We start from the raw sequence: 57,671 nt of genomic DNA, 5'->3' as shown, positions 1-57,671 counted from the left end.
ATCGCGCACCATGAGCATTGGAAGAACTATCGCAACGACGAAACCAAAGCCCAAAAGTGATGCATCGCCTCCTGCGAGCACCGAGAAAAGTGTGACAATAACAACACATAGTAAACTCATCGAAATGATCTCCGCAAAAAACCATTTACTCCCATAAGCAGATAAACTTCTGCCATATAATTTAATTAAATTATGGTGGATTTTGGACGTGAAATCCGGCAACTTTTCCATCAAACGCAGCTGATCAACGATTAAATAACTGCAAGGAAATAGTAATTTCATCCTAAAGGGATAAGCGTAAGCGGTAATGATATCTGCATATCGTTTGCGCCCCCAGAACAGCAAGATGAGAATTATCAACATTTCAGATATAAGCAAATAATTGATCCACATGCTACACCTTAATATTCATAATTTTTTGAGTGAGCACATAACATCCGCCCAGCAAGAGCAGGCTCGCACTCATGATGAGGATCCCGCTCCCTGAATAAAGAGGCTGCATATACTCCGGTGATGAAAAGGCAAGTACGGCAACAATGACAATCGGAGCAAACAATAGCACCCTCGACTCAAACCGCTTCTGTGCAATCATGACGTTGATATCCTGAGTAATTTCAAGTTTTTCTCCAATGACTGTTGCTGTACGCTTCATGACCTCCACCAAATTTCCGCCAGTACGCTTGCAGGTAAGGAAGACGTCTGTGAAACTGATGACATCTTCTAAATGACTGCGATCTGCCAAATGCTTCAGCGCTGCTTCTATGGGCTCGCCGTTCTCAACCTTTCGGCATATAACGCTGAATTCAACCACAATTAAACAATCAGGGTCAGGATAAAGCAGCTTTAAGTCTTCTAATGCCTCTTGAAAAGCACTTTCAATGGATTTACCGACGGCCATGGAAGAGGATAAACAGCTTAGCGCTTGTTTGAATTGAACAAACAGTTTATTTTTGCGTAACTGAATTAATTGCTGTTTGCGAATACGGGGAAACATCAGTCCGACTGCTGAAAAAGCGGCAGCAAGAACGAAGCTTTTATAGAAAATATAACCTACAACAAAAGCAGGCAAGGCGAGCATTAGGAAGGTGCTCAATTTTTCACGCGGAGTCAATTGATAGCAATTGTAGTCAACTAATGTGAGGACGGAATGACGTTGGGGGTGGTGCACATCTCGAGTTTTAGACTTCTTCTCAGCAGGACGGCTGCTTTGCCGGCGCCTCTCCAAGAATAATAGAATAATCCAACTGATTGTTCCTGTCAGAATTATAAGCAATATAATTTTCATTCAGTTCCACACTCTTCCTTTCTGTGTGAAAACCAGGTTGGCAGTCTTTTGCCAGCCATACGTAATTTGTGCATGTTTTGAAGTGGGTTGCCTGTATACACAAGCTCCCCGGTTACCTTAGAGTCTGTCACTTCCCCTCTTTCCACGAATAAAAACAACGGGTGGAGATGAACTTCACCATCCTTCATTCCAATGACTTCATGAATCTCTGTCACCTTTCGGGTTCGATCACGAATTCGGCTGATATGAATCATCACGTCAAGTGCCGAAGCAATCTGCTTACGGATAACCTCAATCGGCAGGGAGGCGCCACTTAACACCATGGTTTCAAGTCTGCTCAGCATATCTTCAGATGTGTTACTATGCCCAGTACTTAAGCTCCCATCATGCCCAGTGTTCATAGCAGCTAACATATCTAATGCTTCAGCACCACGAACTTCCCCAACAATAATCCGATTAGGCCGCATCCGGAGCGATGCGCGAATTAAATCCCGAATGGTAATTTCACCCTTGCCTTCTGTATTGGCGTTTCTGGTTTCCATTCTGACCAGGTTGGGTACGGTTTGTATCTGAAGTTCTGCCGAATCTTCAATCGTAATAATACGTTCATTAGCGGGTATCCAGCTGCTTAACGCATTAAGAAAGGTCGTTTTTCCAGAACCTGTACCACCTCCGATAAAAATGTTATATCCGGACTCAACCAGCACCTGAAGTACTTCCGCAGCCTCCCCAGAGATGCTCCCCATCTGAATCAGATCTTCCATCAGCAGCGGTTTCTCAGGAAATTTACGAATTGTCAGCGTTGGCCCACTCAAAGAAGCTGGCGGTAGCACAATATTAACCCTCGAACCATCCTGCAGCCGGGCATCGACAATCGGTGTTGATTGATTAACGATCCTATTCACTTTAGACACAATCATCTGGATGAGATCTTCAAGCTTCTCCGCACTTTCTAAAGAGTATGCATATCGCTCAATGGCTCCTCTCCGCTCAAAAAATATATGTTCATGCCCATTCACCATAATTTCAGTAACAGAGGGGTCATCGATAAGCGGCTGGAGGATGTCCAAACCTCGAAATGAGTCAAACATACGCTTAACTAAAGCGTGTATTTCGTTTGACGTCCATTTCCCCTCCGATGATGCAAGAAAAATTGCTTCTTCAATAAGCACCATCAACTTGGCATCACTAACCGTGATTGAAAGATCAAGCTTTTCTTTAATTTGCTGCTTCAACATCACAAATTGACTTTGTTTCAAGAAGCTGCAGCCCCTTCAGCTCTTAAAGCAGCATTTCCTTTGATGATACAAAGAGCTGCAGCCATCTCATAGGCCTGTTCCGAAAATAAACTGGATGCCCACATCTGCTCTGGAGATCTAATACTTTTCCACTCCGGGATATAAGGAAGGTTAAAAGCAATATCACGCCCAAGCTCCGAGAAATCGTTCGTCTGCACGCCAGTATACTTATTCACTACAAAATGAACGTTGTGCATCGCACCCAATTGCTTATATAGCACCTTCGTTTTATAAACATCATTCAGATCATCTCGAACCAGCCAAATGATATGATCGCTGACCTCCAGTCCTTTTACGATTCGTGGATGCACGGAAGCTTCCAGATCTATAATGATGTACTCATATTCATTCAAGGAAATAAGTGTGTCGATGAGAATTCGAATCTGTTCTCCGCTTATTTCTTGCATTTCCCTGATCTGATCATTAGGCGACAAATAGTCAATTCGCAGCTGCAGGTCAACTGATTTCAGTAATTGCAGCTTAGGCCCGAGTAATTCAGGCGAACTTTTCAAGTAGTATATCAATTGTGAAAACCGCCCTGTTTCGCCCATCAGCCAAAGTGAAGTTGAACTGACAGATTCCAGACTTAAATAAAAGACTCGCTCACCACGAAAAGAAAGCTGTTTGGCTAGATGAATAGCCGTCATGGTTTTACCACTATTCCCACTTGAGCTATAAACGGAGATGACGCTGGTTTTATTAGTTCCGTGACTGCTTCTCTCCTCATTCAGCTTTTCTGCATAGAAAGCCTGAAGTCGTGTAAGCAAATGGTGCAAAGATTGAAACCGGTACAAAAATGGAACCTTCGTTTCTGCATCCAGTGAGTTCGTTATCGTTTCGCTTAAAATCATCTTGTGAAGGTTAGTTCTCCGATCTAAAAAAAGACGATAATATGTCTCCGACACTAATAACACGCCTACTGCTTGCTGAGCATCAAGAACTTCCAAAATCAATTCCGATTTCGAAAACAACTTCACCTGCATACGTTCCCCAAACTCAGAGGCACGTATATAAGCTGCCAGTCGCTGTGCATATTCCTCGTCATCATCTAAGACATAGAGTTGAAACTTTTTCATCCAAACCCCCTCCTATACGCTATAAAAATCATGAGAATTGGCTATATACGCCACTGCCGATTAATACAAGACCAACCACCCCAAGTACGATCGCCAGGCGAATAGCAGTAGCAGCTTTCAAAGCATCATCCTCCTTCTCCTTGAAGGAAAAACAAAAAAAGCACGCGCCGATTTCGGAGATGATCTCCAAAACCAGCGGTGCTTCCGCTCGTCCAACAATTTATCCAAATTGTACCACATTTCACCGAAAAATCAATCCCTTTTATTCCCAAGGATATTTCATCGTGAAAAATTCAGCAAGCCTTTTACTTTCACCTCTGCGGATACGTCTCATCTCTGCCCGCTGCGGCGCCGATTCATGCAGCTTCGTCTCTTCCTCTGTTTCCGGAATGACATGAGGCACCTCAACAGGTACTTTATTGTCATCCAAGGCAACAAAAGTCAGGAAGGAAGTCGCGGCAATTTTTCTTTCTCCGGTTTTCAAATCCTCTGTAACGACTTTCACAAAAACTTCCATTGAGCTTTTCCCTGTCCAAGTCACAAATGATTCCAAGCAAACAGAATCCGAAGTGTGGATCGGATACAAAAAGTCAACCGAATCGGTTGACGCCGTTACAACGGATCTCCGGCAATGTTTATGTGCAGCAATCGAAGCAATATCATCAATGTAGGACATCAGCTTTCCGCCAAACAGCGTGTTGTGATTATTCACATCCGTGGGAAAAATGCGTGATGTTTTGAAGCACCTGGATTCTCTGGCAAATCGTTTTTCCATAACTAACTGCCCCTTTGCATTCAAGCTTGTTTAATCATGCAATATCATAGCATATTTCTCATCCGTTTGGTCAAAATTGGCTATAACTTAACGATTGCTAATCTTTTTTAACTTTGAAAACAAGGAATTTTTCGCCCTCTTGCCTTCGTTAACAAGTAAACAACTCTCTGGTAGGAGCTCTTTCAAAAGTGGAGACAAAGCCGTCATTAACTGTTTTAATACTTCGGGGCGATCCTGGATGCACTCCCCTTTCCAAACTGCACGCATGACTTCCCCTCTAGGGAGCTCTGGCATTGTGCACAACGGAGAGGCCGGGAGCGATGTTATCCATTCCTTATGAAAGTGATCTTGCATATTTCCATTAGCAATATAGTGTACTTTTTTCCCACGCTGCTGATAGGAATTAAAACGATTGAAATTAGCACGTGAGCTAGACCGATTGCATTTGCCCGGTGAAGCATCGAGAACCACGATAATGTCATCTGCACTATGACAGAGTTCCTGAACGGAAGGATGCTCCCATTGAGTCGATATGTCCCATAGAACGATTGGCTTTTTGATCATATGTAGAAGCTTAAATGAGTCTGCTGGCTGCCAGTCTTCATGAAATCCGTCAGGATGTGTTGGGAACCATGTTGAATGCCCTTTATCCCACGGAGAAGAAGCTAAGCTTTGATCTTGCACTCTCATTGAATGAGCGGCAAAATTGTAGTTCTTAGGGGCTTTCAGATCTCCGTATAAAAGCATGTACAAATCAGGTTCGATGGTCGGTTGTTCTACAAGCGCGTTAGGAATCTGGAGGGCGTTTAAAATTCTAGCTATTGTAACTGCCAGAAATGTCGATCCTACGCCAGCAAAAAGGCCTCCCACTACAATTAATTTATCCTGTTGCGGCATTGGATTGGAATGTTTTTGATAATCCGTCGTGTGTGCGGGATCGGGGTATATGGAACGAAGTCTCATCTTCACTTCCATGGCGGATTGGCAGCGGTGCTGAGGATTCTCTTGCAGGAGAAGCCGTATTGTTGAAGTAAGTGTTTCGGGGAGTTCAGGGTTTAACTGATCCAAAGACTTGTTGGTGAGATAGGCATACTGACCACCCGTTAATAAGTAGTAGAGCATGGCACCAAGTGAATATAAATCGGAACGCGCATCGGTTTGTAAACCCATAAATTGCTCCGGAGCAGCAAAGCCGATCGTCCCCATTTGCATCGTATCGGTCTGTTTGCCTTGTGTGAAATGTCTCGCAACGCCAAAATCAATTAGCCGGACTTGCGATTGCTCATTCAACATGATATTGGAGGGCTTGAGATCCCGGTAAATAATCGGGCGAGGTTGGAATGTATGCAAATAATGCAGGATATCACATAATTGAAAAGCGATCTGAACGACTTTGGCCGTGGGTAATTCTCGCCCTTTTTCTTCAAATAAATCTTGAAGCGTTGGTCCTTGAATATAATCCATAACCAAAAAACCTGTTCCATCTTCCGTTATCAAATAATCAACCAACTGCGGCAGTTGGGGATGATGAAGCCTTGCAAGCATCTCCGCTTCTTCCAGAAAGGATGCCCCGTCTTGTTCAACTGGCAGGACTTCCTTAACAGCCCACATCTTCCCTTTGAGCTTTTGATCTTCTGCTAAGTAAACCTGACTCATCCCTCCTTGCCCTAGCAAAGATTCCATGCGGTATCTTCCGCCGATACAAGTTCCAATCCAATTCTTCTTATGGCTTACGATAAAAAAGCCCCCTTCATCAAGTAATAATTACATTGATTATAAAAGGGGCCAAGATAAAAATCTACATTATTTTCCAATAATACTACATCTTTTGCAAATAAAGCGTCAATTCCTCCCGATTATGAAACAGCTGTTTCGCTTTTAGCAGGAAAAGAGATGGCTCGAGTATTCGTAAAATATCGCGAACCGTTTGGAACGGTTTTTTATGCATCAGCTTGACCGTAATAATCGCCGTGCCGCCACTTTGCAGGGAATACAGCAAATCTGCGACCAAACGCCCCATTTGGCGGGGATCCCAGCTCATGTCACAAACAAGCAGGTCAAACTCTTGATCCCGAAGCTTCACATCGCTTGCATTTTTCTTGTAAATCTTGAGATTAGGGTTGCCAAGGAGCCTTGGACTCATTGCTGCAGGGTCTATGGCCGTAACCTTCAAGCCGCGCTCTAATAACAACGAAGTCCAACCACCCGGTGCAGCCCCGATATCAAGAGCCGTTCTTGCGACGCTAAAATCGATACCAAATCGCTGCTCAGCTTCTAAAAGCTTGAATTTGGCGCGTGAAATTTGGTCCTCTTCCTTCATAAAACGAATGGCGCCGCCAGACCAATCCGACAAATTATCGGCTGGCTTGGATATCCCTACAAACAGTTTTTTCGCATGGATGTAGATCGATATAATTTGGTCAGCATAACGAACGACCGGTTCAGCATGAACTTCCGAAACAAGGATTTCATCTAATGCAGCCTTGACGGCAAAGGGGGCGTAGGGAACATCAGCGCGGTCTTCTTTACGCACTTGGATGGCTATTTTTTCACCGGAGTGAACAAGCCCTTCTGCGTGCGCTTTTTTTAACCAATCTTTCAGATGTTCAAGATCCGCTTCAGTTCCTGTAATCTCCCATTGCTGAAATACAGGCTGAATATGTCTAAGAAAAATTGGTTCTTGTTCTTTTATTTGTGATAATGCATCTTCCGTATCTGATGGCACTTCGAATAGAAAAACTTCAGTTGGCACAAGTAAGGTGAACTTGGTCAGCGGAAATAATTTACGGATTTCATCCTGCGCGTACTGCGCAAACCCGTGATTCGAAGAACCAATGTATGTCGTAATTTGTGTCATAGCCGCATCCTTTATCTTCTTTAATCCAAAACCTTAATCCACGGTCGATCCTGAAACCATTCCAATTCAATATCCACGTCAAAAGCTTTACGGATATTTTCCGGCGTCAGCACCTCTTTCTTAGGCCCAGCAGCAATTAATTCCCCTTGTTCGATGATGGCAACATGCGTAATTAACGGAATAATTTCTTCAATATGATGTGTCACATAGACGACCGTAATGTCCTGCTTGCTTAGTTCATTAACATCTCTTAAAAAACGTTCTCTCTCGTATAAATCCAGGCCAGCAGCTGGTTCATCCAAAACCAAAAGGGAAGGTTTCATCATCAAGGACCTGGCAAGCATCACTTTCTTCCGTTCACCTTGCGACAAACTGCCTAATGTTTGATGAGCTAAATGAGGAATTCGAACTCGCTCCAGCATAACCATGGCACGATCCAAAACTTCCTGCGGGATCTCTTGATAAAACCTGAGGTAGGCATACTCGCCGGTAGCGACAACCTCAATAACAGGATCACTTAAATTTAGTTTTTCCATAAGCGACTGTGAAATATAACCAATTCTCTTACGAACTTCTCTCACATCGCATTGGCCATATCGGTTTCCTAACACGTCTACCGTTCCCCGACTTGGGAATTCGTAACCGTTCATCATCTCAAGCAACGTTGTTTTGCCTGACCCGTTACGACCTAACAATACCCAGTGTTCACCTGGATGAATATGTACATTCACATCATTTAAAATATGTCGTTCGCCTCGGATAAAATGAATATGCGATAAATGAATCATATCAGGCTACATTCCTTTCTTATTACACTTCACTTTTGTATATTCCCTGTGCAATTTGCAGCAGCAACTCGTCCGGAACACGGTGAGCGTAGATGCTCGTTCCATCAGGTTTGGCCGTATAAAGCTTCTGATACATAGCCGTACAGGCTGCCTGGCTGGAGGTATGAATATAAATTTGTCGCGGGAATTTCCGCTTCTGGACGAGCCAAATCACAACATCCATGCCTGTCTGCTCGGTAGACCAGCCCATATCATGATCCAGCGATAAAATATCGATGTCACATTCTTCGAGCAGCAGCAAACACTCCTGTATATTTCTAGCTAGCGTAAATCCTTGGGGACATGGACGCAGATCATCTAAGTATACATGAATCATCGCTGGATTTCCTTCCCTTCCTGTTCCTGCGGATCGTCAGTCAGCGTTACTGAATAAAGTTTTCACGAGAGCAATTTCCTCGGAATGAGTGCCATTGCTCCCTTTGCCCGTTTCGAGAACAACCGGAATACGTCTTAAAAAGGCTGAAGACAGCAGCTGTCTAAAATTATCAAGACCGATATATCCCGTTCCAATATTCGCATGACGATCTCTGCGCGAGCCATAAGGATGAAGGGAATCATTCAGATGAACAGCTTTCAAATGGGGAAAATAATCAAGAATTTCTCCTCTAGCTTCCAGCTCACCCCATCCATGGCTCGTCCATAAACCGCTGGCAAAAGCATGGCACGTATCCAAACAAAAGCCAATTTTCTCCGGGCGCTGACACAGTTTCCGCACCTGAGCCATCTCTTCCAAGGTAAGACCAAGCTGTGAGCCTTCACCGGCTTGATTCTCGAGCAAAATGAAAGACGCCCCCTCATAGCCTTGAGTGGCGCTATTCAAACATTGTATTATATTTTTATAACCTTGTAACGGGTCTTTTCCAACATATTTGCCAAAATGCACCACGAGACCGACAGATCCGCATGCTTCCGTAATCTCAAGCCCGTTCTTTATCAAACTCACCATTACATCGCGCTCAGCAGCATCTGCCGCTGGATTCAACGGGTACGGCGCATGCCCAATAGACAATATATCATGCTCTCGGCAAAATTCCGCACACAATGCGGCTTCCCGCACATTTACTATTTTCATTGATAGACTTCTCGGATTCATCGGGAAATATTGAAAAGCTTTAGCCCCCATCGCTAGCGCCGTTTTGGCTGCTCCGCTATATCCGCCCCTTGTACTCACATGGGCACCAACATACATGACCCCTCAGCCCCCTTCACGTTTGACAGTTCGCACAATAAAAGCATTTGCGACTAGAAATTTCTGTCTTCATCAGCGGATGGCCACAACGTAAGCAGGGCTCGCCTTCACGGTCATATACACGGCATTTCGCATCAAATTGGCCCGTCAATCGATCTCCAACAAATAAAGGTTCATCGATATAGCCGCCATACTGAATGGCTTCGAGAAGAACGGTGCGCATCGCTTGAAATAAACGATTTTGCTCCTCGGTTGTTAAGGATGACAGCTTACGCAGGGGCAAAATACTTGCAATAAAGCAAATCTCATCCGAGTAACAGTTCCCGATTCCTGATAAAAAGGATTGATCAACTAGCGTCACTTTCAGATTGCCATTTTTACCTTTGAGTAGACTTTGAAATCGGGTCAATGTAAAACCAGGATCCAAAGGTTCAGGACCTAATTTACTTAATACCTTCTCAACCTCAGGTATCGTATGCAGGTGTAGATAGCCTAACCGCAATCCAATGAAGTATAAGTGCTGCGAGCCAAAATGGATCACCACCTGCGATGTTCGATCCGGTTTCTCCTCTTCCGTCCCATAGAACATCCAGCCACCAAGCATTAAATGAAGCAGTAATACTTCACCCGAGCCTAAAAGAAACAACAAATGCTTCGCTCTGCGCTCGATTCGAACAATTCGATTACCGGTTAGCTTCTGGATAAAGCGATCCGGATCCACATTCAAGGATTTGGGACGCGTGACTTCCGCCCCTGTAATTGGCGAGTTCTGGATAAGTCTCGTTAACTGCTGACGATATGTCTCCATCTCCGGTAGCTCGGGCATGACATATTCTCCTTGCCTTTTTCTACCTTGTATAACCAATTGATAGGAAAAGTAAACGGATGCGGGCAAGACTTAGATTAGTCCCTCGCTAGCGTACATCGGCTTCATCTTGCGAGTTTTGGGCTTCGTGTGAGAACCTTCGTGAGGCACCATGTTCTCGGTTTTCCTCACTTTATTTTTCAAACGGCTGATACGCTTCTCTAAAGCTTCCTCTATCTCATTTTGCTTCCGATCGCCACGGTGCAGGGAGCGCCTGCGCCATAGTTTGGCCCATGCTTCCTCTGCGTAAAAAATGGCCAACGCCAAATTACGCTCCCGATGCTCATAATACATGGCTAACTCCAAATACGGCTCAAGTTGCAGCGAAAGGCTTGCATTCTTGATATGAATCCAACGTTTCCAGAGATCAACAGCCCGGGAATATTCACCTTTTTTCTTATAAAAGCCAGCTAGTTGGAGAATCACCGATTCATGTTCTGTTGAATTTGCAGGTTTCGGGTTATTCATTAGTCTCGAAAATAAATCTTGAAGGAACGTCTCTGCACGTTCCGAACGATCCATTTTATCCAACCAAAGCCCCGTGCGAAACAGCTCTTCTAATTCGATATCAGCGTAGTGTGCGGTATTCTCCACCACCCCGGCCTCAGCCTCAGCGTTCGTAGAAGATACTGCCGACTCTAATTCTCCGCTTAGCAGCTTGGAGAAATGAATGGCAAGGGCTGCCAACGTAACAATATCATGCTCGTTATGAACGAACACACCTTGCAGGACAGATGGATTCTTCTCTGCCAAATACTGAAAATAAAGGGTAGGCGCCATTGAGCCGGGTACATCGTCCACACGCTCAAACCCTAGCCGGCTCTCTTCCACCTTGCTCAGACGGCACGAAGGCAGCGTATTCCGCCATAAACTCCTGGAAGGATATAGAAAATCCAGCTGCAGAAGATTCGAATCATCGAGCGTAAGCCGATTAAGCACATAGCGATTCTTCAAGATTGGCCAATCGAATGTCCGGCCGTTGTAAGAAACAATATGGGTAAAGCGGTCGAGCAGCTCTTGCAAATACACAAGCATGGCTTGCTCTTCCGCTGGATTACGTATCAATAGCTGTTCCACCGTGAACAGCTCGCCGGTGTAATAGCCGATGCCGACCATGAACGGCACGTTGCCCGCACCGACACCGAGCCCCGTCGTCTCGGTGTCAAAGAAAAGCAGCGCGTCATGCCGGACGGCAGCGCCGCGGTCGTGAAAGCAGACAAGCTGCTGCGCGCAATCGGCCAGCTCCCGCAGCCGATATTTACCGTGCACGCTGTCTGTGCCGTACACCCGGCGCCGCATGACGAACGAGCCGGCTGGGCTCGTCTCGATATGGGCGCCGAGCTGCGCCCATTCGTCGTCGGCCGCAGGCACGGACGGCGGAGCGGCTTGTGCCGCCCCGGGTCCACGCAGGCGGCTGAGCTTTTCGCGGAGCCCGCTCATCGGGCACCGCCATCCAGCGTTTTCAGACGGGTTTTACTGAACATGGGTACAAAACCATACATCTATAATCCCTCCAGTATTCGAAGGGATTTTTTCTTAGCATCCATCCCCTCTATTTCGGTTCCAATACATGACGGGCAGCCATCGTCACACGGACATTTTCGAATCAGACTCCTGGCTGCTTCTTTTATCTCATCAAAACGTTGAAATACGTCTTCCGCTAATCCAATCCCGCCTGGGTAATGGTCGTAAATAAAAATTGTTGGCAGCTGGGAGTGTTCAGCCCGGATTTGAGAAATTACGTGTATGTCGCTGCGGTCACACATAACGTGAATGGGTACGATATGCCTAATCACGTTGGAAATTCCCATTAGTATCTGTTCCAATGTTTTCGTTTCTACAGTTGGGTCTACTTCTTTTATTTCAATCCAGGTCGCGCTGGTATGAAGTTCTTCTTCTGGAAGTTTGATAGGCCCGTATCCGATATTTTCAAAACTGGTTAAACGGATTTTCTTAAACATGGTTGCCATAACATTTATCGCAGTGTCGCCGAAATTTATAGACGTTGTTTGCCTTTTGGCTATACGGTCAATAGATAAAACTTTCAGCTTTACGGCCAAGTTCGCATCTGTGTAATACTCTACGTCTACTTCGCGTACATACGCCTTTTTGTGTTCCCAGTCCAGCTTTTCGACTTGAAACTGAGTACCTTCATGCAAATAAATCGCTTCGTCATGTAAAAGAGTCATAGCGCTAAATCTGTCCATCTCACCGATAATTTTTACGTTCGCTACGTCCGATTGGTCAACAATTACTACGTTTTCCTGAGCGGCAGATCGTAAGCTTACTTCGTGTGCCGGAAACGATTGACTAGCCCAATAAAATGAATCGGCAGCCTGGGTAAGCACTCTCTCTTCTACCAAATATTCCAGTATATCGGTAATCTCTAACGGCCCGAATTCCTCCCCTATTTTTACTGGAAGTTCATACGCAGCGCATCGTAAATGGTCTACGAGGATCAGCAAATTTTCAGGGTTAATTCTGGCAGACTCCGGGGAACGTTCGAAAAAGTATTCCGGGTTCTGGACTACGTATTGGTCAATCGGTGTATTGCTGGCTACCATAATAACCAGGGCTTCACCGTGTCGCCTTCCAGCCCGACCCGCTTGCTGCCAGGTGCTGGCGACGCTTCCGGGATATCCGGACATAATACAAACTTGCAGCTGGCCTATGTCTACGCCTAATTCCAGTGCATTGGTACTTACTACGCCCAGGATTTCCCCGTTACGTAACCCTCGTTCAATTTCCCTGCGCTGGCTTGGCAAATAACCGCCCCGGTATCCTCTTATGGTTTTCGTCCCTAGTTCGTTTTTTACCAGTTCCTGTAAATGACTTAATATGAGTTCTACCCTTACGCGGCTGCGGGCAAAAACGATCGTTTGTACTTTATTCGATAAAAATTCTTTGGCCAGCTGGTTTACTTCTACCGTCGCGCTTTTCCGTAGGTTCAGTGGCTTGTTAACAATAGGCGGGTTATAAAATACGAAATGCTTACGGCCCCTGGGCGCGCCATTGTCGTTGATTAGCCGCATAGGTTTACCTGTAAGCTGTTCAGCCAATTCCTTCGGGTTTGCTATCGTCGCCGACGTACAGATAAACAGCGGATTGCTGCCGTAAAATTTGCAGATACGCAGCAGCCTGCGTATTACGTTGGCTACATGGCTGCCGAAGACGCCCCGGTATGTATGTAGTTCGTCAATAACGATATATTTTAAATTACTAAACAGGCTTACCCATTTCGTATGATGAGGCAGGATGGCCGAATGCAGCATGTCGGGATTCGTAATAACGATATGGCCTACGTTCTTTACAATCTGCCGAATAGCCGGGGATGTGTCGCCGTCGTAAGTAAAGCTTTTTATATCAATTCCCATTTCGTTAATTATTTCGTTTAGTTCGCTTTTTTGATCTTGTGCCAAAGCCTTCGTAGGGAAAAGGTAAAGCGCCCTGCTGGCGTCGTCTTCAGCGATAGCCTGTAGAACTGGAAGGTTATAACATAGCGTTTTACCTGAAGCCGTAGGGGTTACAGCTACTACGTTTTCACCCTGTCGGATAGTCTCGTACGCTGTTGCTTGGTGACTGTATAGTTGTTCGATTCCCCTTTTCGTCAGGGCGCCCTTGATGCGTTCGTCCACGCTTTCAGGCATAGGCCGGGTCTTCGCTTCTATGGGTTCGACTTCGTGCCAATTAATTATATTTTCATTTGCTCTTAAATTTTGTATTAGTTGTGAAAGATTCTTCTTTCGAAGCAAGGTTAACCCCTCCCTTATAGAACGACTGTTCCCCTTATTATAAACGTCTACAGCAAAATAAAAAAGCCCCAGGAATTGGGGCTAATGAATCGTAAGGCTATCTCTGATTTTAATCCAATGACTACGTTCGTATGTCTACATGAGATCCGATGAATCATCGTAATCATACCGAATCCCTTCGTGATCAGCTCTCGCAACTGGGGCATTAACTTGAAAGGCTTGGCTAGCACTTTCTTGCATTTTCAACAAAACTTCCTGATAATCTCTAGAACGGTGCTCTTCCAAATCATGTTTCATCGCAGTTCTCAAAGCTCTTTCAATGATCACAACATCATGACTAGTAAAATTCACGGTTCCTCGCACCTCTCTCGGTACTTTTATTTCACAATCTCTAGCTTTTCCATAATAGGGTAAACACATACCGAGCACCGTTATTTTCAAAAATTCGTATTGTACGAAGAAATCAGGTAAAATCAGGAAGAGTATATAAATAAGGAGGAATTCATCATGACAACATCTTTACCCGCCGAAGTCGAATCCAATCGCCAACCGGATCACGAAATCAATCCGCAATTCCTGACCCGTTGGTCACCTCGCTCATTCACAAAGCAAGAGGTTACCGAAGATGTACTCCTTAGCTTGTTTGAAGCGGCACGCTGGGCGCCGTCCGGCAGTAATATACAACCATGGCGGTTCATCGTTGCCCGTACAGAAGAGCAGCTAGCCAAGTTTCACAGCTTTATAGCCCCTGCTAACCGCGAATGGTGTGAGAAAGCACCTGTTCTTGCTTTAGTGATTTCCTATACCAAGGCCTCTAACGGAAATACCTCCCCTAGCCACGCTTTCGATGCAGGAGCAGCATGGGGTTACCTTGCGCTAGAAGCTAACAATCAAGGATTAATCACACACGCTATGGGTGGCTTTGATCATAATCAAGCGCGTGAAACGCTTCAAATTCCTGAGGATTATCAAACGCATGCCGTGATTGCGATTGGCTACCGCGGTCCTGTTGAAGCTTTGCCTGAACGCTTTCAAGAGCGTGAAGCACCTTCTACTCGTCGTCCCGTAAGCGAATTGCTATTTGAAGGGACTTTTGGCCAAACACTGTAAGTTTGAAAAAAATAACCGCCAGGGAAGTGCCCCTGGCGGTCCTCTCAAGGGGACTAGGTCCGCTAATTGGAAAGTTTTGTGCTAACTAATAAGGAAGTTCGACTTTATCGACTCTTGATTTGTAGGATGGGTCAAAATAAGCCGTAAACGTAAGATTTACAGTCAGTTTTCGCGATGTATCCTTAGGCAAATTTCCGAAGTTTAACGTATCCACACGAATTAATCGTGGTAAAGCTTGCAATTGTGTGATGGCATCCGTAATTTCATTAAATGTCCCGCCAACGGAAGTCGTCACTCTGACTTCCCTAACATTCGGATACGGATTTTTAGTATTCGCATCTGTCTGCTGCGTTTGCGTGCTCTTGTCACTCACCGCATAGGAAATCGAGTTGAAATTAACTTTTGAGCTCGTTTTAATCTGATTTAAATCAAGCGTCAACTGCTCCGTGTTGTCCCACAATGGAAGAGCGGCTTGAATGTCTTTTAAAGACGGACCTACATCCTCTTTCTTCTCATTTAACTTCTTCGTTAGAATCTGGATTTGCTTTTCCACGAGTGCCATTTCGTTTTCTTGCGCTTTAATTTTATTGGCAGAAGGCAGTTGTATAAAATAATAGAAAGCAAAAAGACCTAAAAACAACAGAACCGCGAGGAATAGAAAAAGAGACTTCGCATTATTTTTGTTGGACATTCGTAGTCTCCTCTCCTTTCACTTCTCCAGCTCCCTTAGTTCCCGCTTCTTTTGCAGCTGCGGCTTTTTTGAACGCTATAGAGTAGTTAACTGTATATTGCTTAGCCGTAGTGGTAATCGGGTTATTGGCAACAGAGTTCGTTGGGTCAGTTGGAGTTTGTGTATTAGCACTCACCACTGCGTTCGTAGTCCCAATCGTCGTCTCGGTAATTGACTGGAGATTGGCATTTTCGCCAAAAGACAACTTGCGCAGGTCAAATAAATAACGGGCCGAATCCTCCATCTTCGCGAAAACGACAGTTAAGGACATCTGTGATTCCGATGAATAGGAAATAGTGCTGATTTGAGCATCTACTGGCAACGGTTTCTTGATATCTCCGATCATTGCGACAACATCTTTTCGGCTCGCCCGCGTCATTGTTATAAAAGCCGCCGGGTCCCCCTGAGTAGCAGGTTTTGAAGTTAATTTTGCCTCCGCAGCTGATTTTTGAGCATTGAGGGTAGTTAATCTTGACGCGTTTTGAGCTGATATTTTCTGATTATCCAAATAATTCGTACCTATCAATACGGCACAGGCAACCCACACCATCATGCCCAAAATGGCTAATACAAACTTGATTTTCGTCTCCGTTTTCCGATGCGGCAGCAAGTTAATTTGCGTTTTTTGCTTGGAAAATAAAGCGACCCCAATTGCAACACGATATGCATTAGCGCTAAAATCTTTTGACCGTTCGCTCGCATATAAATCAAAATCGACCTTTTCCACCTTCAGCTCAGAAAGTGCCTGCTCAAGCTCCACATGCAGCTGATCTCTGCTTTGATTCGCACCCGTCACGATAATATGTGAAATTCGGCTTTTTCCCTCTTGAATACTGTATTGATAAAAACTAAGCATCCTGGAGATTTCAGCAATAATTTCCCCGATCTGATCGGGTGTTAGTTCATCATCAACAGCTGTATCGTGTTCAAAAAGACTAATCGTTCGCATAAAAATGGGATTGCCATTTTGCAGCATGTACACTTCCAGCGTGCCACGATCTAAGGAAACCAACATGGATTCCTCAAAAAACTCCTCCTGCTGCGACGATATCGCCCTGACTAAAGCAGTGGCAGAAATCTCTGCCGCTTTCACGTGCACTCCGGCATCCTCGAACACTTTTACATAGCTCATAATCAGCTTTTTTGGAGCTGCAAACACGAGAACCAGCGTGCTCTCATCGTCTTGGCTTACCTTAATGTAATCGTAGACAGGGTCCTCAAAAGGCAGACGTAACGCTGTTTCCACTTCAAGCTCTACAAGCTGACGCAGCTCTTGCGGCTTAATGCTTGGAATTCGCATTTTACGAATGATAATTTGCGATGTCGGTATAGCAATGGTCGCTGAAGCGCCTCTCAGCTTTTCTGCTTTTACCCATTGTTTAACCTGAAGGCTTAGAGATTCCGAATTGACAATTTGATCTTCAACAATAATCCCTGACGGGATGGGAAGAAATCCGCTCGATCCAACTTCCCACGACTTTTTCTTTTTGACAGTGACATACCGGACTCCCGTTTGATCTACCGTAATCCCGATTCGCTTAGTACCTAAGCCAAACATATTAATCACACCCTGCTATCCGAGTAATGTTAGGTAAGCTTTTATCATATCCGATCCATAACCGTATGAAATCATAATGCCCAACGCCAATGACGGGCCAAATGGTATCGGTTGTTTTCTCTTGGTGATTTTTAGCAGAAGCAGCAACCCACCTATCAGACTGCCAATCATACATGCCAAAACAAATGCGACCATTATATGAGGTAAGCCCAGGACTGCACCACAGACTACAAGGAGTTTGGCATCCCCCATTCCCATACCGCCGCGCGAAAGAACTGCGATTAACACGATAATACCGCCCCCGATCACAGCGCCTAGTACGTAACTCCACCAAGCCTGATCTCCAGGAAAAAGGAATCGTAAAACTATGAAAATAGGAAAGAAAACTATCAATATTTTATTAGGAATAAGCATATAAGATAGATCTGAAACCGTGATGATAACTAGAAGACTTACCAATGTTAAAGCGACCAACGATTCTCCTGTGATGCCGACGTGCATGTAAACCCATAAAAATAACAACCCAGTTGCAAGCTCCCCTAAGGGATATAAAATGGAAACTTTCGTTTGACAATGTCTGCATTTGCCTCTGGAAAAAAGATAGCTGATCACCGGAATGAGATCCCTGAATGTCAGCTTTGTCCCGCATTTCGGGCAGGCCGATGGCGGGTTGATGACCGATTGTTTGGCCGGCACTCGCAGCGCAACTACGTTGAAGAAAGAACCGAGTACAAGCCCGACTATGAAAATGTAGAATGCGATGAGGAGTGTCATGTGTTTGGGTCGCTTTCTTTGATTTTAAAAAAGGAATCGGAATGGACCGATTCCTTTTTGGGGTTGCTTAATGATAACTATTTATTATGAAGATGGGTTGGACTTAACTCCTTTTCCTTTTCCAGCAATAACATCTGGACCAGAAAAAGTCCAAATCTCATTTGCTGAAATATTCAATACAACACTTGTCAAAATACCATTGCTGTTAAATGATACAGTACCTCCAGTAATTGCTGCCTTAGAACTTGGCAGTGCAAGATTTGACTCTAAATACCCTTTACTTTGTAGTCCACCACCTGAACCGTCAGAAGCATATGTACCTGTTGTCCCAATAACTGGCACAACTTCACTAACAAAATCACCACTATTTTCATTAGTCAAAAATAATCTAGCTGCATCATAAACTTGACGAGCTGTCGCCATATCCGCATCTTCTTTTGATTTACTAATAATATTACTAATTAATGGAATTGCAATTGCTGCAATCACGGCAAGAATAACAATTACCGCTAATAATTCGATAAGCGTAAATCCTTTTTGATCTTTATTAAGTCTGTTTAATAGTTTTTTCATTTTTATTCCTCCTAATTTTTCCTAAATGAACTAGCCAAAATTCGAGTACATAGTGAACATAGGTATCATAATTGCTGAAACAATAGTACCAACCATTCCTGCGAGGAAAACAAGCAATAACGGCTCAAGAAGAGACTTCAATCTATCAACCGTATTCTCAACATCCATTTCATAAAAGTCCGCTATCTTCTCCAGCATTTGATCTAATGCTCCTGTTTCCTCACCAATCGCTATCATTTGTGTTACTAATGGTGGAAATACCCATGCTTGTTTTAATGGTTCTGATAATGGATTACCTTGACGTAATGAATCAGATGAATTTCGAATAAAGCGGCCAATCACTTTATTTCCAACTATTTCTTCAACGATTGCTAAAGACTGTAATATTGGCACAGAACTTGAATAAAGTGATGAGAGTGTTCTTGTCATTTGTGCAACTGAGCCTTTTTGTTTTAATTTCCCAAAAATCGGAACTTTCAATTTTAAATAGTCAATATAATAAGCCCCGGTTTCAAATCTTTTAATTATTTGGTATAAAACTAATAATGTAAGTAGCCCACAAATCCAAATATACCATTGCTTTTCTATGCTATTACTGAGAGAGAGTACAACACGTGTTACGAGAGGCAATTCTGCATTCATGCTCTCAAAAATCTTAACAAACTGAGGTACTACAGTCTTCAAAAGATAAACACAAGCAGCAACAGCAAGTAATCCAACAACCAACGGATAAGTCATCGCCGACTTAATCTTCTCCCGAGTCACATGCTCCTTCTCAAAAAACTTTGCAAGTCGTTCCAACGTGCCTTCCAAGTCACCCGTCTCTTCCCCAGCGCGAACCATGTTGACAAACATTGGCGGGAAAATCTTTTTATGCTCCGAGATTGAGCTGGAGAAAGAAACACCCTTCGAAATATTCGAAGCAACCTGCAAGAGTGCCTTGCGAAGCGGTTTGCTCTCAGTTTGTGAAGCCAAAATCGACGTTGCTTCCACGATATTGACCCCGGCCCTGATTAACGTCGCAAATTGCCGACAATACACGATAAAATGAATCGTTTTTACCGGATTGCCAATGTAGATTTCCGTTTTGAGGGCTTTGAACTGTTCTTCTTTTACAGAGAGAACGATATATCCCTTTTTGCGAAGCTCCTCGACCGCAGTTGATTTATCAGAGGCGGAGATTTTGCCTTTTACCTGTTTACCGCTGCTGCCTCTTACTTCATACAGGAACTCTGACATTACATCACACCACCCTCAGCAAGATAAGCTCTTGCTGCGATTGGATCAATAAGTCCTTGCTGCATTTGTTCCTTAATCGACATGTCCAGCGTATGCATGCCTAAGCTGCGTCCCGTTTGCATGACACTCTTAATCTGATGAATTTTCTCCGAACGAATAAGATTGCCTATAGCCGGTGTATTAATCATGATTTCCGTAGCGCATGTTCGCCCTTGGCCACCAGGCTTGGGAAATAACCGCTGTGAAATGACTCCGACCAAAACTGCCGCCAGCTGCACACGTATCTGCCCTTGCTGATGCGCAGGGAAAGCATCGATGATGCGATCAATCGTTTGTGGTGCGTCTGTTGTGTGCAAGGTTGCAAAGACCAAATGTCCCGTTTCAGCTGCTGTAACGGCTGCCGAAATCGTTTCAAGATCACGCATCTCGCCAACCAGAATAACATCGGGGTCTTGACGCAAAGCCGCTCTTAAGCCATTTGAGAAAGAATTCGTATCACTGCCTACTTCCCGTTGGTCAATAATCGATGAAGAATGCGTATGAAGAAACTCGATCGGGTCTTCCAACGTTACTATATGCTTCTTCTCGGTTCGATTAATGTAATCGATCATAGCTGCCAATGTGGAAGATTTGCCACTTCCCGTTGGTCCTGTCACTAAGACAAGTCCTTGCGGTTTCAACGCTAATGAACTAGTCACACTAGGTAACTGGAGTTGTTCCAGTGACGGAATCTTCGTAGGAATCGTTCGAATAGCGACGCTGACGCGTCCTCTTTGACGATAGGCATTCATCCTGTACCGTGAACATCCTTCAAGCTCATAGGAAAAATCCAGCTCTCCAGCTTGATCAAATCGATCTATCTGGTCAGCATTCAAAAGAGCCTCTGCCATGGAGCGCGTATCATCAGCTTGCAGCGTTTCGTTCCCAATTTGCTGTAATGTGCCGTGTACGCGAATGATTGGCGGCGAACCTACAGAGAGATGCAAGTCAGATGCCTTAGACTCATGGGCAGTCCTCAATAAATTTACGATCCGCTCTAACGCATTTGACATTTCCCACACCTCCTTTCTCGTTAATAAGCAACGGTCTCTCTAATAACTTCTTGCAATGTCGTAATTCCTTGTCGTACTTTCTGAATCCCGTCATCCATCAGTTGAATCAGACCATGCTCTAGTGCAGCATCACGCATTTCCTGAACAGATGCTTTGTTGCTAATCAACTGGCGCATTGTATCGTTCACGACGAGAATCTCGTGGATGGCTAACCTCCCGCGATATCCGGTGCGATTACAGTTGCCGCAGCCATTGCCTTTGTGAAGCTTTTCGGCATGTATCCCTCTGTTGTTCATGAAGATCCGCTCTTGCTCCGTAGGTGTATAAACCACCTTGCATTCGTGACATATTCTACGAACAAGCCTTTGTGCAACAACACCAATAAGGGACGAAGCAATCAAATATGGTTCTATCCCCATATCCCGAAAACGAGTTATCGTACTCACGGAATCATTGGTATGCAGGGTTGACAGGACAAGATGACCCGTTAAGGATGCACGAATTGCAATTTCCGCTGTCTCGGAGTCCCTGATCTCACCAACCATGACGATATTTGGATCCTGCCGTAAAATAGAGCGAAGTCCGGCGGCAAAATTGAGGCCAATTGTCGGATTCACATGCACTTGATTGATACCTTCCAACTGGTACTCTACAGGATCTTCAATCGTAATAATGTTGGCATTCTCTTGATTCAAATGACTTAGTGCGGAGTAAAGCGTCGTTGTTTTCCCGCTTCCAGTAGGACCTGTGATAAGCAGAATCCCATAAGGCTGCTCAATCATTTCACGAAAAACACCCATGTTACGCTCCCCGAATCCTAGCTGTTCAATAGGCTTAACGCCGGTTGATAAGTCTAGAATCCGTAAAACGATTTTCTCACCATGAATGGTAGGAAGAGAGGATACACGAATATCTACATGCTTATAATCTACTTGCATTTTGATTCTACCGTCTTGAGGTAATCTTCGTTCGGCGATGTTCAATTTAGCCATAATTTTCAGACGCGCTGTTATAAAACCTTGCATCTGCTTTGGAATGACACGTTCAGTTCTTAAATGACCGTCAACCCGGTAACGAATAACCAGATTCGTCTCACCTGGGTCAACGTGAATATCCGAAACTTTTAACTGAACCGCTTGCTGTATCATTTGATTAACCAACCGTACGATTGGAGAATCTTCATCCGTAATTTCGGTTTCCTTGATATCTTCGGTCGTTGGCATATCTGTCATCATTTGACTCATTGAATCCTGAAGTCCATAATGACGGGCAATGGCACGCTGCAGCTCATCTCTGCTCGTAATTGCCGGTTCTATGCGATACCCTGTACTCATTCTCATCTCTTCAATTGCAAAGTAATCCAGCGGATCCGCCATAGCCACCATAAGCTTCCCGCCCTCTTTGTGAAGAGGAATAGCCTGGTAGCGTCTTGCCATGCTTTCAGGGATGATTTTCGTTATTTCAGGATCAATCTGATATTTAAACAAGCTAACATGAGGAATGCCGAGTTGAAACTCCAGAACCTCAATCAATTGCTGCTCTGTAATATATCCTTGCGTAATCAGCAGGTCCCCAAGCTTCTGTTTTGTTTTACTTTGTTCCTTAAGTGCCTCTTGGAGCTGAGTTTCTGAAATAATCCCGCTCTCTACTAGCAAATCACCTAATCTTTTCCTAACAAGAGCCATTTCCTTATCAACTCCATTACTGATTTCGCCCAAGAAAATAATAGGACTAAATACCTAATTTACACAAGATAAAAATCATTATACAACATCAGAGTACATTTTAGAATAATTTTCTTGTTTATTTGCGTCTAATTACCCAATTTTATAGTTCTAAAATACCTGTAATATTACAATTCGTTCCCTATCTCGGATAATCCTCTTTTAAAAAATTATTAAAATTTTGTAATTTTCGTCAACTTTCTTATGTTTTCCTAAAATATTTTCGATATCATATACACAAACTGTATATTTTCAGGACCGAAAAGTAGTAAAATAGTCTCATATAAGATTTACTATCTGAAAGTCTACGGGAGGAGAGAAATGTATGTTTTCAGCCATACAAAAAAAGATCAGTTTTCTACTGATCACATCCATGGCCATATCATGGTTCGGGTTCACAGATCTTCCGAGCCAAACAGTTCTAGCAGCTGCCGGAGACACGGTAACTGTAGCCCTGAAATCTGTCAATAACAATAAGTATATAACGACAGATACGAGTAACAGTTCTTCACTTTATGCGAATAAGACGAATCCATGGGTATCCGATTTGTTTGATTTAGTTGACCAAGGGGAAGGCATCTATGCTTTAAAATCAAGAGCGAATTCCAAATATGTGACTGTTGGGTCTAATAGAACGGATACGCTAAAAGCTTCATCACAAACAATTACCGACAATCAGAAGTTCAGGATGATAACAAATTCTGACTCCACGGTATCATTCAAATCTGTAGGTAACCTTAAAGATTACTTTGTCAGTTTAGAAGATGATAGCAGTAACGAAATAAATGCAGAGCAAAGCAATTCCACGTCTACACTTACAAAATTTCAAATTTCCTATTTCGATCTCACCAAACCATTGAAGATACTTGAGATTAAAGATTTGGAGAAATCTTCTAACGAGAAGACACTCACTTCAGATTTAAAAGATAAACTAGGTACGAATACTGATTTTCAGCTAGAAACAATTAGCATGAAAAAATTCGTTGCGCTCCGCGATGAATTAGATGGTAAATACGATGCCATTTACTTCGGAAAAAGTTTATTTAATCCCACCTCAGAGACTGGAAGCAACCACGATACTCGTTTCCTTGAGAATGACATTACATCTCTCAAAGCAACAGAAATTACAGACAAATACATAAATAAAGGACTGCCCGTTATTGTCTATAGCGACTCGTCCAAGAAACGTGGTGCTTTGTACCAAGGATACTTAAACAGCAATGGTACCCATACTAAGTCCAATGGTAATCTATACAATTTGTTTAATCCCTACAATACAACAACACCTAAAAGTAATGTGATTTTTGTAAATGAAATTGATATTGGTAGTTCATCTTCCTTTATTGCGAAAACAAACTTGCTTGTAAATGCCAATGTTCGACCTCAACTAAATCTGACAAGCAAACCGACTGACTACACAGTAACCTCAAATCGTGACATTAAGTATAATGCTGGCGACACTTTAACCTATACATTTAATGTCTCTAATGTTAGAAACATCGATCAGCGCAATTTGGTAGCTAATTTATATTTAGGTGTCGACAGTGTCTTAAAATTCGATGCCTCTAATTTAGTACAAACTGTCCCAGTAACTTCCCTTACCAACAATACAGTTAGCTTTACGCTTCCAAAAGGTTACTCAGGGCTTTACTACTGGCGTCTAGAGCTCGTTGATCAAACCAGCACTGGCAAGCTGAAGGATTCGGCTGCAGGCGTTTTCCGTTATAAAGACCAATCGCCAACCATTAAGGTATTGCAGGTTATTCCTAACTCGCAGTCGAAAAGCATGACCAGCAGCCTACTTTTAGAGTCAAACTTAAAACAAAATTATTTGCATTCAGACGATTATGATATCAACATCTCAGTCATTGACTTCAATACGTTTAACTCTACAGAATACAAAACTTTAAATAGCAAATACGATATGTTGATCTTCGGTTTTAACGATTCTTACAACGGAACTGCAGACATTTCTTCAACAGCTGCAGCTGCGGTTAAATCATTTATCGCTACAGGTCAAGGCGTTATGTTCACCCACGATACCGTCTATCAAGGGAATCAAACATGGATCACTAATTTCCAAGCGGATACAGGGCAAGTCGGTCCAATGACGAATATGGGTCTCAATGCCCCTAACACATCAACGTCAACTGTTAAAATAAATGAAGGTTTGCTGACCGAATTCCCTTACTTTATAAGCGAAATGACACCATCCGTGGCAACAACGCACGATCAATATTTTAGGCTGGATCTAAACGATCCCAAGGTTATTCCTTGGTACAACATTAATGGAAGTCCTCGTGACGTGGAAGATAGCTGGAATCATTATTACACCTACTCCAAAGGGAATGTCACCTATTCAGGTACGGGGCACAATTTCGTAAACACAACCAAAAACAGCTCCTTTCCAGATTGGGAACAAAAGCTTTTCGTAAACACGATGTACAGGGCTTTCATCGGTTCAAATCATAAGCCTACTCTGGATCTCATATCTCCAGCACCTTTCAACGAATCTTTAAAGAATTATATCTCAGCGAATAGTTCAATTTCTGTCAGTTTCAAACCCGACGATTTGGACTTAAATGATAAAAAAGTGACCTCATCCATTACCTTTACTTACAAAGACGCTTCAGGTAATAATCAATCTGTCAAAGTTCTAGCAGATACGGAGACAAATAAAGGTGAGACGATCACCAAAACTTTCCCTAATCCACTAGCTGCAAGCGGCGGAGATTTGACAATCTCAGTCTCAACCAAAGACGCCGCAGGCGCACTTGAAACAAAAGAAGTTGCCGTCAAAGTCATTACCTCTACTGGTTTATCGCCAGATCGTACGGTATCAACTGAAAAAATTGAAGTGAATAGTCCTGTCACTGTGAATTACATCATTAATCCGACAGCAAAACCTTACAGTGCAGCTACGAATCTTGAAGATTTAAAAATTACAGACTTGCATTATAAAGAAACTTTCCCAGCCAACTTAGAACTTGTTACAATACCAACAGGTTTCACGAAAACAGGCTCTTTAACAAGCGGCTTTACCCTTGAAGGTGATATCGGTGATATTCCGTACCGCAGGGAAGGCAATCAATTTGTAGCTAATAGCTCAACGTTCACCGTCGTTGTTAAACCAACGAAAGCGGGAGACTACTCATTATCTAATGCCAACCTGCAATACAAGGATTTTGCTTCAGCAAATCAAAATGTTCTCTTTTCGAATAAGGTCATAACCGCTTTTACGAAATTAACTTCCTTGACGTTGGATAACCTCACAATTGCAAAAGGTGATACTTCCAAACTGATTCCAAAGGTAATGCCTAGTGATGCTACCTACCAAAAGAACGAAGACTTCACTTGGACAACGGATGCGTCAACCATTGTTACGGTTAATGCAAGCGGTGAAATTCGAGGTGTCAATGCCGGAACTGCCAAAATCATGGCTTTCGCAAAAGATGGCAGCGGACTTACCGCAACCTCCGTGGTTTCTGTCATCCAACCAGGCTTGAATATCACAGGTCCGACGGAAGTGGCCGTTGGTGCAGACATATCATTGCAAGCAGCACTGGTAACCGTGAATGAGAACGTAACTTCTGTCAGATGGAGTTCTTCAGATTCGAGTAAAGCGAACTTCATGGTTAGTGATAAATTTACTGGTATCTTACATGGTGTACAAAAAGGCACCGTGACCGTAACGGCTACCGTTGTAACAGATAAAGGAAATACCTATTCTAAAGATTACACAGTAAAAATATTCATACCTTTAACATCCATTAACGTAGGAAGCGCCAGTATTCGAGTAGGCGAAACCATCAAATTAAGTTCAAACTATGCACCGTCCGATGCAGATAATCCCAACTTGACCTGGAGCACAGATCGATCCGATCTGGTCACAGTTAACAGTTCAGGGAACATCACAGGCGTAGCTGAAGGAACAGCGAAAGTGATCATTAATTCCACAGACGGTTCCAATCTGACAGCCAACGCGACCGTTACCGTAGTTAAACCTTCATTGACAGTTAATGGGCCAACTTCTGTAAATATTGGAGAGAAGATTACGTTAGAAGCTATTTTCTCAACAATTAATGAAACTGTAGCCTCAGTTTCTTGGAGCTCACCTGACCAGGATAAAGCAAGTTTTGTAACTGACGGCGATTACAAGCGCGTCTTAACTGGTGTCAAAACGGGAACTGTGAATGGTTCCGTTACGATTACAACAAATAAAGGAAGTACTTATTCCAAAAATTTCAGCGTTACCGTTACAGCGGTTCCTGTGACTGCTGTAAGAATAGACAATGCTACGATTCGTGTTAATCAATCTTATGTTCTAACGCCAAATTTCGAGCCTACAAATGCAAGTATTAAGGTGCTTACATGGGAATCAAACAATCCAAACGTGGTGACAGTCGACTCTAACGGAAATATTCGAGGCGTAGCTGTTGGTACAACTACAATTAAAGCAACCACGACCGATGGCACGAATCTATCCGGCACAGCGACGATTACAGTCATTCAGCCATCAATATCTGTTAACGGGCCTGATAAACTCTTTATTGGTGGTCAACCCATTACGCTTCAAGTTCTTCTAAGTTCTGTCAATGAAACACCTACTTATACGACCTGGAATGTTTCTGATGAGGATAAATTGAAAGTAGATTTCACCGGTGTAGATGGGAGTCCAACGAGAACTCTTACGGGAAAGCAACCTGGGATCATTAACGGAACCGTACAAATGCTCACCAACCAAGGTAGTTCCTACGATGCCAGCTTTAAAGTAACCGTCATTTCACTGCAACTGAATGATCAAACCGTTGACGTCGGCCAAAGCGGCAGCCTGTCACCATCCATTACACCTCCGTTAGAATTGAATTCGGATGTTATCTGGAAGTCAACGGATGAGAACGTGCTGACAGTAGATAACTCAGGCAATTATCAAGCAATATCGGAAGGTTCAACACAAGTAACAATTATTTCGAAAGCTGATCAAAGTGTCATTGCATCTGCTACGATCACGGTTGCTCAACCTACTGTCGAATTTGATGGAGATAAAGTCGTAAATATCTCCGGAACTACGACACTTCGGGCATGGTTGCGATCTTCACATCAGAAAGCTAAGACTTTCACATGGGCTTTAGATAACCCAAATCAATCTTTTGCAAATGTAACAAAATCTGCAGAAGATTCCAGAGTTTTTACAGGTAAAAATGTTGGCTTGGTAACTGGAACAGTCAGCATTGTGACGGATAAAGATATCACGTATAAGCAAAGCTTCAGCATCTCCGTCGAATCCTTAGCCATTGTCAGGATGATCGACGGTGTTGAGAGCGACATCCCTGTTATTACAATGGACAAAGGTGAATCCATCGTGCTGAAGGCTGCTTTGAATCCTTCAACAGCATTAAACAATGGGTTTAAGTGGAGCTTAATCAGTGAACCTGGAGAAAATGGTGAGGCTGCCATTGTTGGCGATGACAACAAGCAAACTGTAACACTCATTGGGATTAAGAAAGGCACTATCCATATCAAAGTAGACGTAGCTGGAGGCCCTGGCTTCCCTGCCAAAACAGCAGCCAAGGTTGTTGACGTGAGGCAAGACCTGACGAAGTTGGAACTTCCTGATTCGACGATCACTTTGTACGCAAAAGGTACTGCTGCTCAAAGAACGTTTGACTTACTCAAGTACCTAACCGTTACGCCAGACAAGTGGAAAAAAGAATGGATTAATGATTTAAATGGTCAATTACAGTGGAAAAGCAGTAGTTCAACTATCGCTGATGTTGACTCCAATGGCCAGGTAACCGGCTTCAAGCAAGGATCAACAACGATTACCGTCACGAATAAAGACGATGAAACGGTGAAAGACGAAATTACGGTGAACGTCATCGAGTTTGACGACAGATATTAAAACGCTAAGAGGCTGCCCCAATCATATTGGGACAGCCTCTTTGTTACCAGTATCATTTAAACTCCGTCACTTGCTTTTTCTTCCCTACAGTCAAGCCTACTTTAGAAACGCGAGGCAAACCAACCTTCTGATTCTCAAAAATCTTACTGTTATAATCGATAATGAGTCGCGACAGATTCTCGGAGGTGACTCGCGTTTGATCATCCATTTTAATACTTTCTACTCCGCCTGTAGCATTCCCACGAATGGCATTGACAGTGAGGTTCCCTTTGGCAAAAAAGCCGCCATATACCCAAAATACGGAACCTACTCCATAGATCGTTGCATCACTATCCGTGTAGAAAAAGGCTTTTAAGATTGGAGGATTATTACCATGCGTCTCCACCGGTTTGTTTCCAGGTGACTTCGAATCGTACTGAAAAGGTTCTTTAATATCAAGAAACGAATTGACGCGATAAATATCAATAGCTCCTTTAGAAATAAGAACTAACTCTTTCTCCTCACCATCTAGCCCCTTCAAACCTAAAATAGAAGCATCCACAATCTCCGTTTTACCTAACGTGTAGATGGTGGAATCCATATTAACGGTGTTATGAATAGATAAATTCCCTGTAACCAGTATATTAGCTTTAATGTCAAGGTTGCCTTTATCTATATTCGTATTATTAATCGTTAAATCACCATTTACAATGAACCAGCTGCTTTTATTTAAATTAACAGGATCGGGGTTTTTCACACTTTCTTTGTAAAGCAATTTACTGAATACCTCGCCGCCATCTATTGTTAAATTGCCATTATACATCATCGTATTCTCAAGCTCGGATGAAAACAAGCTAATAAGACTGCTCTTCTTTGCCTCATAGGCGGCATACTCCGAAACATTAGCAGGATCAGGCACTACTTCATCCAGCGGATCAATTATTTCCATCCATGGACTCAAGTCCGTAAGACTGTCTCGGGACGCTAACGCCGTCTTCACCTTCATTCTTTGTACATCTGGAGCTGCAGTATCTTTTCCGATAGCTTGAACCATTTTATCCACGAAGGCTTCGTTTACTTCTATCCCTGCAAATTTACTCTGGTCTTTGACATGTATATTCGCAGGATCCGTGCTAGTTAGCACCTCTTTAATTGTTTTTACGCCCTCTCCCTCTTCTTCACTAATACTTTTATAATCGCTATTGCTGTTGCCGACATTTTCAAGTGTGTCGCATTGCGGACTGGTTTGAGAAAATGTTGCGCTTACTGTTTCACAATAATAAGCATTTAACCCGTCCCCGGATGCATTCTTTTGAACGTAGGCGCTTCCCTCCAATTTCGGGAATTTCGTCGACTGATATAACGGCGTACCAAGATACAAATATTCAGCTTCATTTTTGACCTTTAAAGCTTCTCCCGCATAAATATCCCCGATAATATAAGGCGATCCGTTAATCAGCACAGTTCCTTCCGAACCCATCGCATATTTCAGTGAATCTGGAAACGTGTCTAAAATAATATCCTGGGTAAGTCGACGCGTGACATTATTCACAGTAGCTTCAGCATCAATCGTAATTTTATAATTCAACGAGCTGTCATCTTTTTTATTTTCTTTGAATTCGATACGATGTATTTTCCCTCTGGCTGCACCAACATCTTGATCCAATAAAGTACTGGTCGCTCTCCCATTTAACTGCACCGTAATTTCATCCAACCTATTTTGAACTTCATCAATGTTAACGCCATCCTGACTTTCAAAATCGGACATGATATAAGCAGCAGCCTCATTCAACGCCTTCTCAGCCAAATGCAAACTTTGAACATCCTTTTGCTTCGTCTCCGTTCTTGTTGCCCCGCCTATGCTTGCACTCAACACAGCCAAACCTAATATCGAAAAAATAAGAACCATAAATAAAACTAACAGCAATGCTGAACCGCGCTCCTCGCGAAACATGCTACTCCTCCTTAGAAACCGAACTGGCTTTGCAGCTTGAGCTTGTGATCTCTTCCTTTAGAAGTCTGACTCAGTTCCAATGTGACATTGATAAGCCCGTTCGTACATCCATTTGTACAGCTGTTAATGTGAATCATAGAATCACTCATAACTTGAGATTTTAATTCTATAGCACTGCTGGCCGTTTTCTGATCGTTATAGATGTAAACTTTATGGTCCGTGTTGTCAATAACAACATGACTAACTGAATCATGCACAACATTATTTTTATCTGTTGTTTTTATATGCATCAAAATGCCATTTTCCGTTTCACTGTTCGTGCTGAAATTCTCTACGGTTTCGGGACCTTGTGTATAAAACTCACTCATAATCGCCGACATAATGATATCGCCTTCATCACGCAGAGAATTCTCGACATTCACTCGATCATAAGCTTTGAAACCGAAATTAATCACCCCATAAATGGATCCAGCTATCAAAGAGAAAATGCTTAAAGCAGCAATGAGCTCGACCAGCGAGTAACCCTTTTGCTCTTTAATGCTGTTAACGAATCGACTCATTTGCAATATAGCCCTCCACAATGACAGGTTTATTTCTTCCGTTATTCACGTTGTTATCTTTGACACTCACTTCAACACGAATTGGCAGCAAATAATTCGCCATCCCTTTTTTGACAGGATCATCCTTCAACTCATTTGCAATATCTACCTGATAAGACACGGAAATTTGATATTCAATATCATTCACCTTGGGATTTAGCACATCCCAGAGGAGCTTCATATTCGGATTTAGAAATAAATTTTGTAAATCAGGTTTATCACAAATATTTCTAGTACTGCAGTCATTGGAAGAAATAGGCGGATTATGCTCCTTTAGCTCACCAGTACTAGAATCAATAAAATAATTATGAATCGTTGCATAGTTCTGCTTCTCCATATAAAACAAAGCGTTCCTCGCCAAATTCACCATCACCGTTTTATTCTGATTCCCTTTGTTATACGACATCGCGTTAATAAAAAACGCCAGCATCGCCATGGAAGCCACAGACAATATGACCGTCGCCGCCAAAACCTCTATCAGCGTAAATCCCTCTTCACGGGGTTCTCTTCTACTCATCTCATGTGCTCCTAAGATTAATAATTTCAACCTGTCACGCATCTGCAAATATAGGACTTTTAATATAGGACTATTGTACCATATTTTCGACTCCAATCACTGATTTCCTGCATAAAAAATGACAATCAAAGCTCAATTTGTGTCTCTTTCCTGAAATGTCAAAAAAGCCTCACTCCCTTATAGGAGCAAGGCTTCTTAAGCTATTCTCGACCTTAGACGTAGGGCGGGTCCCACGCCTTTTTATCCCAACCCAGCGTGTCGCTAACCACATTCATATCGCGATCCAGATGAACATTTACGCCAAATGGCAGCTTCCGTTGATGCCAGAATCGGACATCTCGCCACTGCACTTCATAGCCGTCCGTTTTCTCGGTCCAGCACACATGAATACGCTGCGCGAAGTGCAGGAAGGCACGGACACCATCCGTTGCCAGGGTAGCTTGCACGATCGGATGTGACTGTTCCTGGTTATAGTCAATTTTGCTATATTCCACTTCCGTCACGACAGAACCATCCCGAATTTCGCCCAAATAAAACCGCGAATCGCTTTCAATGACGAATTGCCAACGGAACCAACTGAGACTGGGGATGAGATGGCAGATCCCGTCTTCTAGATTCAGTTCCTTTTTCACTAGTTTGACAAATCGTTTCCGCTGTTCGCTCCGAATGGCAATGTAAAAAAAGGTCGCCACGTAAATCAGCGCGAACATCTCCCCGATATGAAGCCCCCCGCTGCCGTGCCAAACAAATATCCAGATAAGGACGCCAAAGGTATGCAGGACGAACAAGAAAGGCTCGTAGAGACAGAGGGTATCGAGATGATGCCATTTGGAAGAGAAAGGGCGGAGACACTGCACGCCATATACGTTAAATAAGTCCAAAAAAACATGAAAAACAACGGCGAACAAAGTCCACATATACAAGCTAAAGAAATGATCCCAAACCCCAAAGATAGCTGCGAGAGGCAAACTGAGCACAATCGGCCAAATAAAGAATGCCGGCAAGGAATGGGTAATTCCTCGATGAACACGCAAGTAGTTCGTATACCCTTTGATTCTTGCAATCGTATCAAAATCAGGGGCATGCGAACCAATGAGCGTTCCGGCCAGAATTGCGTGGGTCAAATTCGGATCTTGCGATACGACAGGCTCCAAACAAGCAAGACCTGCTAAGGTGACGCCGAACAATAAATGGCTTCCTGTGTCCATGTGTCAATCACTCATCCTTTGTCATATGTGTGCTATCCTACTTCAGATGATGTCGTTTGATCGGCATTTGTGACAGATGTTTCTTCCCAACGTTCATGCACATTGAACCAATAGAACCAAGAACCCGGCTGCTCCCGGATGACCCGCTCCATGAACCCGTTCAACTGCAGGTTTACCTCGGCGCGCGCGATACGCCCGGATAATTCATCTTGCAGTTCAAGAGGGGAACCAAAGATGAGCTTGTGGTTGAACCCGCGGGTGCGATGCCCGTAGAACGGTATAATAGGTATTCGCAAATCATGAGCAAGCATAGCCGCGCCTTCAGGCGTGCGAGTCAATCTCCCGAAGAAACGGGATAACGGAAAGGAAGCGCGCCAGAAGTCCCCTAGCAGAAAAACGACTCCACCGTTCTGCAAATGCTTTTTTAAAGTCCGATACAGCTCCAGAGGAGGAACACTGTCATAATCCAGTCCCTTGCAGCCCATGGCAGCAAATTTGAGATAAAGCGGTCTAAGCTCCTGACTTCCTGCTGAAGCGACGGTCAGACAATCATATTTCCGGGTCAAATACCAGTAGTAGTAAAAAAAATTGCCCATATGCGGCGTATAGACGATAAACCCTTTTCCGTTCGATCGGCTTTGAGCTTCTCGGAGGTTCCCTTCGCCCTGCACATCGAGATGATGCGTTTGCAATTTTAACTGTCTCTTAGATAAGAAAAGAATCTCAACAAGCGTAAACACAACATTTTCCATATAATTCTTGGAAGTCGCACGAATGGCTCGTTTCGGCATGTCATCAAGTAAATCGGCAATATTATGCTCCACGCGTCTAACTAAGCTATTACGCAAAGCAGCATGACCGGCAAAGGAGATAAACGCACACACCGCATGCAAAACCCAAAGCGGAATGATTCGCAGCCTGTGTTCGATACTCGCCAGTTTTTGTTCATCTGAAGTTAGTTTGGCGATCCAATCATACAAAGCAAATCCTCCTTGCCTACGTTGTTAGAAAATGACGTTTGTAGCGTCTTGTGACCCGATCTTTTTCCAAAATGATAAAAAAATCAACGGTCTCAAAAAGCTCATCATACGCCGGATCGCCACCAATTTCAGCACCGAGCCATTGATAACCCTTCATGAGTGGAGGCAGCTTACGAAACACATCTTTCTCATTGCATTCAACTTCCAAACGAGCAAGCCCAGGTATCCGGTGCGTGGATAGCGGTTCGATACCGTATCGGTTAGTAATAACCTGTTTTTGAAGCAGCATCGTATAAATGAGATTTAAATCCTCTAAATTGCTCATATGTACACTAGCGCAGCCAATTAAATGCGTGTAATTTCGCTCCGTAATATAACCGGCAATGCCTTCCCATAAAAGCTGAATCGCTTTCCCGCCGCGATACTCCGGTGTAATGCAGCTGCGCCCCAGCTCCAGCGTCTGTTCTTTATACGCGGTATAAGCCGCTAAATTAAATTCGGTCTCCGAATAAAAACCTATGCCTTGAAGGGCACGATCTCCAGGAAGCAGACGGTAAGTCCCCACAACCTGATCTGTGTCCAAATCTTTCACAATGAGATGATCGCAGTACGCATCATAAGCGTCTTTTTCAAGACCTTCCTCATTGAGCATTCGCATGTTTTTCTCTTCTTCAACGAAAACCTGATACCTTAGTCTCATGGCCTGCTCAATTTCATCTGCGCTGCTTGCAAGCCTAACTGTTAGTTTGGCCTGCTGAGGCGCCGTATTCAGAAGGGGTCCACTCATCTTCTTCACGCCTTTCTACTGGATTCTCACTGTTCCATCGTAGCAGAGGTTTATTATGGTTTCGTTTTCGTATTGTAAAAAAATTGTAATGTTTGGAAAATGAAAATAAACCGCATTCGCCGCTTAGACGAAATACGGTTTTTCCTGTTCATTTACAAAGTCATTGGAGCCAGTAATAGATCGGTATGAATAAAATAGATGTCATGATGCCACAGATCGCCATGGACAATCCAGCAAAGCCGCCCTGCTGCTCTGAATCTTTAACGACTTTCGCTGTCCCAATGCCATGTGCGGCCGTCCCTAAAGCAATCCCGATGGAGATGTCGTCTCTTATCTTCAGCCAATTCAACAATCGCGTGCCAAACATACTGCCAAACAAACCCGTCATTGTCGTCAGAACGGCCGTAAGCTCCGGTATCGCCCCTAACCGCGTAGCGATTTCAATCGAGATTGGCGAGCTAACTGACTTAGGTAACATACTAAGAATAATTGACTGGCTGCCGCCAAGGAGTCCAACAATAGCTGCGCTCGATGCTATGCCGGTGATGGATCCAGCGAGCACGCTGAGCATGACGCGTTTTAAATTGGACCGGATTAAGGATCTGTATTTATACAGCGGGACACCTAAAGCAACGGTTGCCGGTCCAAGAAGAAGAGTGAGAACGTCCGCCCCTCGTTTAAAGTCTTCAAAAGGAATTCGAAATCCAACTAAAATAAGAATAATAAGTCCTGTACATACAAAAAGCGGATGCATAAACCGCCATCGCTGATACATCACATTAGCGAACGCATAAATCAGAACACTTAATGATAAACCGAATAAGGGGTTCTGCAGCATATTACCCGCCATATTTTTCCCCTTCCTTACCTAGCTTGGAGGATACCCATCCCGTAACGATTAGAACGACTGCCGTTGCACCGATGATGCCACCGACAATCGCAACCAGATTGGCACCAATAATAGGCAGAAACAAGAGAATACCAACCGTATAGGGGATAAAAAAAAGCATCATATGCCTGGTCAGCAGTGACGCGGCATCTTCCACCCATTCAAGTTTAACCAGCTTAGCGAATAAAGCCGCTGTAAATAGCATGAGCCCGATCACGTTGCCAGGTAGCGGCAGGTGCAGGCCCATTTGGATCACATACCCTATGAAATTAAAAGCCAATAAAATTGCAAAACCAAGCATGTTGTCTCCCTTTCCGCTCAAAAACCGGTTCATCCAGAATCTTTATAAGCATTTCTTATTTCCCTTAACATAACATAAAAAATTGAGGACATAAAGATAGAAAGCAGTATTTCTGCTGCTGGAATCCCCATTTCGTCACCTCAGTTTACACACCTTTTGGATAGTGTATGAGCAAGAATTACGAAAATGACTTTTTCCGACGGATGGACACGACGAACCGGATAAAAAAGAGACTATCCGTTCGGCCATCACTGGCCTTCCGAATAGTCCCATTCCATGCTCCCTAATCTTTTCGCGGCACATCAAAGCTCCAAAAATCTTTGGCAATGTGGCTGTTGCTGTGATGATGCTGCGCTTCTTGCAGCAGTTCCAGCACAGCATCTCCTTGGTAGCGCGAACTAATGTGCGTCATAATCAAAGCATTCGCTCCCGCTTCCTGTGCAATCCGCGCCGCATCCGTCGATGTCGCATGATCGAAAGAATAGGCTAGTTCCTGCTTATCCATGGCGAATGTCGCCTCATGTACAAGCACATCGGCGCCTCGCGCCAAAAGCTTTGCTCCGCTGCAGTAGCGGGTATCGCCGAGAATGACGACGATGCGTCCGGGAATCGGCGCACCCAGGAAATCGGCGCCATTCAGTGTGCGCCCATCTTCAAGCTGAACCGTCTGCCCTTGCTTAAGCTTCCCATAGATCGGCCCAGCGGGGATACCAAGCGCCGTTAGCTTATCCAACATCAGCTTCCCGGGTTGGTCCTTCTCAATGATCCGATAACCGAAGCATTCAATTCGGTGCTCCAAACGCGCAGTTTCCACCAAGAAGGTGTCATCTTCGAACAGGAGTCCCTCCTCTTCGATTTCCACAATCTTCAACGCATAGGTCAAATGCGCGCCGCTAACTTCAAGAGCCGTGTCAACAAATCGTTTGAGCCCCGGAGGGCCAAACATCGTAAGCGGTGTATCGCCACCCAAATATGAACGGCTGGTTAACAAACCTGGCAATCCGTATAAATGGTCTCCGTGCAAATGTGTGATGAACAGCATCTCCGTACGTCCAAGTTTCACTGGAGAGTTCATAATTTGCTGTTGGGTGCCTTCACCACAGTCAAATAACCAATAGGTTCCACGTTCATCCAGCAAGTTAAGAGCAATCGATGTGACATTGCGCTGCTTGGAAGGCATTCCTGCCCCTGTTCCCAAAAAATATAGTTCCACGTTCTAAAACCCCAATCTCTCTGAAAATCACTGTTGGTAACACGGAAAGCGAGGTCGCCGCCGAACATGGTGTTCGAACAAGCTGCCTCGCTTTATGCCATAACTTTTCTTAGCCTACATTGAAATAACGCGCTTCTTTGTGGGCGAACACGATAGCCGATACCGACGCTTCCGGCTCCATCATGAATGACTCTGTCAGCTCAACGCCAATATCTTCCGGTTTCAGAAGATTAAACAGCTTGGCTTGATCTTCGAGATTCGGACATGCCGGATAACCGAATGAGAATCGTTGGCCAATGTATTTGGCTCCGAATCTCTCTTGCATCGTCATATCGACGCGATCCGCGATACCCCATACATCCCTCATAATATGGTGGATACGCTCTGCAAAACCTTCCGCTACTTCCAGTGCAGTCGCTTGCAGCGCGTGAGATTTCAAGTAATCTCCTTTGTCGCGCCATTCCTTGGCCAGCTCATTAATATCATGCCCAGCTGTCACAAGTAAGAAGCCTACATAATCCATCTGACCACTCTCTACGGATTTCAAATAGTCAGCAAGGCATAGATACGGCTCTTTGTCCTGACGCGGGAAAGTAAAGGTCTCAAGAACTTTACTATGATCTTGCGGATCGTAAACAATAACATCATTTCCGCTGGATTGCGCCGGGAAGAAGCGGTACATACCATGAGCTTTAATAATGCCGTTATTTTGAGCTGCGTACAGAATTGAATCGACCGTATCTTTAAGCTGCATGGCCTTCGCATCCCGATCGCTAAGCAGGGCTTCAACCTTCCCTTTGAGACCGAGATGATGGCCGAGCAGCATTTGCATATTTACATAAGGCATGAGATGGCTAATCGGGTAATCTCTCATGATATGACGCTCTGTATCTTGCGGCACTTGTACTGGCAAATCCTTAGACACAGCAGACGAACTCACGCGCGTAAGCTGCGGCAGTTTCTCTTCCTTCTTGCCTGTATCCATGACATCGGATTCCAGATTTTCTCTCAGATCCTGGATGAGACGTTTGCGCTGCTCAGGATCGCTTAACCGGTTGGCAATATCCAGACCGTCCATGGCATCCTTCGCATAGAGCACTACACCTTCGTATTCTGGTTGAATACGCGTTTTGGTGAATTTCCGTGTCAGCGCGGCGCCACCAACCAGAATCGGCACATCTACTCCTGCAGTACGCAAATCCTGAGCGGTAATAACCATCTGTTGAGCGGATTTTACCAATAGACCCGACAAACCGATCGCATCTGCGTTTTCTTTGCGCTGTGCATCAATAATTTGCTCAGGCGGTACTTTGATCCCGAGGTTTACAATTTTGTAGCCATTGTTCGACAGGATAATTTCTACCAGGTTTTTACCGATATCATGCACATCGCCTTTAACGGTTGCCAAAATAATTTTACCTTTGACAGCCGTCTCGGACTTCTCCATAAAAGGTTCCAAATAACTAACGGATGCTTTCATGACCTCCGCGCTTTGAAGTACTTCAGCAACAATCAATTCATTGCCATTGAAAAGGCGGCCTACTTCTTCCATCCCTTTCATAAGCGGTCCATTAATGACTTCAAGAGGCGAATAAGTTTGCAGCGCAATCTCCAGATCTGGAATTAACCCTTCCTTCGTACCTTCCACCACATAAGAACCAAGGCGCTCTTCCAAGGTCAGATTGGAGATCTTCTCCTTCTTCTCGACCTTCTTCTCACGGAAATGAGCGACAAATTTCGCCAAGGTGTCATCATTCGTATTGTAAATCAATTCCTCAGCCAGTTGACGCTCTTCCTCAGAAATAGAGGCATAACGCTCCAACTTCTCCGTGTTCACAATCGCGTAATCAAGGCCGGCTTTTGTACAATGGTACAAATAAACCGAGTTCAACACTTCGCGTCCAGCATCCGGTAAACCGAATGAAATATTACTCAAACCAAGAATGGTTTTGGCTCTTGGGTATTTCTCTTTAATCAGCTTGATTCCCTCGATCGTTTCAACAGCAGAACCGATGTACTGCGGATCCCCAGAGCCGACAGGGAACATATTCGGATCAAAAATGATATCCTCCGGATTCATCCCGTATTTCTCGGTTAGCAGCTCATATGCTCTAGTTGCGACCTCAATTTTCGCTTCGCGCGATACAGCCTGGCCCCGTTCATCAATGAGAATACAAACAACCGCTGCGCCATATCGATGAATAAGAGGTAAAATCCCGGCAAATTTCGATTCGCCATCCTCCAGGTTAATGGAGTTGATAATCGCTTTACCTTGTGAATATTTAAGCCCCAACTCGATAATGTGATCATACGTGGAGTCAATCATCAAAGGCACTTTCACCTTTTTGACCACCTGCTGCATGAACTCTTCCACCGCGTAAGCCTCATCAATATCCGTATCCTGCAAGTTGATATCGATGATGTGTGCTCCGTTTTTCACCTGATTACGGGCAATTTCTGAACCTTCTTCAAATTTGCCTTCTTTAATCAAGCGCTTGAATTTACGCGATCCCGAAATATTCGTACGTTCACCGACCATGATAGGGCGGTTCTCAGGTTCGATAAATAAGGTTTCAATCCCCGAAACAGCGGGTAAATGGGTTCCATATTCCGTTCTAGGTTTGTACTCGCTAAGTGTTTCTGCCATAGCACGAATGTGCTCAGGAGTTGTTCCACAGCATCCGCCGGCAATATTAAGCCAGCCCTGCTCGGCAAAACCGGCCATTTTCTTGGCCAAGGATTCCGGCGATTCATGATAATGACCATTCTCATCCGGCAATCCGGCGTTCGGATAACAGCTGATGGCGGTCTCTGCAATCCCCGCTAGCGTTCGAATGTGATCCCGCATGAACTCAGGGCCCGTAGCACAGTTCAATCCCATGGAAATGGGTTTCAAATGCTCAAGTGAAATATAGAACGACTCGATATTTTGCCCGGCCAACGTTGTACCCATCGGTTCAATCGTTCCCGAAATCATAATCGGAAGCTCGAAGCCCAGTTTTTCGAAAGCTCTGCGAATCCCAATGCTTCCCGCTTTCACGTTCAGTGTATCCTGCGACGTTTCCAGAAGAATCGCATCGACCCCAGCTTCACATAAAGCTAAAGCTTGTTCGTAGTAACTATCTTCCAATTGGTCGAATGTAACGCCACCTGTTACTGATAAGGTTTTGGTTGTTGGTCCCATAGCCCCTACGACATATCGCGGCCATTCCGGGGTTGAATATTTGTTCGCTGCTTCGATTGCCAGCTTGGCTGCAGCGAGATTCAACTCGCGATGACGGTCTTGCAGATCATATTCGGCAAGAACTACACTTGTCGTTCCGAACGTATTCGTTTCTATCATATCCGCGCCTGCGGCGAAATAAGCTTCATGAATCTTACGAATCACATCCGGGCGTGTTACGCATAGAATTTCATTACAGCCGTCTAAATCATCGCCTCCGAAATCTTCAGCTGTTAAATTCTCTTGCTGAATCATGGTACCCATGGCGCCATCGAGGATCATGATCTTTTTCTTTAGCTGTTCTTGAATCGGTGGTTTAGACATGAAATGACTCCCTTTCAACTTATCCTGAAGCGATAAATAATAAATAATCGACAAATTATGTTAAGATTTAGTGTAACAGAATACGGCTTCTATGAAAAGATTTTGAATTATCATTAAAACCTATAGGATTTATCGGGTAAACTTATGATCATGCATCGACAGCGCACACCATTTCCACTATAATACAAGTATATTTACTAAGAAAGAGGGATGCTGCATGGCACAAATTAGAATTCGCAATACGAATGAACGAATCGAAGGCGAAGAGCAAGTCAAAGCCTTCTTGGATAGCCAAGAAGTTGTATATGAACATTGGGATGCAAACAAGCTTCCTGAAGCACTGCGCGAGAAATTCGTACTGAATGATGAAGAGAAAGCTCAAATCATCAGCACGTACGAGCCGGAAATCCGTGATTTAGCGGCTAGACGCGGTTACGAAATCTGGGATGTTATCTCCCTTTCCGATGCTACACCGAATATCGAAGAACTGCTTAAGAAATTTGAGCAAGTTCACACACACACAGAAGATGAGATTCGCGCTATCGTTTCCGGTAAAGGGATCTTCATCATTAAATCCGAAGAACTTGGCTATTACGATGTTGAACTTGAGCCAGGGGATGTCATCTCGGTTCCTGAGAACACGAACCACTTCTTTACACTGATGGATAATCGTCAAATCGTTGCCGTACGTCTTTTCATTGAAAAAGATGGATGGGTCGCTTATAACGTGGAAGATCCAGCTTTCATCAAAGCCTAATACTTTATCTTAGAAGAAAGCCCAACAGCGCAGGACATTTTGTCCAAACCGCCGTTGGGCTTTTCGTTATGCTGTATTAAGCACTAGCGATAATCGGTAAAACTTCCTCTAAACGCGATACCTCATTTGCAGGAACAATCTCATCTCCACTTTGTAGTCCATGATGATTGATCCAAATATTGCGCATGCCTACACGTCCGGAACCAAGAATATCCGTCGTCAGTTTATCACCGATCATGATACCTTCGTCCGCATGAATTCCCAGAAGTTCCAGCGCATGGCGGAAAATAGAAACATCCGGTTTACCCACTCCAAATTCCCCGGAAATGACAATATGATCGAAATAGGACGTAATGGCTGGCACGCCAGCTAATTTTTCTTTTTGAAGATCAGGCGATCCGTTTGTTAGGAGAAGCAGCTTGTACTTACCCTTCAATGCGTCCAGCACACGGAATGTTTCTTCATAAACGTACGGTCGCTTGCGGCGTTCAGCAGGAAAAAGCTCGCCAAGCTTGTACCCCAGCTCTGCATTTTCTACGCCTATCGCGCGAAGCCCGCGAGTCCACGCTTCCGTGCGATAACCTGGTGCTAGTGCTTCCAATTTGCGAAAATTCTCATTTTCACCTTGTGTGAAATTAGCCCAAAGTCCTTCAAATGGATTAATGCCAATCATTTTGGTGAATGGAAAAGGTTCATAGGATTCGTATAAAGCACGGGCTTCTTTACGAACAGCGGCTTCCAATTCTTCCGGATCCACTGCCGCGTGTTTCGCCGCTTCCGCGCATGTTGCTTCAAAAGCTTCCTGTACACTGCGGTCATCCCACAAGAGCGTATCATCTAAATCAAAAAGTACAGCCTTCAACGTCATCATTCATTTCCCCTTTGAATGTTGTTTCTATGTGAAAAAGCAACTACTCTTCGTCCGTGAACTTGATGGAATCAAGTTGAACTTTAAGATTGCCTCGGAAAGCCTCAATATATTTTTTTCTTAGTTCATTTCGTTCATCGATTTCCGCATCCGATAAGCCAACGGTTTTCGCTTTACGAGCAAGCTCATTAATGCGTTCGATGTTTTTTTCCATACTGTCACTCATAGTGATCCTCCAGTTCAAAAATTCAATATGACTATTACTTTGCCATCCCTCTAGTGGAATGTCAAGAAAACAACAAAAAGAGGCATAGGAATAATTCCTGGCCTCTATTCGTCTATTTCCATTCTATAGGAAAGTAATGATTAAGGGAGCAATAAAACCTGTCCTTCTTTCAAGGCACTCGTAGTTAAATGATTTTTCGTCTTAATCTCATCTATATAGGAACGAATGTTCTCTCCATCTTTCTTATGAGCAGTCGCAATGCTCCAGAGCGTGTCCCCTTCTTGAATGACAACTTGCTCCTGGACAACTTTTTTAGTTTCAACGTGATTGGATACACTGCCCGTCGGCGAAGACGCCGCCGCATAAGCTTGTACCATGGCACCGAAGGAGAATACAGTTCCCAGAATTAATGCAAAAAAAAGAAAGCGAATGATTGTTTTCGTATTACGTGATTTGGTTGCAATCCCTTTGGACGCGGCAGTTGATCTATGAGGTGTGCGTGAATTTGTAGTGTGTGAGTAGGCCATATACATGAATAATCATCCCCCAAACATTTGTTCTGTTTTTAGAATAACACGAACACATGTTTGAGTCAACGATTTATTCGAACTTATGTTTGTACGAACTCGGGTTCTATGTTATACTTTGGGTAATGATTCCCAGTATTGGAGTGATAACTATTGAGTAAGATTTCGCAGCGTCAACAAGCTATTTTAGAATACATTAAGAACGAAGTGAAAGATAAGGGTTACCCGCCTTCCGTACGCGAAATCGGCGAGGCTGTCGGACTAGCCTCCAGTTCAACCGTACATGGTCATTTGGAGCGTCTTGAGAAGAAAGGTTTGATTCGTCGTGATCCAACCAAACCTCGCGCTATCGAGATTCTTGGCTTAGACGGTGCCGAGACTCATTTCGCGGTTTCCGTTGCGCGCGTACCGCTCGTAGGTAAAGTTACCGCCGGTGTGCCGATTACGGCGACAGAGAACATCGAAGACTACTTCCCTCTTCCAGTCAGCATGGTCGGAGATAACAATGTGTTTATGCTTAGCGTCATGGGAGACAGTATGATCGAAGCCGGCATACATAACGGTGATTATGTCATCGTCAAGCAGCAGCAAACAGCGAACAACGGTGACATCGTTGTCGCGATGACGGAAGACGACGAAGCGACGGTCAAGCGTTTTTACAAAGAGAAGGATCATATCCGCCTTCAACCGGAAAACTCTGCTTTGAAGCCGATTCTACTGAAAAATGTTACGATTCTAGGCCGAGTCATCGGATTATTCCGCGATATGTAAGACTAAGAAGGACCGTCAGGTGGATCTGCCTGATGGTCCTTTTTAGGTGCGCGCGAATCCAGCTAAGGGTCCACGAAACAGGATAAGGGAACTGTAGAACTCTATTTTGAGAAAAATAGCCATTTTATTCTCGAAGAGGAGCTACAGGCCTTTATTTAACGTCCAACAGTCGTTCTACCAGTGAAATCAACAAAATAGCGAACTGTAGTTTCTCTTTATATGGAAAATGTGCTTTTTCTGAATAATAACGAACCACAGTTCCCCTTTAAAGACAAAAAACCGAAGGACAAATCGTCCCTCGGTTTTCTTACGAATCAAAACGCAAGCGCCCAATTCCCCTGACGGAAAATAGGTTCCAGACTGCCATCCTGAAGCACACCGTCAATCTCAAGATCAGCCGTCCCGATCATGAAATCCACGTGGATCAGACTTGTGTTCCCTCCTCTTACTTTCAACTCCTCGTTGGACAAAGAAGCCCCATCCTTCATATTGATCGGATAACAGCTGCCCAAAGCAAGGTGACAGGAAGCATTTTCATCAATGCCTGTATTGTAAAAAATCCTTTTTAGATTCGATATCGGAGAATCATAAGGAACAAGCGCGACTTCGCCTAAATAGCGAGCTCCTTCGTCCATTTCCAATAATCTGGTCAAATGCTCATGGCCGACCTCTGCCTTATAATCTACGACCTTCCCGTCTTCGAACTTGAACGAAAACTTATCCACCAATGCGCCATTCACATTCAGTGGCATGGTGCTTGTTACCGTCCCGTTAACACCAGTCCGTTTGGGCATCGTAAATACTTCTTCCGTCGGCATATTCGCAACAAAACGAATCCCTCTTGCATTCGCTTTATCCCCGCCTAGCCAAATGTGGCCATCCGGCAGCTCTACGCGCAAATCAGTCCCTGCAGCCCGGTATTGCAACGCCGCATATTGTTTATCGTTCAGCACCTTGCGAACGCGCTTCAATTGCTCAATATGTGCACGCCATGCGCTTACCGGATCATTTTCATACACGCGATTAAACCGGAAAATAGCATCCCACATCGCATCCATCCGCTCTTCTTCAGGAAGATCCGCGTATACTTTGGAAGCCCAAGCAGCAGTCGGAGCCTTAATTAAGCACCAGCTGAACGTGCTCGTTCTTACATATTTTTGATACTTGGAACGTGCGGTCGCCATCGCTTTGGAAGCTCTGGAAATCACACCAGGGTCAATGCCCGCGTACAAATCAGGATCCGGCACCTTAATATTCAGAAGTGCGCCGCCATTTTCAACAAAACGTTCCAGCATATCCGTGTACCACACCGGGTAGTAGTCAAGCGCATCATCGTTAGCCGTCTCTAAGCGTGCACGCGTCAGGAAGTCATCCTGCCAGTTCACCTGTACATAGTTCGCTCCAGCTTCATAGGCTTTCTTAACAATGAGGCGCGTCAAGTCCAAGCATTCGATCGGCGACTCGATCATTAGGTCTTGACCTTTGGTCAAATTAACGCCAATTTTAACCACTAATTCCGCATATTTCTCTAAGTTGACAAAAAAGTTATCCATATGAGTTCCTGCTCCTTCGTATGAAAAAGCCCATCAGTTCAGGTCGTGCCTGAATCATGACGGGCTATCTTATCTAATTTTCAAATATTGCTGATGATCTTAGTACAGGGATAGATATTGATCTCTTTCCCATTGGTGAACCTGTGTGCGGTACATATCCCACTCGATCTCTTTGAGCTCATAGAAATGTGCTAAAGCATGCTCGCCGAGCGTATCGCAGATCACATCGTCGCGCAGCAGCTCGTCCAAAGCTTGTTTCAAGTTGAGTGGCAAGCTTGGGATGCCTTGGCTTTCTCTCTCCTCTTCTGTCATCACATAAATGTTGCGATCCGTTGGAGGAGGCAGCTGCATTTTGTTTTTGATGCCGTCCAAACCAGCTGCAAGCATAACAGCAAGCGCCAAGTATGGGTTCGCCGCTGGATCCGGATTACGAACTTCAACGCGCGTGCTTAAGCCGCGGGAAGCCGGGATACGAATCATCGGACTGCGGTTGCTCGCAGACCATGCGACGTAACAAGGTGCTTCGTAGCCAGGTACGAGACGTTTATAGGAGTTAACCGTCGGGTTCGTAATCGCTGCAAAGGAACGGGCATGGCGAAGTACACCTGCCATATAATGTCTTGCAACATTACTTAAACCTAACTTATCTGACTCATCGTAAAATGCGTTGGTTTCACCTTTGAACAAGGATTGGTGACAGTGCATACCAGAACCATTCATGCCGAACAGTGGCTTAGGCATAAAGGAAGCATGCAGACCATGCTGTCTGGCAACCGTTTTAACAACGAGTTTAAACGTTTGAATTTGATCGGCCGCTTTAATCGCATCCGCATATTTGAAATCGATTTCGTGTTGACCAGGAGCTACTTCGTGGTGAGACGCTTCAATCTCAAAGCCCATTTCTTCCAGCGTTAGCACGATATCGCGACGGCAGTTTTCACCAAGATCCATCGGAGCCAAATCAAAGTATCCGCCTTGATCGTTCAGTTCTGTCGTTGGATTGCCTTTCTCATCGGTTTTGAACAAGAAGAACTCCGGTTCAGGACCAACATTCATCGCTGTGTAGCCAAGCTCTTCCGCTTGCTTCAGCGCTGTTTTCAAGATAGCGCGAGGATCACCCGGGAATGGACGCCCATCCGGCATGTAGATATCGCAGATCAAGCGAGCCACTTTGCTTTCCGTTACCCAAGGGAAAATAACCCATGTATCCAAATCAGGGTACAGGTACATATCTGATTCTTCAATCCGCACATAACCTTCGATGGAAGAACCGTCAAACATCATTTTGTTGTCCAACGCTTTTTCAAGTTGGCTGAAAGGAATCTCAACGTTCTTGATACTTCCCATCAAATCCGTAAATTGCAAGCGAATGAAGCGAACATTCTGTTCTTTAGCAATGCGCAAAATATCTTCTTTGGTATAGTTGTTGTTGTAAGTCACGTTCATTCTCCTCTCATTTTACAAGCGCTTACGGAGTGTTATTTATAAAACCGGGAAAGCTGTCCTTGGATGAGGGAAACCTGATCCGGACGCTTGCCCCCGCCAATCAACTGCTGTTTAAGCATTTTGTGCAGTTGGGAGTCGGTTAGTTCCTTACGCTTAACTTCCGTATGCTCGTTCAAAATCGTAGCGTCTTCCGAATCTTTATCGACTGGGATGAGCACCTGCTTGATCCCTGCGATGTTCACGCCTTTTTCAATCAAATCTTTAATTTCAAGTAATCGTTCAACATCATTAAAGGAATAGAGTCGTTGATTGCCGCCAGTTCTGGCTGGAATAATAAGCTCATGCTGCTCGTAATATCGAATTTGTCGTGCGGTTAGATCTGTCAGCTTCATGACGATCCCGATAGGGAATAACGCCATATTTCTACGTATTTCATCACTCATGCTAATCACTCCTGCAAAGTTAAGTACCTCTCCTATATTGTACCTAAGTAACAAAAACGTGTCAAGGAGTGTAAGGTTTGTTCACAGTCTTATTTTTCAAAGCAATCCCTTGTCTACCATATGTTGGATTGCCGTAAGCACCCCTAACTTACAATGTGAATAGGTAAGTCCTCCCTGCATATACGCGATGAACGGCTCGCGAATCGGAGCATCGGCGGACAGCTCCAGGCTGCCGCCCTGGATGAAGGTCCCGGCCGCCATAATGACGGGATGCTCATAGCCGGGCATATCCCACGGCTCGGGCACCACGTGCGAATCCACGGCAGCCGCTTTCTGGATGCCCTGCACGAACGTGATCAAGTGATCCGCCGACGTGAAGCGGATCGCTTGGATTAAATCCGTCCGCTGCGCGTCCCAACGCGGATGGCTCTCGAAGCCCAGCTGTTCGAATACGGCACTAGCGAACACCGAGCCCTTAACCGCTTGCCCGACGAGATGCGGGGCAAGGAAAAGCCCCTGAAACATGGCTCGCGTAGCACCGAGCATGGCCCCGACCTCGCCCCCAATGCCAGGGGCGGTCAATCGATAGGCGGCGAGGTCCACGAGATCCTGCCGCCCGGCTATGTAGCCGCCGGATGGGGCTATGCCGCCTCCGGGGTTTTTGATCAGTGAGCCAGCCATCAGATCGACACCAACCTGTGTCGGCTCCTGCAGCTCGGTGAACTCCCCATAGCAATTATCGACGAAAACGATAAGATTAGGGTTTACTTCTTTGACAAATCGGACCATCTCTCCGATTTGTTCGATTGTGAACGACGGCCGCCACGAGTAGCCGCGCGAGCGTTGGATGCCGATCACCTTCGTGTTCGGCTGAATAGCAGCTGCGATAGCCGCCCAGTCGGGCGATCCGTCCTCCAGCAAGGCTACCTCATCATAGCCTATGCCGAAGTCCTGCAGCGAGCCTGTGCCGTCGCCGGGTTTGCCAATCACCTTATGCAAGGTGTCATAGGGCTTCCCTGTGATGTAAAGTAGATGTTCGCCTGGTCGAAGCACACCGAACAAAGCTGTCCCAATTGTGTGCGTTCCTGACACGAAATGCGGACGAACCAGCGCTGCCTCTGCCCCAAAGCTATCCGCATACACAAGATCGAGCACCTCTCTGCCGCGATCATTGTACCCATAGCCGGTGGAGGAGGCGAAATGGTAATCACTTACTTTATGTTTCTGAAAAGCGCTGATCACTTTCCATTGATTCAGATCGATTGTTTTTTCAATGTGACGAAAAGCGCTTTCGACTTGGCGTTCAGCACTTTCCATCAACGACATGACTTTATCCCCAAATTGCATGATTAATAAATCTCTCCCTCGCTGTCCTCTTGCTGCCCTTGCTTCGCTTGCTGGTCATACGCGACCAACTGATAAGCTACTTTTACATAATCATCTTTGTTAACACGGACTTTAAATACCATATCCTCGCCGTCCACATCCGTCTCAAGAACATCGCCGATTCGGTACATCAAAGAGATAACATCTCCTTTATTAGCAGGGATACGAAACTCTTTGCTCTCTCCCATCAGCTTTTCTTGAATAGCAAGCCGCAGACGTTCCAAATCCTCTTGATTGAAGGCGCTGATCTTCAGAAACTCTCCTTCAGTCGTCAGCATTTCCCGCTCTTCCTGAGAACAAGCATCGATTTTGTTGAAAATCGTAAGCTGTTCCTTCTGATGAGCGCCAAGCTCCTGAAGCACCTCGCCTACGACGCGCATCTGCTCATTGCGCATATCTGTCGAGCTGTCGACGACATGAAGAATGAGATCCGCTTCATTAGCTTCTTCCAATGTAGCACGGAATGAAGCTACAAGATCATGCGGCAGGTTTTGAATAAAACCTACGGTATCTGTAAGAACGATCTCTTTGCCACTTGGCAGTTCCATCGTCCGTGATGTCGGGTCTAGAGTAGCAAAAAGCTGATTCTCAATATAGACGTCTGCTTGCGTCAATTGTTTCAATAAGGTTGATTTGCCGGCATTCGTATAACCGACCAGGGCAACCTGAAACACACCGGTTTTCTTCCTGCGCTCCCGGTGCAGCGTACGATGTCGAACGACCTCTTCAAGCTGCGCCTTCAACTCGTCGATACGCCCCCGGATATGCCGGCGATCTGTCTCCAGCTTGGATTCCCCGGGCCCTCTCGTACCGATACCGCCGCCCAGCCTGGAAAGATTCTTCCCTTGGCCGGAAAGCCTAGGAAGCAAATAGCTGAGTTGTGCCAGCTCAACCTGGATAATACCTTCTCGCGTCTTCGCACGCTGCGCGAATATATCTAGAATAAGCTGTGTACGATCAATGATTTTGACATCGAGGGCCGCTTCCAAATTACGGACTTGAGCGCCCGATAACTCTTGATCAAATATCGCCGTGTTGCCTCCCAGCTCTTCCAACATTGCTCTGAGTTCATCCACTTTCCCTTTACCAATGAACCATTTACTATCCTTCGTCTCTTTGTTCTGCGTCATCGTTTCCAAAACCTGCACACCGGCGGTTTCAGCCAGTTTCACGAGCTCCTGCAGCGAATACTCAGCAATCGCTTCATTACGCTTCTGCTTCTGTGTGACCAGACTTACAAGCACAGCACGGTCATCAATTTCTTTTTCAACCATATGTGAAGTTGTTTTCATAAGTAATTGTTCTCCTTTACCTTGCACTATCACGATTGAAATCCACTAAAATCGGCAGATTCCTTCATCATTGTGTAGGAAATGCTTGGGAAAGTCAATTTACTGCGAAGGAAAATTCAATTATAGCCATGATAATCAAAAAAACCGAAAGGCACGTGGCCTTCCGGTATCTTTCCACAAATGTTACGCAAATAAACTTTGACCTAAATATGAGCCTTTTGAAGGAACCCCGGGAAGCACGGCGAAATAACCGCCGCCTGTCGTATCCGTATAAGCTAACATTTGATCGGGAAGCTTCGGATTCGTCAACCTTTTCTGAATCGATTCAAACTGCGTCTGAATGTTCCGATTGAAACATACGAACAGCAAACCGGCACTTAAGCGTCCTACGCTGTCGAGGTTCTCCATGAAATTATAGCCTCTTCGCAAAATACGTTCACGTTCGGAATTCTCGCCTGTGCGCGGATTCGAGAGGCGAATGTGGGAATCCAGTGGTGTAAATTTGCCTTCGGCATCTCCTTGGAAATTAGGCTGATCCATTTCCTTTTGGCCATCCAGCGGTGCCCCGGAAACTTTTTGACGACCTATAATGTCCTCTTGAGCAGCGTACGTTTGTTGATCCCAAGTTTCAATTCGCATTTGAATGCGGCGCACGACCATGTAAGTGCCACCGGCAAACCAGGAGGCACCATCAGAACTATCTGCCCAAACGTTATTTTTCATAAATGTCTCATCGTTCAAAGCCGGATTATTCGTGCCATCCTTGAAACCAAACAGATTGCGCTTGGTTCCTTGCGCTTTGATGCCTAACTGTCCGGTTTGCTGCCAGCGCAAATGAGCAACCCCACGTGCAGCCTTGGCTAAATTCCGAATAGCATGAAAACAAACCATCGGATCATCCGAACAAGCCTGAATCAAGATATCGCCATGGGTTAATTGATCCTGCAAGGAGTCTTTATGAAAGATCGGCATCTCCGTTAAACCCGAAGGTTTACGTGAACGAAGTCCGAATCGATCGACCCCTTCCTTTTCGAAAAGTGAGGCGCCTACCGCGAAAGTAATCGTCAATTTCCCCGTATCTAACCCTATCTGCTCCCCTGTATCCGTTGGAGGAAATTTAGCCTCTTGAGGCTCGGCTGCCAGCGGTTTACCCGCCATAAGCGTAGCTGCCATTTCGGTCCAATGCTGCAGGAGCTCCTTAAGCTCCTGCACATTCTCAGTCGTAACATCGAAAGCCGCCACATTGGCAAAGTTCTGAGCAGGCGTCACGACACCCGTTTGATGAGTGCCATAGAAAGAGATCGTTTCACTCTCAACATTGGCTTTGTTAACATTAGCCTCTGCCGCATTAGGAACCGCTCCTTGCGCTTTCCCCAGCAAATCACCGAGCACGATTCCCGCTGCTCCTGCCGCAGTCATCCCCAAAAAAGCTCTGCGATTCATTTTATCCGCCATTGCCGCTTCTCCTTTCCGCTCGTTTATTTACTTAACGTTCCCGGCATTTTTACCAGAGGCTCTGCCAAAGCTTCCAATTTATTTTTCAAATCAACTTGTTTGGCTTGATCCAGTTTTCCAAAATCGTTCCACGTTGGTCCAACTGGCGACAGTGTGTTCATCGTATCTATGACAGCTGCCAAGCTTTTTGAAATTTTCTCATCTAAGGCTGCATCTTTCTTCTTCAATTCACCTTTGACAAGATCATAAATCGCTTGAGCGCCTTCAACATTCGCCCGGATAACAGGCACGGTAGCCCCGCTCCAGCGTTCTTCTTCACCTGTAATTTTACTGGACTGCGCTTCCTCCATCAATTCCCCAACACCAGCGATAAAGTCTGAAGGTTCGATTGTTGTAGCTGCGATTGCCTGCTGCATTTTCTTGCCGTCTTCCAGTAATCGGGCAGAGAATGGTTCAGCATCTTTTACATTCTTTTTCACAAAAAGCAAGTGCTCAATTCGGTGATAACCTGTAAATGCCGGATCTTTTTCGTTCTTGAAATCATCCACACGAGCATCCATCACGCCGTCCAACTCGCTGAATGTCTCAATGATTGGTTCAATTCTTTCATACGGCATACGGGACTGTCCATAAGCTTCCTGCGCTTTTTTCAAATCGCCGCTTTTCACTGCTGCATCAAACTGTTCCAATACAGTGACAAGTTGTTTCCCTTGATCTTGTACATATTTATTATAAGCTTTCGCTGCTTCTTGAAGCTCTTTGGAAGCCTCGATGACATCTTTATTGACTGCCCCTTTATTGTCCGTAAAAGCTGTCGTTAACTCCGTTATAGCTGTTTTTACGTTCGTGTTAAGTGCTGTTAGTGTGGGATAATCCAACTTGTCTTGTTTCAAACCGGCTTCCAAAGGAATCAAAAATTTCTCCACTTTAAAATAAAGTTCCGGGAATTTCGGCTTCACTTCGTCCTCAAAGCTGGCCCATTGATCTTCCAATTGCGTTGACAACTTCTTCGCATCTTTAATTTTATTGGCATCTAATTGGCCTTTTAGTTGATCAATGCTTGTTAGGAGCGCTGCGGATCCTTCCTTGAAAGGCACTTTCGTAACTTCCGTTGTTTCCGTTTTTCCGCAGCCTGCGAGTACTAGCGTTGTTGCTGCCGCTAAAATAATAAGTTTCTTTTTCATGAATGAGTGCCCCTCTTCGATTAAAAAATTATTTATAGACAGTACGATTTTTGTTTTGAATCCGTTTTAGGTGTTCCCAGATGACGGTGAACAATGCCGCTATGAGAAGAATAAATTGAGGAATCGCACTCTCTAATGTCGGATAAAGAGCAACGAAATCCCAACTTGGCAGCCAAGATGCCGTCGTAGCTGGCAGATAACCGGCTAGCTGTAGACCGTGGACGCCCATACCGGCAAACTTGAAGCACAGGTAAAATACGAAAAAGCTTGAAACCAGGAAGAAAGGCCGCATCGGAATACGCAAGCCGACTTTTAAAATAAGGAATGCCACAATAATCAGAATGACTACACCAATGACGATGCCGCTGACCAAAGAGGTCAATGAAATCGAGGATGCCATTCCGATCATGAAGAGAACCGTCTCCGTGCCTTCGCGGAATACTGCCAGGAAAGCCAGCAAGCTTAATGAAACCAAGCTCCCTGTCGCTAGCGCTTTGACGCTCTGATCTCTTATGTACTTCTGCCAGTTCGAAATACTTGACTTGCTGTGCAACCAATAACTCATATATAGCAGCATAACCGCAGCGAAAATGCCAGTGCATCCAGCAATTAAAAAGTTGTTATTGCCAAAAGCGCTAGCTGAGAACAGCTGCTGAACGACGATGCCAAGAGCGATACTTATCAATAGTCCGCCGAGCACCCCGTACCAAATCCATTGTTTTTTATCACTATGACCCGATTTATTTAGAAACCCGAGCAGGGCAATAACGACTAGCAAAGCTTCCAGTCCTTCTCGCAGCAATATCGTCGTTGCATCCAGCATGGTGTATCTGGTTTTGGCAGCTAACGGATTCAGATCTGCATGCATACGTGCAATCGTTGCTGAAGCTTCATTGGCTTGAGCAGGCGACGCAGACAGCTGTGCATAGGCTGTGACCATGTCTCTTTCCATGGATGTATAAACAGCGGAAGACTGTGTAAGAACAATCCCCTCTATCTGCAGCCAAGAATCTCGAAGCGTCTGAATACTGGCCGAAGCCCCTTCCACATCGTTCTCTTTTAACTGTGCGGCTGCTTTGTCCAAAAGTGCAACCAAATCAGCAACCGATACTTGGCCATCGCCCTTAGGAGCTTGACCAAAAGCATCCAAATTCCCTTCGATAAAGTTCTTATTTAGCGTGTGAAGCTCTTTCAAGCCCGTTAGAAGCTTTTGCTCATCGATGGGCTGCTTTACCGTTTGAAAGGACACCTCACCCATCGCCTGCTCGATCTTCTGATAAGCTGCAAGCGAGCGTTCCTTCACGCCACCTTCATAAGATAACCAGTTCATTTGAAACGTATCGAACAGTTTGGAAGCCTCTTCCACCTTCCCGCTCTCTGCAGCTTGGATAGCACGCACAATATTCTCGTCTTCTTTCGCGAGGTCATCCTCTGCTTTAGCGAAAACGGAAAAGGGGACCGTTAAAAATAAGACCAATGCGATCCAGCAAGCAATAAACATTTTAGGCATGATAGCAAAAGCCCTCCTTGGCCAATCAATCACCAATCCGGTTAAGACTGATAATCATTATCAAGATCTAATTACTCTGTCTATTTTACTCCGTTCTTTCAACCTGTCAATTCCTTTCAACAAGAAAAAAAGCCATTTAACTTAAAAAAAGTTAAACAGCTTTCCAAATGTTCATTTAAATTTCATATCTTCGGGCCGGATCGACATTAATTCCGATTTGGAAGGGGCATTCACATATTGACTGAGCAGCCTCACCGCTTGATGCCTCATCGCTTTCTCCAGAATATTGCGAACATATCTTGCATTGCTAAAAGCCCGCCAAGTCGCTGCCTTCTCCTCCATCAAATGCTGTTTAAGTTTCATTACCGTTTGTGGCATAAGCACATATTCACGGTCTTTGGCCATAAGTTCCGTAATCTGAATTAATTGTTCAATGGGATAATCTTCAAAATCAATTTGAATCGGGAACCTGGAAGGCAGCCCGGGATTCGTAGCAAGGAATTGCTCCATCTCGTCGCTATAGCCGGCGAGAATCAGAATAAAGTCATTTTTTTTATCCTCCATACCTTTGACCAGCGCGTCGATCGACTCCTTCCCGAAGTCTTTATCCCCTCCGCGCGCCAAGCTGTAGGCTTCATCGATGAACAGGATCCCGCCCATCGCCTTTTTCATCAATTCCCTCGTCTTAAGAGCTGTATGTCCAATGTATTCACCTACGAGATCTGCCCGTTCCACTTCAATAAAGTGCCCCTTGCTTAACACACCCATCGCGTGAAACATGCGTCCCATCAACCGGGCGACCGTCGTTTTCCCCGTTCCGGGACTCCCTTTGAAAATCATATGGTACACATGCGCATTGCTGATTAATCCGGCCTCTGCGCGGAATTGAGAAATTTGGAGCAGCGCATAGATTTCATGCACCAATTCTTTGACATTATCAAGACCTATCAATTGATTCAGCTCTTTAAAAATATCCGATAACGGACCCTCAAGCGGCGTCCTTTTTCCGGTTTGCTGCGGTTCTGTTTCGGCCTGCGGCGAAGCATGAAGCTGGTCGCCGGCGCCATCAACCGCTCGCCGCTGCTCTGGCTGCCGCAAGACGATGTTGATTTGTCTGGATGGCAAGCTCCGACCACTCATGAGGATCACCTCGTTTACAAGTTGGTTTCGATGGATGGTATCTATCCATCCTACGCGCATTCCATGTTTTTTAGACCGATCATTAGAGCTTATACAAGAGAAAAAGCCTCCGATCCAAGCCGGAAGCTTTTCTACTTTATTTGCTATATGTTTGCGTCAGCGTATAATGCTCTACAACCGGGAAAGGATCATAGAAATGATGCAGCAGCTTGCGCCATTCCTGATACTCAGCCGATCCTCGAAAGCCTACGGTATGGTCCTCAAGCGTCTCCCATTGCACAAGGAGCAGATATTTGTTCCCATCTTCGATGCATGACTGCAGTTCGTGGGATACATACCCTTTCATCGACGAAATAATGGATGATGCTTCGCGGAAGGCTGCTTCAAATTCTGTATTTTTCCCGGCAATCACAGGTAAAATGGCAACTTCAAGAATCATTGTCGATCCCTCCTAATGGTTGAATGTCAGTACCCGAAGGCTTCGTCTTGAAAGTGCGAAGTGTCTGCATGAAGACGGATGTGCGGCTCGTTATTTACGATTTCAACTAGACTTAAACACGTTGGATGAAAATATGGCGGATTCCAAAGCTCAGCAAGCCCTCTCCGTTCAAAATAAGCCATAATGACTTTCAGCGTGACGGTGTGTGATACCAGCGCGATCGTCTGCCCCTCGTGTGCTGCAAGCAATTGTTCAAGTGCCGGGGTCACCCTTTGCTGCAAATCCGAATAGGTTTCGCCACGCGCTGAACGATACGCTTCCGGATTACGCCAGAAGGCATGGAAATTATCGGGGTCTAATCGCTCAATTTCATCCGAGATGCGCCCCTCCCAGTCGCCTAAATTCATTTCCCGCCATTCATCCGAAGGCTGAATCGCCAGATCGCGATCCCCTTTGATAATACGTGCAGTTTGCAGCGTTCGACCGCTGGTGCTTGCATACATAGCTTCAAAGGGAACATCTTTCAAAGCGTAGGACAACCATAAAGCTTGCTGCTCGCCTAAAGCAGATAGTGGTGAATCCATATGCCCCTGCATGCGTCGCTCCTCGTTCCAAAGCGTCTCCCCGTGCCGGATCAAATATAGTTTCGTCATTGCCTGATCTTCCTCCCCCAGGATGAATCTAAATTACTTAAGTTAACATGAGCAGAGTAACGAAAGAGTCAAGCTCCAAAGCGCCAAAGTACCGCCGCATTTCAACGCCTTCCAGCCGCTCTCGTACAGCCTTTTCTTCATAACGGGAGCCGCGCAGCACTTCTTCCAGCTCCGCTACATCGCTAGCGCCGAAGAAATCGCCATAAATTTTAATATCTTGAATTAGGCCTTCTTCTATTGCTAACCGAACATCCAATTTCCCAACACCTTCGAAGCGCTTGGAGTTTTGCACTGTACTCTTCGGCGATTTGCCGTAGTTCCAATCCCAGTTCCCGTAACGTTCTTCGGATATGCTGTGAATCTGGCGCCAGTCTTCATCTGAAAGCTTGTACGTCGGCACTTGCGACGCCTCCATCCCGAATATAGAGGCCAATAGTTGCAGACGGAACTCTTCAATCGTTAAAGGAGCATCCAGAAACTCAACGATATTTGCAACTCTGCTGCGAATCGATTTAATCCCCTTGGATTGAATTTTATCAGGACTAACCTTGAGCGCAGACGCGACATTTTCGATCTCTGAGTTGAATAAAAGCGTGCCATGGCTGAACATCCGGCCTTTGGTTGCAAACTGCGCATTGCCTGAAATTTTACGTTCGCCGACCTGGATATCATTTCGTCCTGTTAATGCCGCTTCTACCCCGAGTTTGCGAAGGGCTTCTACGACAGGCTCCGTAAACTTTTGAAAATTGTGAAAAGAATTACCGTCATCTTTGGTAATGAAGCTAAAATTCAAATTGCCTAAATCATGGTACACAGCTCCGCCGCCGGACAGTCTGCGAACGACATGCAGGTTATGATCTTTTACATATTCCGGATTGATTTCTTCCAGGGTATTTTGATTTTTGCCAATAATAATGGATGGTTCGTTCATATAAAAAAGCAGGTAACTGTCCTGATCCGGCAGATGCCTTAACGCATATTCCTCGATCGCCAAGTTGATCCGTGGATCTGTTATTCCTTCGTTATCTATAAATCGCATGCATATGCTCCTTTAACTAGTAAGATAAATCGGACGTCATCGTTCGATTAAGTGTGGACATGCCCAAGGAATGGTAGAAAGCGATGGCGCTCTCATTAAATTCCCATACATTAAGCTCAAGGGAGGAAGCCCCCTGGTCCCGCGCCCACGCTGCCGATGCTTGATAGAGCAGCGTTCCTACACCTTGCCGCTGGAAGTCAGGAGACACCGCTAGTTCGTTCAAATAAGCGTAAGAGCGTGGCACCAGCGCCTCATAGGATGGGCTTTTTTTCATCTCCAGCATCGCTACACCGACCACTTGCCCGCTTGTCTCAGCGACCCATATGACCTTGTTCACCTGATCGGAAAAGCTGCGGTACCAGCCCATGGCAACGACGCGATCCAATTTTGCAAAATATTTA

The 57,671-nt window shown here is 44.8% G+C and carries 51 protein-coding genes (2 of these 51 only partly in view); 4 read left to right on the top strand and 47 right to left on the bottom strand.

Annotated elements, in window-relative coordinates:
- The 14 genes from PCH02S_RS07930 to PCH02S_RS07865 all read right to left on the bottom strand — a co-directional run.
- Positions 1–120, bottom strand: partial view of a type II secretion system F family protein gene (locus PCH02S_RS07930; protein ID WP_164819473.1) — the 5' portion only. It extends 474 nt beyond the left edge of the window; 120 of the gene's 594 nt are visible here — the first part of the coding sequence; it begins with the start codon at positions 118–120; the stop codon falls past the left edge of the window.
- 274 nt (positions 121–394) lie between these two features.
- Positions 395–1,285 carry a type II secretion system F family protein gene (locus tag PCH02S_RS07925; protein ID WP_127451735.1) on the bottom strand — a complete coding sequence of 297 codons (891 nt, stop codon included), beginning with the start codon at positions 1,283–1,285 and terminating at the stop codon, positions 395–397.
- Complete coding sequence (locus tag PCH02S_RS07920; protein ID WP_407670039.1) at positions 1,282–2,544, bottom strand: CpaF family protein; 1,263 nt, start codon at positions 2,542–2,544, stop codon at positions 1,282–1,284. Before PCH02S_RS07920 ends, PCH02S_RS07925 begins: the two co-directional genes overlap by 4 nt.
- Positions 2,541–3,659, bottom strand: coding sequence for a nucleotide-binding protein (locus tag PCH02S_RS07915; RefSeq protein WP_127451733.1), 1,119 nt, complete (start codon positions 3,657–3,659; stop codon positions 2,541–2,543). Before PCH02S_RS07915 ends, PCH02S_RS07920 begins: the two co-directional genes overlap by 4 nt.
- A 262-nt stretch (positions 3,660–3,921) precedes the next feature.
- Positions 3,922–4,434 (bottom strand): acyl-CoA thioesterase, encoded by a 513-nt coding sequence (locus PCH02S_RS07910; RefSeq protein ID WP_127451731.1) that lies wholly within the window; start codon positions 4,432–4,434, stop codon positions 3,922–3,924.
- Between the two features lie 87 nt (positions 4,435–4,521).
- Positions 4,522–6,117, bottom strand: a complete 1,596-nt coding sequence (locus PCH02S_RS07905) for a serine/threonine-protein kinase (RefSeq protein ID WP_127451729.1) — start codon at positions 6,115–6,117, stop codon at positions 4,522–4,524.
- A 136-nt stretch (positions 6,118–6,253) separates the two neighbouring features.
- A complete protein-coding gene (locus PCH02S_RS07900; protein WP_127451727.1) occupies positions 6,254–7,291 on the bottom strand; it encodes an SAM-dependent methyltransferase in 1,038 nt (345 codons plus the stop codon).
- A gap of 20 nt (positions 7,292–7,311) precedes the next feature.
- Positions 7,312–8,079 carry an ABC transporter ATP-binding protein gene (locus tag PCH02S_RS07895; protein ID WP_127451725.1) on the bottom strand — a complete coding sequence of 256 codons (768 nt, stop codon included), beginning with the start codon at positions 8,077–8,079 and terminating at the stop codon, positions 7,312–7,314.
- 22 nt (positions 8,080–8,101) lie between these two features.
- Positions 8,102–8,455 carry a cyclic-phosphate processing receiver domain-containing protein gene (locus PCH02S_RS07890; protein WP_127451723.1) on the bottom strand — a complete coding sequence of 118 codons (354 nt, stop codon included), beginning with the start codon at positions 8,453–8,455 and terminating at the stop codon, positions 8,102–8,104.
- Between the two features lie 36 nt (positions 8,456–8,491).
- Entirely contained in the window at positions 8,492–9,328 is an 837-nt protein-coding gene (locus tag PCH02S_RS07885) for a deoxyribonuclease IV (RefSeq protein ID WP_127451721.1), read from the bottom strand.
- Positions 9,329–9,344: 16 nt separating this feature from the next.
- Positions 9,345–10,154, bottom strand: a complete 810-nt coding sequence (locus tag PCH02S_RS07880) for an Fpg/Nei family DNA glycosylase (protein WP_127451719.1) — start codon at positions 10,152–10,154, stop codon at positions 9,345–9,347.
- A 72-nt stretch (positions 10,155–10,226) separates the two neighbouring features.
- Positions 10,227–11,633 carry a ribonuclease H-like domain-containing protein gene (locus tag PCH02S_RS07875; RefSeq protein ID WP_127451717.1) on the bottom strand — a complete coding sequence of 469 codons (1,407 nt, stop codon included), beginning with the start codon at positions 11,631–11,633 and terminating at the stop codon, positions 10,227–10,229.
- A gap of 62 nt (positions 11,634–11,695) precedes the next feature.
- Positions 11,696–13,945 (bottom strand): DEAD/DEAH box helicase, encoded by a 2,250-nt coding sequence (locus PCH02S_RS07870; RefSeq protein WP_127451715.1) that lies wholly within the window; start codon positions 13,943–13,945, stop codon positions 11,696–11,698.
- Positions 13,946–14,080: 135 nt separating this feature from the next.
- Positions 14,081–14,296 (bottom strand): hypothetical protein, encoded by a 216-nt coding sequence (locus PCH02S_RS07865; RefSeq protein WP_246068986.1) that lies wholly within the window; start codon positions 14,294–14,296, stop codon positions 14,081–14,083.
- 156 nt (positions 14,297–14,452) lie between these two features.
- On the opposite strand from PCH02S_RS07865, the gene PCH02S_RS07860 reads away from it, so the two are divergent.
- A complete protein-coding gene (locus PCH02S_RS07860) occupies positions 14,453–15,055 on the top strand; it encodes a nitroreductase family protein (RefSeq protein WP_127451713.1) in 603 nt (200 codons plus the stop codon).
- Positions 15,056–15,140: 85 nt separating this feature from the next.
- On the opposite strand, the gene pilO is transcribed toward PCH02S_RS07860, so the two are convergent.
- The 7 genes from pilO to PCH02S_RS07825 all read right to left on the bottom strand — a co-directional run bounded on the left by pilO (position 15,141) and on the right by PCH02S_RS07825 (position 22,666).
- On the bottom strand, positions 15,141–15,746 hold the full coding sequence (gene pilO, locus PCH02S_RS07855; RefSeq protein WP_127451711.1) for a type 4a pilus biogenesis protein PilO: 606 nt from the start codon (positions 15,744–15,746) through the stop codon (positions 15,141–15,143).
- Positions 15,730–17,343, bottom strand: a complete 1,614-nt coding sequence (pilM, locus tag PCH02S_RS07850; protein ID WP_127451709.1) for a pilus assembly protein PilM — start codon at positions 17,341–17,343, stop codon at positions 15,730–15,732. The genes pilO and pilM overlap by 17 nt, the downstream gene beginning before the upstream one ends.
- A gap of 15 nt (positions 17,344–17,358) precedes the next feature.
- Positions 17,359–18,117 (bottom strand): prepilin peptidase, encoded by a 759-nt coding sequence (locus PCH02S_RS07845; RefSeq protein ID WP_127451707.1) that lies wholly within the window; start codon positions 18,115–18,117, stop codon positions 17,359–17,361.
- An 84-nt stretch (positions 18,118–18,201) separates the two neighbouring features.
- Entirely contained in the window at positions 18,202–18,690 is a 489-nt protein-coding gene (locus PCH02S_RS07840) for a prepilin-type N-terminal cleavage/methylation domain-containing protein (protein WP_127451705.1), read from the bottom strand.
- 30 nt (positions 18,691–18,720) lie between these two features.
- Positions 18,721–19,929, bottom strand: coding sequence for a type II secretion system F family protein (locus PCH02S_RS07835; protein ID WP_127451703.1), 1,209 nt, complete (start codon positions 19,927–19,929; stop codon positions 18,721–18,723).
- On the bottom strand, positions 19,929–20,981 hold the full coding sequence (locus PCH02S_RS07830; RefSeq protein ID WP_127451701.1) for a type IV pilus twitching motility protein PilT: 1,053 nt from the start codon (positions 20,979–20,981) through the stop codon (positions 19,929–19,931). The genes PCH02S_RS07835 and PCH02S_RS07830 overlap by 1 nt, the downstream gene beginning before the upstream one ends.
- A gap of 20 nt (positions 20,982–21,001) precedes the next feature.
- Positions 21,002–22,666, bottom strand: coding sequence for a GspE/PulE family protein (locus PCH02S_RS07825; RefSeq protein ID WP_127451699.1), 1,665 nt, complete (start codon positions 22,664–22,666; stop codon positions 21,002–21,004).
- Positions 22,667–23,030: 364 nt separating this feature from the next.
- Here PCH02S_RS07825 and PCH02S_RS07820 point away from each other — a divergent pair, with 364 nt between their 5' ends.
- Positions 23,031–28,607: a DUF5057 domain-containing protein gene (locus tag PCH02S_RS07820; protein ID WP_127451697.1), complete on the top strand. Its 5,577-nt coding sequence runs from the start codon at positions 23,031–23,033 to the stop codon at positions 28,605–28,607.
- A gap of 52 nt (positions 28,608–28,659) precedes the next feature.
- Here PCH02S_RS07820 and PCH02S_RS07815 read toward each other — a convergent pair whose 3' ends face one another.
- The 10 genes from PCH02S_RS07815 to metH form a co-directional block, all read right to left on the bottom strand.
- Complete coding sequence (locus tag PCH02S_RS07815) at positions 28,660–30,540, bottom strand: hypothetical protein (RefSeq protein WP_127451695.1); 1,881 nt, start codon at positions 30,538–30,540, stop codon at positions 28,660–28,662.
- 11 nt (positions 30,541–30,551) lie between these two features.
- The gene (locus tag PCH02S_RS07810; RefSeq protein WP_127451693.1) at positions 30,552–31,100 is read right to left on the bottom strand and encodes a PulJ/GspJ family protein; all 549 of its coding nucleotides are present in this window, start codon (positions 31,098–31,100) and stop codon (positions 30,552–30,554) included.
- Positions 31,084–31,656 (bottom strand): type IV pilus modification PilV family protein, encoded by a 573-nt coding sequence (locus PCH02S_RS07805; RefSeq protein WP_127451691.1) that lies wholly within the window; start codon positions 31,654–31,656, stop codon positions 31,084–31,086. Before PCH02S_RS07805 ends, PCH02S_RS07810 begins: the two co-directional genes overlap by 17 nt.
- 212 nt (positions 31,657–31,868) lie before the next feature.
- A complete protein-coding gene (locus PCH02S_RS07800; RefSeq protein WP_127451689.1) occupies positions 31,869–32,864 on the bottom strand; it encodes a metal-dependent hydrolase in 996 nt (331 codons plus the stop codon).
- Between the two features lie 32 nt (positions 32,865–32,896).
- Entirely contained in the window at positions 32,897–33,844 is a 948-nt protein-coding gene (locus tag PCH02S_RS07795; RefSeq protein ID WP_127451687.1) for a lysophospholipid acyltransferase family protein, read from the bottom strand.
- A 16-nt stretch (positions 33,845–33,860) separates the two neighbouring features.
- Complete coding sequence (locus PCH02S_RS07790) at positions 33,861–34,631, bottom strand: GNAT family N-acetyltransferase (protein WP_127451685.1); 771 nt, start codon at positions 34,629–34,631, stop codon at positions 33,861–33,863.
- Between the two features lie 160 nt (positions 34,632–34,791).
- Positions 34,792–35,481 carry an LrgB family protein gene (locus PCH02S_RS07785; RefSeq protein ID WP_127451683.1) on the bottom strand — a complete coding sequence of 230 codons (690 nt, stop codon included), beginning with the start codon at positions 35,479–35,481 and terminating at the stop codon, positions 34,792–34,794.
- Complete coding sequence (locus PCH02S_RS07780; RefSeq protein ID WP_127451681.1) at positions 35,471–35,821, bottom strand: CidA/LrgA family protein; 351 nt, start codon at positions 35,819–35,821, stop codon at positions 35,471–35,473. The genes PCH02S_RS07785 and PCH02S_RS07780 overlap by 11 nt, the downstream gene beginning before the upstream one ends.
- 283 nt (positions 35,822–36,104) lie before the next feature.
- Positions 36,105–37,034: a ribonuclease Z gene (gene rnz / locus PCH02S_RS07775; protein ID WP_127451679.1), complete on the bottom strand. Its 930-nt coding sequence runs from the start codon at positions 37,032–37,034 to the stop codon at positions 36,105–36,107.
- Between the two features lie 109 nt (positions 37,035–37,143).
- On the bottom strand, positions 37,144–40,581 hold the full coding sequence (gene metH / locus PCH02S_RS07770) for a methionine synthase (RefSeq protein WP_127451677.1): 3,438 nt from the start codon (positions 40,579–40,581) through the stop codon (positions 37,144–37,146).
- 217 nt (positions 40,582–40,798) lie between these two features.
- On the opposite strand from metH, the gene PCH02S_RS07765 reads away from it, so the two are divergent.
- Positions 40,799–41,338: a 1,2-dihydroxy-3-keto-5-methylthiopentene dioxygenase gene (locus PCH02S_RS07765; protein WP_127451675.1), complete on the top strand. Its 540-nt coding sequence runs from the start codon at positions 40,799–40,801 to the stop codon at positions 41,336–41,338.
- A 76-nt stretch (positions 41,339–41,414) separates the two neighbouring features.
- On the opposite strand, the gene PCH02S_RS07760 is transcribed toward PCH02S_RS07765, so the two are convergent.
- From PCH02S_RS07760 to PCH02S_RS36335, 3 genes are all read right to left on the bottom strand, one after another.
- Positions 41,415–42,206 carry an HAD family hydrolase gene (locus tag PCH02S_RS07760; RefSeq protein ID WP_127451836.1) on the bottom strand — a complete coding sequence of 264 codons (792 nt, stop codon included), beginning with the start codon at positions 42,204–42,206 and terminating at the stop codon, positions 41,415–41,417.
- 43 nt (positions 42,207–42,249) lie between these two features.
- Entirely contained in the window at positions 42,250–42,432 is a 183-nt protein-coding gene (locus tag PCH02S_RS07755; RefSeq protein WP_127451673.1) for a DUF896 domain-containing protein, read from the bottom strand.
- Positions 42,433–42,572: 140 nt separating this feature from the next.
- Entirely contained in the window at positions 42,573–42,965 is a 393-nt protein-coding gene (locus PCH02S_RS36335) for a LysM peptidoglycan-binding domain-containing protein (RefSeq protein ID WP_246068985.1), read from the bottom strand.
- A gap of 147 nt (positions 42,966–43,112) precedes the next feature.
- On the opposite strand from PCH02S_RS36335, the gene lexA reads away from it, so the two are divergent.
- Positions 43,113–43,730: a transcriptional repressor LexA gene (lexA, locus tag PCH02S_RS07745; protein ID WP_127451671.1), complete on the top strand. Its 618-nt coding sequence runs from the start codon at positions 43,113–43,115 to the stop codon at positions 43,728–43,730.
- A 314-nt stretch (positions 43,731–44,044) separates the two neighbouring features.
- Here lexA and PCH02S_RS07740 read toward each other — a convergent pair whose 3' ends face one another.
- From PCH02S_RS07740 to PCH02S_RS07680, 13 genes are all read right to left on the bottom strand, one after another.
- Positions 44,045–45,283 (bottom strand): aminopeptidase, encoded by a 1,239-nt coding sequence (locus PCH02S_RS07740; protein WP_127451669.1) that lies wholly within the window; start codon positions 45,281–45,283, stop codon positions 44,045–44,047.
- A 99-nt stretch (positions 45,284–45,382) separates the two neighbouring features.
- Complete coding sequence (gene glnA, locus PCH02S_RS07735) at positions 45,383–46,723, bottom strand: type I glutamate--ammonia ligase (RefSeq protein ID WP_246068984.1); 1,341 nt, start codon at positions 46,721–46,723, stop codon at positions 45,383–45,385.
- Positions 46,724–46,761: 38 nt separating this feature from the next.
- Positions 46,762–47,172, bottom strand: coding sequence for a MerR family transcriptional regulator (locus PCH02S_RS07730; RefSeq protein ID WP_127451665.1), 411 nt, complete (start codon positions 47,170–47,172; stop codon positions 46,762–46,764).
- Positions 47,173–47,268: 96 nt separating this feature from the next.
- Entirely contained in the window at positions 47,269–48,489 is a 1,221-nt protein-coding gene (locus PCH02S_RS07725; RefSeq protein ID WP_397369852.1) for a methionine gamma-lyase family protein, read from the bottom strand.
- Positions 48,490–48,521: 32 nt separating this feature from the next.
- On the bottom strand, positions 48,522–49,850 hold the full coding sequence (gene hflX / locus PCH02S_RS07720) for a GTPase HflX (RefSeq protein ID WP_127451661.1): 1,329 nt from the start codon (positions 49,848–49,850) through the stop codon (positions 48,522–48,524).
- A 183-nt stretch (positions 49,851–50,033) separates the two neighbouring features.
- Positions 50,034–51,305: an iron uptake transporter deferrochelatase/peroxidase subunit gene (gene efeB, locus PCH02S_RS07715; protein ID WP_127451659.1), complete on the bottom strand. Its 1,272-nt coding sequence runs from the start codon at positions 51,303–51,305 to the stop codon at positions 50,034–50,036.
- A 23-nt stretch (positions 51,306–51,328) separates the two neighbouring features.
- The gene (locus PCH02S_RS07710; RefSeq protein WP_127451657.1) at positions 51,329–52,489 is read right to left on the bottom strand and encodes an EfeM/EfeO family lipoprotein; all 1,161 of its coding nucleotides are present in this window, start codon (positions 52,487–52,489) and stop codon (positions 51,329–51,331) included.
- Between the two features lie 28 nt (positions 52,490–52,517).
- Positions 52,518–53,999: an FTR1 family iron permease gene (locus PCH02S_RS07705; RefSeq protein WP_127451655.1), complete on the bottom strand. Its 1,482-nt coding sequence runs from the start codon at positions 53,997–53,999 to the stop codon at positions 52,518–52,520.
- Between the two features lie 171 nt (positions 54,000–54,170).
- Positions 54,171–55,139 carry an AAA family ATPase gene (locus tag PCH02S_RS07700; RefSeq protein ID WP_127451653.1) on the bottom strand — a complete coding sequence of 323 codons (969 nt, stop codon included), beginning with the start codon at positions 55,137–55,139 and terminating at the stop codon, positions 54,171–54,173.
- Positions 55,140–55,275: 136 nt separating this feature from the next.
- Positions 55,276–55,578, bottom strand: a complete 303-nt coding sequence (locus tag PCH02S_RS07695; protein ID WP_127451651.1) for an antibiotic biosynthesis monooxygenase family protein — start codon at positions 55,576–55,578, stop codon at positions 55,276–55,278.
- Positions 55,579–55,604: 26 nt separating this feature from the next.
- Entirely contained in the window at positions 55,605–56,231 is a 627-nt protein-coding gene (locus tag PCH02S_RS07690; protein ID WP_127451649.1) for a histidine phosphatase family protein, read from the bottom strand.
- A 37-nt stretch (positions 56,232–56,268) separates the two neighbouring features.
- Entirely contained in the window at positions 56,269–57,270 is a 1,002-nt protein-coding gene (locus PCH02S_RS07685; RefSeq protein ID WP_127451647.1) for a lipoate--protein ligase, read from the bottom strand.
- 16 nt (positions 57,271–57,286) lie between these two features.
- Positions 57,287–57,671, bottom strand: the 3' portion of a protein-coding gene (locus tag PCH02S_RS07680) for a GNAT family N-acetyltransferase (protein WP_164819471.1). Its footprint extends 95 nt past the window's final position; only the last 385 of its 480 coding nucleotides appear in the window; its start codon lies off the right edge, out of view — the gene reads right to left on this strand; it ends in the stop codon at positions 57,287–57,289.

The organism is Paenibacillus chondroitinus NBRC 15376, assembly GCF_004000765.1.
In the GTDB taxonomy this organism is placed as follows: Bacteria; Bacillota; Bacilli; order Paenibacillales; family NBRC-103111; genus Paenibacillus_E; species Paenibacillus_E chondroitinus.
Note: the sequence above shows the minus strand (reverse complement) of the source record. Positions and strands in the feature narration are given on the sequence as shown.

Excerpts from the sequence above, each read along its gene's own strand:
- metH (WP_127451677.1), bottom strand. The coding sequence starts at position 40,581 with ATGTCTAAACCACCGATTCAAGAACAGCTAAAGAAAAAGATCATGATC.
- PCH02S_RS07805 (WP_127451691.1), bottom strand. The coding sequence starts at position 31,656 with ATGAGTAGAAGAGAACCCCGTGAAGAGGGATTTACGCTGATAGAGGTT.
- PCH02S_RS07725 (WP_397369852.1), bottom strand. The coding sequence starts at position 48,489 with ATGGAAAGTGCTGAACGCCAAGTCGAAAGCGCTTTTCGTCACATTGAA.
- PCH02S_RS07710 (WP_127451657.1), bottom strand. The coding sequence starts at position 52,489 with ATGAAAAAGAAACTTATTATTTTAGCGGCAGCAACAACGCTAGTACTC.
- PCH02S_RS07780 (WP_127451681.1), bottom strand. The coding sequence starts at position 35,821 with ATGCTTGGTTTTGCAATTTTATTGGCTTTTAATTTCATAGGGTATGTG.
- PCH02S_RS07695 (WP_127451651.1), bottom strand. The coding sequence starts at position 55,578 with ATGATTCTTGAAGTTGCCATTTTACCTGTGATTGCCGGGAAAAATACA.
- PCH02S_RS07875 (WP_127451717.1), bottom strand. The coding sequence starts at position 11,633 with ATGAGCGGGCTCCGCGAAAAGCTCAGCCGCCTGCGTGGACCCGGGGCG.
- PCH02S_RS36335 (WP_246068985.1), bottom strand. The coding sequence starts at position 42,965 with ATGTATATGGCCTACTCACACACTACAAATTCACGCACACCTCATAGA.
- PCH02S_RS07880 (WP_127451719.1), bottom strand. The coding sequence starts at position 10,154 with ATGCCCGAGCTACCGGAGATGGAGACATATCGTCAGCAGTTAACGAGA.
- pilM (WP_127451709.1), bottom strand. The coding sequence starts at position 17,343 with ATGTTTGGCTTAGGTACTAAGCGAATCGGGATTACGGTAGATCAAACG.
- PCH02S_RS07820 (WP_127451697.1), top strand. The coding sequence starts at position 23,031 with ATGTTTTCAGCCATACAAAAAAAGATCAGTTTTCTACTGATCACATCC.
- PCH02S_RS07810 (WP_127451693.1), bottom strand. The coding sequence starts at position 31,100 with ATGAGTCGATTCGTTAACAGCATTAAAGAGCAAAAGGGTTACTCGCTG.
- PCH02S_RS07925 (WP_127451735.1), bottom strand. The coding sequence starts at position 1,285 with ATGAAAATTATATTGCTTATAATTCTGACAGGAACAATCAGTTGGATT.
- PCH02S_RS07785 (WP_127451683.1), bottom strand. The coding sequence starts at position 35,481 with ATGGCGGGTAATATGCTGCAGAACCCCTTATTCGGTTTATCATTAAGT.
- pilO (WP_127451711.1), bottom strand. The coding sequence starts at position 15,746 with ATGTCCAACAAAAATAATGCGAAGTCTCTTTTTCTATTCCTCGCGGTT.
- PCH02S_RS07845 (WP_127451707.1), bottom strand. The coding sequence starts at position 18,117 with ATGACACTCCTCATCGCATTCTACATTTTCATAGTCGGGCTTGTACTC.
- PCH02S_RS07790 (WP_127451685.1), bottom strand. The coding sequence starts at position 34,631 with ATGAGTGGACCCCTTCTGAATACGGCGCCTCAGCAGGCCAAACTAACA.
- PCH02S_RS07905 (WP_127451729.1), bottom strand. The coding sequence starts at position 6,117 with ATGGAATCTTTGCTAGGGCAAGGAGGGATGAGTCAGGTTTACTTAGCA.
- PCH02S_RS07900 (WP_127451727.1), bottom strand. The coding sequence starts at position 7,291 with ATGACACAAATTACGACATACATTGGTTCTTCGAATCACGGGTTTGCG.
- PCH02S_RS07700 (WP_127451653.1), bottom strand. The coding sequence starts at position 55,139 with ATGAGTGGTCGGAGCTTGCCATCCAGACAAATCAACATCGTCTTGCGG.
- PCH02S_RS07890 (WP_127451723.1), bottom strand. The coding sequence starts at position 8,455 with ATGATTCATGTATACTTAGATGATCTGCGTCCATGTCCCCAAGGATTT.
- efeB (WP_127451659.1), bottom strand. The coding sequence starts at position 51,305 with ATGGCGGATAAAATGAATCGCAGAGCTTTTTTGGGGATGACTGCGGCA.
- PCH02S_RS07705 (WP_127451655.1), bottom strand. The coding sequence starts at position 53,999 with ATGCCTAAAATGTTTATTGCTTGCTGGATCGCATTGGTCTTATTTTTA.
- PCH02S_RS07730 (WP_127451665.1), bottom strand. The coding sequence starts at position 47,172 with ATGAGTGATGAAATACGTAGAAATATGGCGTTATTCCCTATCGGGATC.
- PCH02S_RS07915 (WP_127451733.1), bottom strand. The coding sequence starts at position 3,659 with ATGAAAAAGTTTCAACTCTATGTCTTAGATGATGACGAGGAATATGCA.
- PCH02S_RS07685 (WP_127451647.1), bottom strand. The coding sequence starts at position 57,270 with ATGCGATTTATAGATAACGAAGGAATAACAGATCCACGGATCAACTTG.
- PCH02S_RS07895 (WP_127451725.1), bottom strand. The coding sequence starts at position 8,079 with ATGATTCATTTATCGCATATTCATTTTATCCGAGGCGAACGACATATT.
- PCH02S_RS07840 (WP_127451705.1), bottom strand. The coding sequence starts at position 18,690 with ATGAAAAAACTATTAAACAGACTTAATAAAGATCAAAAAGGATTTACG.
- PCH02S_RS07800 (WP_127451689.1), bottom strand. The coding sequence starts at position 32,864 with ATGGACACAGGAAGCCATTTATTGTTCGGCGTCACCTTAGCAGGTCTT.
- hflX (WP_127451661.1), bottom strand. The coding sequence starts at position 49,850 with ATGAAAACAACTTCACATATGGTTGAAAAAGAAATTGATGACCGTGCT.
- PCH02S_RS07835 (WP_127451703.1), bottom strand. The coding sequence starts at position 19,929 with ATGTCAGAGTTCCTGTATGAAGTAAGAGGCAGCAGCGGTAAACAGGTA.
- PCH02S_RS07760 (WP_127451836.1), bottom strand. The coding sequence starts at position 42,206 with ATGACGTTGAAGGCTGTACTTTTTGATTTAGATGATACGCTCTTGTGG.
- PCH02S_RS07755 (WP_127451673.1), bottom strand. The coding sequence starts at position 42,432 with ATGAGTGACAGTATGGAAAAAAACATCGAACGCATTAATGAGCTTGCT.
- PCH02S_RS07860 (WP_127451713.1), top strand. The coding sequence starts at position 14,453 with ATGACAACATCTTTACCCGCCGAAGTCGAATCCAATCGCCAACCGGAT.
- PCH02S_RS07910 (WP_127451731.1), bottom strand. The coding sequence starts at position 4,434 with ATGGAAAAACGATTTGCCAGAGAATCCAGGTGCTTCAAAACATCACGC.
- PCH02S_RS07885 (WP_127451721.1), bottom strand. The coding sequence starts at position 9,328 with ATGTATGTTGGTGCCCATGTGAGTACAAGGGGCGGATATAGCGGAGCA.
- PCH02S_RS07765 (WP_127451675.1), top strand. The coding sequence starts at position 40,799 with ATGGCACAAATTAGAATTCGCAATACGAATGAACGAATCGAAGGCGAA.
- PCH02S_RS07815 (WP_127451695.1), bottom strand. The coding sequence starts at position 30,540 with ATGTTTCGCGAGGAGCGCGGTTCAGCATTGCTGTTAGTTTTATTTATG.
- PCH02S_RS07830 (WP_127451701.1), bottom strand. The coding sequence starts at position 20,981 with ATGTCAAATGCGTTAGAGCGGATCGTAAATTTATTGAGGACTGCCCAT.
- PCH02S_RS07825 (WP_127451699.1), bottom strand. The coding sequence starts at position 22,666 with ATGGCTCTTGTTAGGAAAAGATTAGGTGATTTGCTAGTAGAGAGCGGG.
- PCH02S_RS07740 (WP_127451669.1), bottom strand. The coding sequence starts at position 45,283 with ATGGATAACTTTTTTGTCAACTTAGAGAAATATGCGGAATTAGTGGTT.
- PCH02S_RS07690 (WP_127451649.1), bottom strand. The coding sequence starts at position 56,231 with ATGACGAAACTATATTTGATCCGGCACGGGGAGACGCTTTGGAACGAG.